Origin of the sequence: Nocardiopsis sp. NPDC006198 (assembly GCF_040613895.1) — a bacterium.
In the GTDB taxonomy this organism is placed as follows: Bacteria; Actinomycetota; Actinomycetes; order Streptosporangiales; family Streptosporangiaceae; genus Nocardiopsis; species Nocardiopsis tropica.
Genome location: NZ_JBEXSY010000047.1, coordinates 1 through 56,468, shown reverse-complemented (window position 1 = coordinate 56,468; position 56,468 = coordinate 1). Strand labels below are relative to the sequence as shown.

52 protein-coding genes and 2 pseudogenes are annotated in these 56,468 nt (G+C 73.0%); 34 read left to right on the top strand and 20 right to left on the bottom strand.

Annotation, left to right across the window (positions count from 1 at the left end):
* Positions 1-314 precede the first annotated feature (314 nt).
* The 6 genes from ABZ234_RS25250 to ABZ234_RS25225 all read left to right on the top strand — a co-directional run bounded on the left by ABZ234_RS25250 (position 315) and on the right by ABZ234_RS25225 (position 6,862).
* Complete coding sequence (locus tag ABZ234_RS25250; RefSeq protein WP_267946987.1) at positions 315-530, top strand: heavy-metal-associated domain-containing protein; 216 nt, start codon at positions 315-317, stop codon at positions 528-530.
* Position 531: 1 nt separating this feature from the next.
* Positions 532-762 carry a hypothetical protein gene (locus ABZ234_RS25245; protein WP_355013688.1) on the top strand — a complete coding sequence of 77 codons (231 nt, stop codon included), beginning with the start codon at positions 532-534 and terminating at the stop codon, positions 760-762.
* Positions 755-3,052: a heavy metal translocating P-type ATPase gene (locus tag ABZ234_RS25240; RefSeq protein ID WP_355013687.1), complete on the top strand. Its 2,298-nt coding sequence runs from the start codon at positions 755-757 to the stop codon at positions 3,050-3,052. Before ABZ234_RS25245 ends, ABZ234_RS25240 begins: the two co-directional genes overlap by 8 nt.
* A gap of 428 nt (positions 3,053-3,480) precedes the next feature.
* The gene (locus ABZ234_RS25235) at positions 3,481-4,761 is read left to right on the top strand and encodes a cytochrome P450 (RefSeq protein WP_355013691.1); all 1,281 of its coding nucleotides are present in this window, start codon (positions 3,481-3,483) and stop codon (positions 4,759-4,761) included.
* Entirely contained in the window at positions 4,758-4,922 is a 165-nt protein-coding gene (locus ABZ234_RS25230; protein WP_355013686.1) for a hypothetical protein, read from the top strand. Before ABZ234_RS25235 ends, ABZ234_RS25230 begins: the two co-directional genes overlap by 4 nt.
* A 248-nt stretch (positions 4,923-5,170) precedes the next feature.
* Positions 5,171-6,862: a serine/threonine-protein kinase gene (locus ABZ234_RS25225; protein ID WP_355013685.1), complete on the top strand. Its 1,692-nt coding sequence runs from the start codon at positions 5,171-5,173 to the stop codon at positions 6,860-6,862.
* A gap of 98 nt (positions 6,863-6,960) precedes the next feature.
* Here ABZ234_RS25225 and ABZ234_RS25220 read toward each other — a convergent pair whose 3' ends face one another.
* The 4 genes from ABZ234_RS25220 to ABZ234_RS25205 all read right to left on the bottom strand — a co-directional run bounded on the left by ABZ234_RS25220 (position 6,961) and on the right by ABZ234_RS25205 (position 10,619).
* Positions 6,961-7,539 (bottom strand): dihydrofolate reductase family protein, encoded by a 579-nt coding sequence (locus ABZ234_RS25220; RefSeq protein WP_267946982.1) that lies wholly within the window; start codon positions 7,537-7,539, stop codon positions 6,961-6,963.
* 144 nt (positions 7,540-7,683) lie between these two features.
* A complete protein-coding gene (locus tag ABZ234_RS25215) occupies positions 7,684-8,613 on the bottom strand; it encodes a glutaminase (protein ID WP_267946981.1) in 930 nt (309 codons plus the stop codon).
* 120 nt (positions 8,614-8,733) lie between these two features.
* Positions 8,734-9,423, bottom strand: coding sequence for a response regulator transcription factor (locus ABZ234_RS25210; protein ID WP_267946980.1), 690 nt, complete (start codon positions 9,421-9,423; stop codon positions 8,734-8,736).
* The gene (locus ABZ234_RS25205; RefSeq protein WP_267946979.1) at positions 9,420-10,619 is read right to left on the bottom strand and encodes a histidine kinase; all 1,200 of its coding nucleotides are present in this window, start codon (positions 10,617-10,619) and stop codon (positions 9,420-9,422) included. The genes ABZ234_RS25210 and ABZ234_RS25205 overlap by 4 nt, the downstream gene beginning before the upstream one ends.
* 286 nt (positions 10,620-10,905) lie before the next feature.
* On the opposite strand from ABZ234_RS25205, the gene ABZ234_RS25200 reads away from it, so the two are divergent.
* The 4 genes from ABZ234_RS25200 to ABZ234_RS25185 all read left to right on the top strand — a co-directional run bounded on the left by ABZ234_RS25200 (position 10,906) and on the right by ABZ234_RS25185 (position 15,070).
* Positions 10,906-11,718, top strand: a complete 813-nt coding sequence (locus tag ABZ234_RS25200; RefSeq protein ID WP_355013684.1) for an NAD(P)H-binding protein — start codon at positions 10,906-10,908, stop codon at positions 11,716-11,718.
* Positions 11,719-11,796: 78 nt separating this feature from the next.
* Entirely contained in the window at positions 11,797-12,234 is a 438-nt protein-coding gene (locus ABZ234_RS25195; RefSeq protein WP_355013683.1) for a hypothetical protein, read from the top strand.
* Complete coding sequence (locus tag ABZ234_RS25190) at positions 12,231-13,613, top strand: hypothetical protein (protein ID WP_355013682.1); 1,383 nt, start codon at positions 12,231-12,233, stop codon at positions 13,611-13,613. Before ABZ234_RS25195 ends, ABZ234_RS25190 begins: the two co-directional genes overlap by 4 nt.
* Before the next feature lie 8 nt (positions 13,614-13,621).
* Positions 13,622-15,070 (top strand): hypothetical protein, encoded by a 1,449-nt coding sequence (locus ABZ234_RS25185; protein ID WP_355013681.1) that lies wholly within the window; start codon positions 13,622-13,624, stop codon positions 15,068-15,070.
* Between the two features lie 61 nt (positions 15,071-15,131).
* Here ABZ234_RS25185 and ABZ234_RS25180 read toward each other — a convergent pair whose 3' ends face one another.
* On the bottom strand, positions 15,132-16,292 hold the full coding sequence (locus ABZ234_RS25180) for an acyl-CoA dehydrogenase family protein (RefSeq protein WP_355013680.1): 1,161 nt from the start codon (positions 16,290-16,292) through the stop codon (positions 15,132-15,134).
* 124 nt (positions 16,293-16,416) lie between these two features.
* On the opposite strand from ABZ234_RS25180, the gene ABZ234_RS25175 reads away from it, so the two are divergent.
* From ABZ234_RS25175 to ABZ234_RS25155, 5 genes are all read left to right on the top strand, one after another.
* On the top strand, positions 16,417-17,130 hold the full coding sequence (locus tag ABZ234_RS25175; RefSeq protein WP_267946976.1) for a TetR/AcrR family transcriptional regulator: 714 nt from the start codon (positions 16,417-16,419) through the stop codon (positions 17,128-17,130).
* An 81-nt stretch (positions 17,131-17,211) separates the two neighbouring features.
* Positions 17,212-17,682: a hypothetical protein gene (locus ABZ234_RS25170; RefSeq protein ID WP_355013679.1), complete on the top strand. Its 471-nt coding sequence runs from the start codon at positions 17,212-17,214 to the stop codon at positions 17,680-17,682.
* Between the two features lie 182 nt (positions 17,683-17,864).
* Positions 17,865-19,490: a peptide chain release factor 3 gene (locus ABZ234_RS25165; protein ID WP_267946974.1), complete on the top strand. Its 1,626-nt coding sequence runs from the start codon at positions 17,865-17,867 to the stop codon at positions 19,488-19,490.
* A 761-nt stretch (positions 19,491-20,251) separates the two neighbouring features.
* Complete coding sequence (locus ABZ234_RS25160; RefSeq protein ID WP_267946973.1) at positions 20,252-21,541, top strand: citrate synthase; 1,290 nt, start codon at positions 20,252-20,254, stop codon at positions 21,539-21,541.
* Between the two features lie 228 nt (positions 21,542-21,769).
* Positions 21,770-22,573: a DUF308 domain-containing protein gene (locus tag ABZ234_RS25155; RefSeq protein WP_267946972.1), complete on the top strand. Its 804-nt coding sequence runs from the start codon at positions 21,770-21,772 to the stop codon at positions 22,571-22,573.
* A 6-nt stretch (positions 22,574-22,579) separates the two neighbouring features.
* On the opposite strand, the gene ABZ234_RS25150 is transcribed toward ABZ234_RS25155, so the two are convergent.
* Positions 22,580-22,909 carry a putative quinol monooxygenase gene (locus tag ABZ234_RS25150; RefSeq protein ID WP_355013678.1) on the bottom strand — a complete coding sequence of 110 codons (330 nt, stop codon included), beginning with the start codon at positions 22,907-22,909 and terminating at the stop codon, positions 22,580-22,582.
* A gap of 228 nt (positions 22,910-23,137) precedes the next feature.
* Here ABZ234_RS25150 and ABZ234_RS25145 point away from each other — a divergent pair, with 228 nt between their 5' ends.
* The 10 genes from ABZ234_RS25145 to ABZ234_RS25100 all read left to right on the top strand — a co-directional run bounded on the left by ABZ234_RS25145 (position 23,138) and on the right by ABZ234_RS25100 (position 36,076).
* Positions 23,138-24,310 carry a macrolide family glycosyltransferase gene (locus ABZ234_RS25145; protein ID WP_355013677.1) on the top strand — a complete coding sequence of 391 codons (1,173 nt, stop codon included), beginning with the start codon at positions 23,138-23,140 and terminating at the stop codon, positions 24,308-24,310.
* Positions 24,311-24,671: 361 nt separating this feature from the next.
* Positions 24,672-25,244 carry an AAA family ATPase gene (locus ABZ234_RS25140; protein WP_355013676.1) on the top strand — a complete coding sequence of 191 codons (573 nt, stop codon included), beginning with the start codon at positions 24,672-24,674 and terminating at the stop codon, positions 25,242-25,244.
* 357 nt (positions 25,245-25,601) lie between these two features.
* The gene (locus ABZ234_RS25135; protein WP_355013675.1) at positions 25,602-26,861 is read left to right on the top strand and encodes a hypothetical protein; all 1,260 of its coding nucleotides are present in this window, start codon (positions 25,602-25,604) and stop codon (positions 26,859-26,861) included.
* 347 nt (positions 26,862-27,208) lie between these two features.
* Positions 27,209-29,440: a tetratricopeptide repeat protein gene (locus tag ABZ234_RS25130; protein WP_355013674.1), complete on the top strand. Its 2,232-nt coding sequence runs from the start codon at positions 27,209-27,211 to the stop codon at positions 29,438-29,440.
* A 17-nt stretch (positions 29,441-29,457) separates the two neighbouring features.
* Positions 29,458-30,921, top strand: a complete 1,464-nt coding sequence (locus ABZ234_RS25125) for a protein phosphatase 2C domain-containing protein (RefSeq protein ID WP_355013673.1) — start codon at positions 29,458-29,460, stop codon at positions 30,919-30,921.
* Positions 30,905-32,254 (top strand): VWA domain-containing protein, encoded by a 1,350-nt coding sequence (locus tag ABZ234_RS25120; protein WP_355013672.1) that lies wholly within the window; start codon positions 30,905-30,907, stop codon positions 32,252-32,254. The genes ABZ234_RS25125 and ABZ234_RS25120 overlap by 17 nt, the downstream gene beginning before the upstream one ends.
* Positions 32,255-32,263: 9 nt before the next feature.
* Positions 32,264-32,986: an FHA domain-containing protein gene (locus ABZ234_RS25115; RefSeq protein ID WP_267946964.1), complete on the top strand. Its 723-nt coding sequence runs from the start codon at positions 32,264-32,266 to the stop codon at positions 32,984-32,986.
* A gap of 9 nt (positions 32,987-32,995) precedes the next feature.
* Complete coding sequence (locus tag ABZ234_RS25110; RefSeq protein WP_355013671.1) at positions 32,996-34,657, top strand: hypothetical protein; 1,662 nt, start codon at positions 32,996-32,998, stop codon at positions 34,655-34,657.
* A gap of 25 nt (positions 34,658-34,682) precedes the next feature.
* Complete coding sequence (locus ABZ234_RS25105) at positions 34,683-35,546, top strand: transporter substrate-binding domain-containing protein (RefSeq protein ID WP_267946962.1); 864 nt, start codon at positions 34,683-34,685, stop codon at positions 35,544-35,546.
* A 230-nt stretch (positions 35,547-35,776) separates the two neighbouring features.
* On the top strand, positions 35,777-36,076 hold the full coding sequence (locus ABZ234_RS25100) for a DUF6221 family protein (RefSeq protein ID WP_267946961.1): 300 nt from the start codon (positions 35,777-35,779) through the stop codon (positions 36,074-36,076).
* Positions 36,077-36,223: 147 nt separating this feature from the next.
* Here the strand turns inward: ABZ234_RS25100 and ABZ234_RS25095 are convergent, their stop codons facing one another.
* Positions 36,224-36,946: an HAD family hydrolase gene (locus tag ABZ234_RS25095; protein ID WP_355013670.1), complete on the bottom strand. Its 723-nt coding sequence runs from the start codon at positions 36,944-36,946 to the stop codon at positions 36,224-36,226.
* Between the two features lie 228 nt (positions 36,947-37,174).
* Positions 37,175-37,729 carry an isopentenyl-diphosphate Delta-isomerase gene (gene idi, locus ABZ234_RS25090; protein WP_355013669.1) on the bottom strand — a complete coding sequence of 185 codons (555 nt, stop codon included), beginning with the start codon at positions 37,727-37,729 and terminating at the stop codon, positions 37,175-37,177.
* 332 nt (positions 37,730-38,061) lie between these two features.
* Here idi and ABZ234_RS25085 point away from each other — a divergent pair, with 332 nt between their 5' ends.
* Positions 38,062-39,483, top strand: coding sequence for an SDR family NAD(P)-dependent oxidoreductase (locus ABZ234_RS25085; RefSeq protein ID WP_355013690.1), 1,422 nt, complete (start codon positions 38,062-38,064; stop codon positions 39,481-39,483).
* A gap of 250 nt (positions 39,484-39,733) precedes the next feature.
* On the opposite strand, the gene ABZ234_RS25080 is transcribed toward ABZ234_RS25085, so the two are convergent.
* The 3 genes from ABZ234_RS25080 to ABZ234_RS25070 form a co-directional block, all read right to left on the bottom strand.
* Positions 39,734-40,747, bottom strand: a complete 1,014-nt coding sequence (locus ABZ234_RS25080) for a zinc-binding dehydrogenase (RefSeq protein WP_267946958.1) — start codon at positions 40,745-40,747, stop codon at positions 39,734-39,736.
* Between the two features lie 364 nt (positions 40,748-41,111).
* Positions 41,112-41,759, bottom strand: coding sequence for a response regulator transcription factor (locus ABZ234_RS25075; protein ID WP_267946957.1), 648 nt, complete (start codon positions 41,757-41,759; stop codon positions 41,112-41,114).
* Positions 41,756-42,970, bottom strand: coding sequence for a histidine kinase (locus ABZ234_RS25070; RefSeq protein ID WP_355013668.1), 1,215 nt, complete (start codon positions 42,968-42,970; stop codon positions 41,756-41,758). The genes ABZ234_RS25075 and ABZ234_RS25070 overlap by 4 nt, the downstream gene beginning before the upstream one ends.
* Positions 42,971-43,266: 296 nt before the next feature.
* On the opposite strand from ABZ234_RS25070, the gene ABZ234_RS25065 reads away from it, so the two are divergent.
* The gene (locus ABZ234_RS25065; protein ID WP_355013689.1) at positions 43,267-44,523 is read left to right on the top strand and encodes a DUF418 domain-containing protein; all 1,257 of its coding nucleotides are present in this window, start codon (positions 43,267-43,269) and stop codon (positions 44,521-44,523) included.
* 83 nt (positions 44,524-44,606) lie between these two features.
* On the opposite strand, the gene ABZ234_RS25060 is transcribed toward ABZ234_RS25065, so the two are convergent.
* Together ABZ234_RS25060 and ABZ234_RS25055 are read right to left on the bottom strand one after the other, a co-directional pair.
* Positions 44,607-44,891: a MoaD/ThiS family protein gene (locus ABZ234_RS25060; RefSeq protein WP_267946953.1), complete on the bottom strand. Its 285-nt coding sequence runs from the start codon at positions 44,889-44,891 to the stop codon at positions 44,607-44,609.
* A gap of 1 nt (position 44,892) precedes the next feature.
* The gene (locus ABZ234_RS25055; protein WP_355013667.1) at positions 44,893-45,996 is read right to left on the bottom strand and encodes a sialidase family protein; all 1,104 of its coding nucleotides are present in this window, start codon (positions 45,994-45,996) and stop codon (positions 44,893-44,895) included.
* Positions 45,997-46,440: 444 nt separating this feature from the next.
* On the opposite strand from ABZ234_RS25055, the gene ABZ234_RS25050 reads away from it, so the two are divergent.
* The 3 genes from ABZ234_RS25050 to ABZ234_RS25040 all read left to right on the top strand — a co-directional run bounded on the left by ABZ234_RS25050 (position 46,441) and on the right by ABZ234_RS25040 (position 48,620).
* A complete protein-coding gene (locus ABZ234_RS25050; protein WP_355013666.1) occupies positions 46,441-47,046 on the top strand; it encodes a TetR family transcriptional regulator in 606 nt (201 codons plus the stop codon).
* Between the two features lie 198 nt (positions 47,047-47,244).
* On the top strand, positions 47,245-47,556 hold the full coding sequence (locus ABZ234_RS25045; RefSeq protein WP_355013665.1) for an acyl-CoA dehydrogenase family protein: 312 nt from the start codon (positions 47,245-47,247) through the stop codon (positions 47,554-47,556).
* A complete protein-coding gene (locus ABZ234_RS25040; RefSeq protein ID WP_355013664.1) occupies positions 47,556-48,620 on the top strand; it encodes an enoyl-CoA hydratase/isomerase family protein in 1,065 nt (354 codons plus the stop codon). The genes ABZ234_RS25045 and ABZ234_RS25040 overlap by 1 nt, the downstream gene beginning before the upstream one ends.
* 72 nt (positions 48,621-48,692) lie before the next feature.
* Here ABZ234_RS25040 and ABZ234_RS25035 read toward each other — a convergent pair whose 3' ends face one another.
* The 5 genes and pseudogenes from ABZ234_RS25035 to ABZ234_RS25015 all read right to left on the bottom strand — a co-directional run bounded on the left by ABZ234_RS25035 (position 48,693) and on the right by ABZ234_RS25015 (position 50,304).
* Positions 48,693-48,887, bottom strand: a complete 195-nt coding sequence (locus ABZ234_RS25035) for a hypothetical protein (RefSeq protein WP_355013663.1) — start codon at positions 48,885-48,887, stop codon at positions 48,693-48,695.
* Between the two features lie 239 nt (positions 48,888-49,126).
* Positions 49,127-49,288: pseudogene (locus ABZ234_RS25030) on the bottom strand (BldC family transcriptional regulator); the annotation flags it as partial.
* Between the two features lie 190 nt (positions 49,289-49,478).
* Positions 49,479-49,718, bottom strand: a complete 240-nt coding sequence (locus ABZ234_RS25025) for a hypothetical protein (RefSeq protein WP_355013662.1) — start codon at positions 49,716-49,718, stop codon at positions 49,479-49,481.
* Positions 49,715-50,110, bottom strand: a complete 396-nt coding sequence (locus ABZ234_RS25020) for a hypothetical protein (protein ID WP_355013661.1) — start codon at positions 50,108-50,110, stop codon at positions 49,715-49,717. Before ABZ234_RS25020 ends, ABZ234_RS25025 begins: the two co-directional genes overlap by 4 nt.
* Positions 50,107-50,304, bottom strand: coding sequence for a hypothetical protein (locus ABZ234_RS25015; RefSeq protein ID WP_355013660.1), 198 nt, complete (start codon positions 50,302-50,304; stop codon positions 50,107-50,109). The genes ABZ234_RS25020 and ABZ234_RS25015 overlap by 4 nt, the downstream gene beginning before the upstream one ends.
* A gap of 195 nt (positions 50,305-50,499) precedes the next feature.
* Here ABZ234_RS25015 and ABZ234_RS25010 point away from each other — a divergent pair, with 195 nt between their 5' ends.
* The 3 genes and pseudogenes from ABZ234_RS25010 to ABZ234_RS25000 form a co-directional block, all read left to right on the top strand.
* Entirely contained in the window at positions 50,500-51,336 is an 837-nt protein-coding gene (locus ABZ234_RS25010) for a helix-turn-helix transcriptional regulator (RefSeq protein WP_355013659.1), read from the top strand.
* A gap of 12 nt (positions 51,337-51,348) precedes the next feature.
* Positions 51,349-51,537: a DUF397 domain-containing protein gene (locus ABZ234_RS25005; RefSeq protein WP_355013658.1), complete on the top strand. Its 189-nt coding sequence runs from the start codon at positions 51,349-51,351 to the stop codon at positions 51,535-51,537.
* Between the two features lie 230 nt (positions 51,538-51,767).
* Positions 51,768-52,289: pseudogene (locus ABZ234_RS25000) on the top strand (UTRA domain-containing protein); the annotation flags it as partial.
* 100 nt (positions 52,290-52,389) lie between these two features.
* Here the strand turns inward: ABZ234_RS25000 and ABZ234_RS24995 are convergent.
* A complete protein-coding gene (locus tag ABZ234_RS24995) occupies positions 52,390-53,901 on the bottom strand; it encodes an MFS transporter (protein ID WP_355013657.1) in 1,512 nt (503 codons plus the stop codon).
* Between the two features lie 311 nt (positions 53,902-54,212).
* Positions 54,213-55,466, bottom strand: coding sequence for a DUF418 domain-containing protein (locus ABZ234_RS24990; protein WP_355013656.1), 1,254 nt, complete (start codon positions 55,464-55,466; stop codon positions 54,213-54,215).
* Positions 55,467-55,603: 137 nt separating this feature from the next.
* On the opposite strand from ABZ234_RS24990, the gene ABZ234_RS24985 reads away from it, so the two are divergent.
* The gene (locus ABZ234_RS24985) at positions 55,604-56,356 is read left to right on the top strand and encodes a TetR/AcrR family transcriptional regulator (protein ID WP_355013655.1); all 753 of its coding nucleotides are present in this window, start codon (positions 55,604-55,606) and stop codon (positions 56,354-56,356) included.
* Positions 56,357-56,468: the final 112 nt, after the last annotated feature.

Sequence of the window (56,468 nt, the reverse complement as noted above, 5' to 3'; positions counted from 1 at the left end):
CTCCTATCTCTTCACTTCGTTGCCGCCCCCCCTGTTGGTGGTCGCCCGGGGCCCCCGGCGGCCCGCCCGCGCGCCCCGGGCCGTGACCGGAGGGGAAGCCCCCCGTGGGATTACCCCCCGGGGGTACAGTGGGGCGAGGGGGATCCCGGTGCGGGGGCGCCCCCGCGGCGGGCGGTGCGGGCCCCGCGCCGCCCGGGGTGGGGGCGGTGTGACGACAGGGGTTTGACAATTACATACCCCCAGGGGGTATATTGGGCCCTGTTGGAGCGGTCCGCCACGGAGACCGAGACACCACACACGCCACAGGAGGCGAAATGGCTGCCACCACCACCGCTGTTTACACGGTCGAGGGCATGACCTGCGGGCACTGCGTCAACTCCGTCACCGAGGAGGTCGGCGGGGTCAGCGGGGTCACCGGCGTCAAGGTCGACCTCGACGACAAGAAGGTGACCGTCACCAGCGACGGCCCGGTCGACGACGCGTCGGTCCGTGCCGCCATCGACGAGGCGGGTTACGAGGTGCGTGACTGACATGAACGTGACCGCGAAGCTCGGGCTCTACGCCCTGGGTCTCGTGGCCGTGTTCGCCGCGGCGTTCGGGGTCGGCGGCCTGGCCGGCCCCGTTCTGCCGCAGGAGGCCCCGGGGCACGCGCGCAGCGCGCAGACCGGGGAGGAGTCCTCCACGGGCGGACGGGACCACACGGAGGACGCGTCGTACGGGCACGACGAGGAGCGCAGGGAGTCGGGGAGGGACCATGGGTAGCGGGGGAACCACGGCGAAGCCGGCCGGGGCCGCGGCGGTCGAACTGGCCATCGGCGGCATGACCTGCGCCGCGTGCGCGAACCGGGTCGAGAAGCGGCTCAACAGGCTGGAGGGCGTCACCGCCACCGTCAACTTCGCCACCGAGAAGGCCCGGGTGTCCTTCGAGGGGGCGCCCACGCCCGTGGAGGACCTGGTCGCGCAGGTGGAGAAGGCGGGCTACACCGCCACCGTCCCCCGGCCCGACCCCGGGCCCTCCGCGGCGGAGCCCGCCGACCCCACCGCGGTCCTGTGGAACCGGGCCATGGTCTCCCTCGTGCTCTCGGTGCCCGTCATCGCCATGGCGATGGTCCCCGCGCTCCAGTTCACGTACTGGCAGTGGGCCTCCCTCGCCCTGGCGGCGCCCGTCGTCGTCTGGGGCGCGCTGCCCTTCCACGTGGCCGCGTGGAAGAACCTCAGGCTCGCCACCGCCACCATGGACACGCTGGTCTCCCTCGGCGTCTCCGCCGCGTTCCTGTGGTCGCTGTACGCCCTCTTCCTCGGCACCGCCGGGACACCGGGCATGACCCACCCGTTCGAGCTCACCATCGCGCGGACCGACGGCTCCGCCAACATCTACCTGGAGGTCGCCGCCGGGGTCACGACCTTCATCCTCCTCGGCAAGTACTTCGAGGCGCGCTCCAAGCGGCGCGCCGGAGCCGCCCTGCGCTCCCTCCTCGAACTCGGGGCCAAGGAGGTCACCGTCCTGCGGGGCGAGGGGCCCTCCGCCCGCGAGGAGCTGGTGCCCGTGGCGGAGCTCTCGGCCGGCGACCGGTTCCTGGTCCGCCCCGGGGAGAAGATCGCCACCGACGGCACGGTCGAGGAGGGCACCTCCGCCGTCGACATGAGCATGCTCACCGGTGAGTCCGTCCCCGTGGAGGTCTCCCCGGGCAGCACCGTCGTCGGCGCGACCGTCAACGCCGGGGGCCGCCTCGTCGTGCGGGCCTCCCGGGTCGGCTCCGACACCCAGCTCGCGCAGATGGCGCGGCTGGTGGAGGACGCCCAGAACGGCAAGGCGGCCGTCCAGCGCCTCGCCGACCGGGTCTCGGGGGTGTTCGTCCCCGTCGCCATCATGATCGCGGTCGCCGCGCTCGGCTTCTGGCTCGGCACGGGCGAGCCCGCGAGCGCCGCCTTCACCGCGGCCGTCGCGGTCCTGATCATCGCGTGCCCCTGCGCCCTCGGCCTGGCCACGCCCATGGCCCTGATGGTGGGCACCGGCCGCGGCGCCCAGCTCGGGATCCTCATCAAGGGCCCGGAGGTCCTGGAGAACACCCGCCGCGTGGACACCGTCGTCCTGGACAAGACCGGCACCGTCACCACCGGGCGGATGGCGCTGACCGGCGTGGCCGTCGCGGACGGCGAGGACGAGGAGGAGGTCCTGCGCCTGGCCGGGGCCCTGGAGAACGCCTCGGAGCACCCCGTCGCGAGGGCCGTCGCCGCCGGCGCGGCCTCCCGGGTGGGCCCGCTGTCCGCCCCCGAGGACTTCGCCAACATCGAGGGACTGGGCGTGCAGGGGGTCGTGGACGGTCGCGCCGTCCTCGTCGGACGCCCCGCGCTCCTGGAGGAGTGGTCCCAGGAGCTGCCCGCGGAGCTGTCCCCGGCGCTGGAAAAGGCCAGGGGGGAGGGGCGCACGGCCGTCGCCGTCGGCTGGGACGGCCGCGCCCGCGGCGTGCTCGTGGTGGCCGACACCGTCAAGCCCACCAGCGCCGAGGCGGTCCGCCAGTTCCGCGAGCTCGGACTCACGCCGATCCTGCTGACCGGGGACCACGAGGCGGTGGCCCGCTCCGTGGCCGCGGAGGTCGGCATCGAGGAGGTCTTCTCCGAGGTGATGCCGAAGGACAAGGTCGACGTGGTCAAGCGCCTCCAGGCCGAGGGACGTACCGTGGCCATGGTCGGCGACGGGGTCAACGACGCCGCCGCGCTCGCCCAGGCCGACCTGGGGCTGTCCATGGGCACCGGTACGGACGTGGCCATCGAGGCCAGCGACCTGACCCTGGTGCGCGGCGACCTGCGGGCGGCGGCGGACGCGGTCCGGCTCTCGCGCCGCACGCTCACCACCATCAAGGGCAACCTGTTCTGGGCCTTCGCCTACAACGCGGCGGCGCTGCCGCTGGCCGCGGCCGGGCTGCTCAACCCGATGCTCGCGGGAGCGGCGATGGCCGTGTCCAGCGTGTTCGTGGTGACCAACAGCCAGCGGCTTCGCAGGTTCCGGCCCCTGTCGGACCACATGGGGACCGCCGCCGACCGGACCTGAGGAGGGACGGCCGGGACGCCCCGTCCGGAGCACCGGCTCCGGGCGGGGCGCCGCCGTGTGCGCCGGGGCGGCCCGCGCGGACCGCCCCTTCCCCCTCCTCCGCGTGCACGCGGAGGAGGGGGAAGGGGCGGAGGGAATGACATCCCTATAACGGCAGATGACCGCCGATGTCCGCTGACGCACGGGTGATCCGGCTCTCGCGCCTCCCGGGACGGGCCGCTAGGGTGTGCGCCCAGTGGCACCGGCCGCGGGCCCTCCCACGCGCGGCCGCGGCGGTCCCGCCGTGCCCGACGGCCCCGAGGAGGCGCAGGACGAACCCCGGCCCGTAGCCGACCGACACCCCCGAGGTACCCGTGTCTTCTGGTTGCCCCCACGCCGCGCTGTACCGGAGCGAGCCGCACCCCGACCCCTACGCCGTCTACGCCGACATGCGGGCCGAGCACGGCCCCGTGGTCCCGGTCGAACTCGAACCGGGTGTGCGCGGGTGGCTCGTGACGGACTACTCGACCCTCATCTCCTGGTCGCGGGACACCACCGCCTTCACCCACGACCCCCGGCTGTGGCGGGACTTCACCGAGGGCAGGGTCCACCCGGACTCCCCGCTCCTGCCCATGATGGCCCCGCGGTCCAACGCCCTGTTCGTGGACGGGACGGAGCACCAGCGCTACCGCGGGGCGATCACCGACAGCCTCGGGGCCGTCGGCGCGGAGCACCTCGGCCGGATCACCGGCAGGTACGCCGACCGGCTCATCGACGGGTTCTGCGGGCGGGGCCGCGCGGACGTGCTCAACGAGTACGCCCGCGTGCTGCCCCTCCTCGTCATGAACGACCTCGTCGGGTTCGACGGGGACCAGGGCCTGCGCTTCGCCACCGCCATGCGCGGCCTGTGGACGGGCGTGGACACCGAGGAGTCCAACGCCGAGGCCGAACGCGCACTGTCCGAGGCGGTGTCCGACAAGCACCGCGCACCCGGCGACGACCTCACCTCCAGGCTGATCCGGCACCGGGCCGGGCTCAGCGACGAGGAGGTGGTCATGCAGCTCCTCCTCGTCGTCGCCGCGGCCAACGAGCCGACCGCCGACCTCATCGGCGCGGCGGTCCGCGCGGTCCTGGCCGACCCCGCGGTCCGCGGGGACGACGCCGTCTCCCTCTCGGACGCCGCCCTCGGCGACCTCGTCGACCGCGTCCTGTGGGCGGATTCCCCGATCACCAACTACCCGGCCGTCTACCCCCGCGTCGACATCCCCGTCGGCGGGGGGCGGGTCATCGAGGCGGGGACGCCGATCCTCCTGGGCTTCGCCGCGGCGAACCACTTCTTCCTGCGGGAGAACGCCGAGCGGATGGAGGAGACCCCCAACAGGGCCCACCTCGCCTGGGGCGCAGGCCCGCACCGCTGCCCCGCCCGCGACGAGGCCACGAGCATCGCGATCATCGCCACGCGCACGCTCCTCACCCGGCTCCCCGGGCTCCGCGCGGCTGTCCCGGCCGAGGACCTGCGCTGGCGCCTGACCGGGCTGGCGTGGACCCCCGTCGAACTCCCCGTCCTCTTCACCCCGCAGCAGCCCCCGGCCCCCGCGCCCGCGGAAGGAACCCCCTGGAGCCCGTCGCACTCGCCCCCGGAAACCTCCGCGCACAAGCGGCCCACCTCCGGGAGACCGGCCCTGTCGTCCCTGTCGAGCTTCCTGGAGAGGTTGCTGCGTGGGTCGTGACCACGCACGCCGGGGTCGCCGAGGCCCTGGCCGACCCGCGGATCCGGAAGGACGAGAGGCACCGGAGGGCGTTCGACGCCGGTGAGGGCGCCGACGGGCCGGCCCCGCCGCCCCCGACCATCGTCTCCGGGGTCGCGACCCTCCCGGTGCGCCTCCGCTGAACGGTTTCCGGGTGTGACACTCCCGGTGATTCGGTCCCGCCGGATGGACGCCCTCAGGTGTTTCCGGCGGGATCGTCGCATTTCAGGGAGGTCCCACGGGCGCTCGGCCGAGAGGGGACACCGACATGCCGCCCCGGGGAAGAGCGGCAGGAGTCGCCCCGGGCTCCTAGAATCGTGGCGACCCCCGACCTTCCCCTCCGCGTCCCGGAACCCTCACACTCCGCCTTCCCCCACAGAGGAATCGCGCCTTGACGAACAGCTCGGAAGCCGACCCCGGCCGTGTCCTGGCCAACCGGTACCGCCTGGACGAGGTCATCGGAGCCGGCGGCATGGGGCGCGTCTGGCGGGGCACCGACACCCTCCTCGACCGCCCCGTCGCGGTCAAGGAACTGACCACGCCCCCCAACCTCCCCGCGCACGAGGTCGACGTGCTGCGCACCCGGATGCTCCGTGAGGCGCGCAGCGCGGCGCAGCTCAGCCACCCCTCGATCATCACCGTGTTCGACGTGGCGGAGGAGGACGGCCGCCCGTGGATCGTGATGGAACTCGTCCTGGGCCCCTCCCTGGGCGACCTCATCCGCTCCGACGGGGCCCTGTCGGCGAAGAGGGTCGCCGACATCGGCGAGCAGATGGCGGCCGGGCTGGCCGAGGCGCACGCGCGGGGCATCGTGCACCGCGACATCAAGCCGGGCAACGTGCTCATCGCCGGGAACGACCGCGCGGTCCTGACCGACTTCGGCATCGCCCACCTGGACGGCTCCACCCACCTCACCAGCACCGGCCTGCTGATCGGGTCGCCGAGCTACCTGGCGCCGGAGATCGCGCACGGGCACTCCGCCACCCCGGCCTCGGACATGTGGGCCCTGGGCATCACCCTCTACCAGGCCTCCGAGGGCACGCTCCCGTTCGACCGGCCGACCCCCATGGCGACGCTGACGGCCATCGTCACCCAGGACCTGCCCGAGCCGGTCAACGCGGGCCCGCTGCGCCCGGTCCTGGAGTCGCTGTGCGAGAAGCGGCCGGAGGACCGGCCGTCCGTGAGCGAGGTCCGCACGTGGCTCCGCGAGATCCGCGACGCCTCCGACACCCCCGCCACGGCGGTGGCGCCGGCCCCGGCCGCGACGGGGCCCGCGGAGGGGCCGGCCGCGGCCGAGGCGCGCGCCGAGTCCGCCGCGCCCGTCCCCGCGCCGCCCGCCCCCCGCCCCTCCGGCGGCGGCCCCGGTCGGCGGCGGGGGCCCCTCCTGCTCCTCGCCCTCGTGCTCGTCCTGCTGGTCGGGGGCGCGACCACCGGCGTCCTGGTGGCCGTCAACCGGACCGGCGACACCGGCGCCGGACTCGTCGGCGACTCCGAGCAGGCCGCCGTCGAACCGTCCGCGGAGGGCGGGGACGGAGCGTCGGAGGAGGCCGAGCCCTCGGCGGAACCCGGTTCCGAGCCGGAGGCCTCCTCCGGGTCCGAGGACGCGGACCCGGAGGAGGAGCAGGACGAGGAGGACGACAGGTGGGACCACCTCGTCCGCCACGAGGACGAGAACGGTTTCGCCGTGGACGTCCCCGAGGACTGGGAGATCGACCGGTCGGGGGTCCAGGTCTACTTCCGCAACCCCGACGGCGGTTACCTGCTCGTGGAGTACACGGACAGCCCCAACCCCGACGCCGGTGACGACTGGCGCGCCGCCGAGCCCGGCGTGCGCGGCAACTTCCCCGGCTACGAACTCGTCGGCATCGAGGACGTCGACGCCGACTGGGCCGACGACTACGTCAGCGCGGCCGACTGGGAGTTCACCTACGACGGCAGGGGCGGCCGGATGCACGGCATCAACCGGGGCTTCCACACCGAGGACAGGGGCTACGCCCTGTTCCTCGTGGCCAGCAACGAGCACCCCGACCTCAACCGGGAGATGCTGGACCACATGGCGCAGACCTTCGACCCGGACGCCTGACCCGGCCGGGGCGCTCCCAGGGATGTCGAGCGGCTTCGGTGAAGCCGTCCCGGCACAGGGCCGTGGGAGTGTTCTCGGAGGTCGGCACCTGGTAGACCTCAGGCGTGCAGGGCGGGCCGGTAGACGAGTTCCTGGACGCGGCCGTCCAGCGTCCGGTGGTCGACCAGGTCGAGGTCGAAGTCGGCCGCGCCCCGGAAGAGCGGGGCCGTTCCGGTGCGGCCGGTGATCACGGGGAAGATCGTCACCTGGACGAGGTCGACCAGGCCGGCGGCCATCAGGGAGCGGTTCATCGACAGGCTGCCGTGTGAGCGCAGCGGGACCGCGGACTCCTCCTTGAGCCGGGCGACGGCGTCGACGGCGCCGCCGCGGGCGACGGTCGCGTCGCCCGGCCAGTCGAGGGGTTCCTCCAGGGTGGTCGAGACCACCGTCAGGGGCAGGTCCCTCATCCGGGCGACCCAGGGGTCGCCCGCGTCGGGGTCCGGCCCCAGCATCCGGGCGAATTCCCGGTAGGTGGTCGCTCCGAGGACCATCCGCTGCTCCGCGTCGTACAGGGCGAGGCGATGGCCGAGGAGCTCCGGGCCCTGCTTGCCCCAGTAGCCTCCCCAGTCGCCGTCCCCGCCGTAGGAGCCGAAGCCGTCGAGGCTGGAGAAGACGTCGAAGGTGTAGGTGGCGGTCATGGCGTCCTCCTCGGACGAGGGTGGTCGGGTGTACACGGACTGGGACCCGGCGGCGCGGCGGAACTCATCGCCTCCGGGCTCCCCGGACCGGCCGGCCCCGTGCGTCCCGGACCCGGCCCCACGCGTCCCGGCTCCGCGCGCCGCTCAGAACACCGAGCAGCCGGTGACGTCGGTGAAGGCCTCCAGCGCGAGGGCCGCCGTCACCGAGTTGCCCTTGGCGTCCAGTCCGGGACCCCAGGCCGCCACCGTGCACCGTCCCGGGACGACCGCGAGGATGCCGCCCCCCACCCCGCTCTTGCAGGGGATCCCGACGCGGTAGGCGAACTCCCCCGCGGCGTCGTACGTGCCGCAGGTCAGCATCACCGCCAGGATCCGGCGGGTGTCCGAGACGCTGAGCAGCTCCGAGCCGTCCGCCCGCCTGCCGCGCCGGGCCAGGAACAGGCCGGCCCTGGCCAGCTCCTCGCAGCTGACGGTGATGGAGCACTGCCGGAAGTAGTGGTCCAGCACCTCCGGCACCGGGTTCCGGATGTTGCCGAAGCTCGCCATGAGGTAGGCCAGCGCGCGGTTGCGGTCGCCGCTCCTGGACTCGGACTCCGCGACCAGGTTGTCCGTGTGCAGGTCGGGGTCGCCGGTCTCCTCGCACAGCAGCTTCCGCAGCTCCCCGACCGCGTCCCCGGTGTCGGACAGGAGCTGGTCGGTGACGATGAGCGCCCCCGGGTTGATCATGGGGTTGCGCGGAACGCCGTTCTCGAACTCCAGCTGATGGAGGGAGTTGAAGGCGTTGCCCGACGGCTCCCGGTGCACCCGCTTCCACACGTCGGACCCCGCGTGGCCCCGCATCACCAGGGCCAGGGTGAACACCTTGGTGATGCTCTGCATGGAGAAGCGGGTGCGCGCCTGGTCGCCGGTGCTGTACATGCCGCCGTCCACGGTGGCGATCGAGAACCCGAACTCGTCCGGGTCCACGTCGGCCAGCTCGGGGATGTAGTCGGCGACCCGCCCCTCACCGATGTGGCTCCGGACCTGTTCCATGACGGCGTCGAGCACGCCGGGGTAGTAGTCGCTGTCGTCCATCCGATCCTCCCTTCCCGCGGAGCGGTCCTTCCGAGGAGCCCTCGTTACGGCCCTGCCCGACGGGGGGACGGCGTAACCCGCGCCCCGGGGAGGCGGGGCGCGGACCGCCGCGGCGGGGGCTCAGCCGCCGCCGTCGAGGAGCTGCGCGTCGTGGACCAGGAGCGCGACCTGCACCCGGTTGTTCAGCCCCAGCTTGGTCAGGATGCTCGACACGTGCGTCTTGACCGTCGGCACGCTGAGGAAGAGGCGCGAGGCGATGTCGGCGTTGGACCGGCCCTCGCCGACCGCCACCGCCACCTCCAGCTCACGGCCGTTCAGCGCAGCCAGCCGTTCGCGCGCCCGGCCCGCCCGTGCCCCGTGGTCGCCCGCGCCCACCCGGTCGACCAGGCGGCGCGTCACGGCGGGGGAGAGCACCGACATGCCCCGCGAGACCTGCCGCACCGACTCCACGATCTCCGCCGGAGGGGTGTCCTTGAGCAGGAACCCGGCCGCGCCCGCCCGCAGCGCGCGCAGCACGTGCTCGTCGGCGTCGAACGTGGTCAGCACCAGCACCTCGGGCGGGTCCTCCAGGGAGCGCAGCCGCTCCGTCGCCGTCAGGCCGTCCACCGTCGGCATGCGGATGTCCATCAGGACCACGTCGGGGGAGTACCGCTCGACCAGGCCGAGGACCGACCCGCCGTCCTCGGCCTCGGCCAGCACCCGGATGTCGGGCGCGCCGCCCATCATCATCACCAGGCCGACCCGGACCAGCGCGTCGTCGTCGACGATCACCACCCCGATCTCCCTGGCTCCCCGCTCTGTTCGACTCATACGGGCCACGGTAGCCAGGCGGACAGGCGCCAGCCACCACCGGCGGCCGGCCCGTGCTCCAGGCGCCCCGACGCGAGGGAGACCCGCTCCGCCAGGCCGACCAGGCCCTGGCCCGAACCCCCGCCGGCGGTCGGGGGAGGCGGCTCGGGGGAGGGGCCGTTGAGCACCTCCACCACGAGGCCCTCGCCGGGGGCGCCCCTCACCCGTACCCGGGTGTCGGCGCCGGGGGAGTGCTTGCGCACGTTCGTCAGGCCCTCCTGGACGATCCTGTAGGCGGTGCGGCCGGTCCGCTCCGGGACCGTCCCGGTGTACTCCTCCGCGAACTCCACGCGGGCGCCGACCTCGTCGGCCTCCTCCACGAGCTGCTGGAGGTCGGCCATGGTCGGCTGGGGGAGCTCCCCGACGGGCGCGCGCAGGACGCCGATCACCTCCCGCAGGTCCTGGAGGGCCTGGTGGGCGCTCTCCCGGATCACCTTCGCCGAGCGCGCGACCTCCTCGGACGGGGCGTCGGGCCGGTACTCCAGGGCTCCTGCGTGCACGCTGAGCAGCGACAGCCGGTGCCCGAGCACGTCGTGGATCTCCCGGGCCATCGCCTCCCTGACCTGGTGCTGGGCGTGCTCGGCCCGCAGTTGGGCCTCGGTCTCCGCGTGCACGGCCCGGTCGCGCAGCGACTCCACGAGCTCGCGCCGGTGGTGGACGGTCAGCCCCCAGCCGATGACGGCGCCTTGGATGGCCACGCTCAGCAGCACGGTGACCAGCATCGGCAGGTGCGGGTCCGGCCACAGGACCGCGTGCAGGTAGGCGGTGGCCGCGCCCACCCCGAACACGGCCAGGCTCGTGCGCGGCGACCTGTGCACGGCCAGGGAGAACAGGGCGATGAGCATCGCGCCCATGGCCAGGGGGAAGACCACGGAGACCAGCACCAGTGCGACGGCGAGCTGGACCGGCCAGCGGCGGCGCCACCAGAGGGACAGGCAGGCCAGGAAGGCGGCCAGGCGCCCCGCGCCCTCGAACCAGGTGGACGGCGGCCCCGGGGGCACCAGCTCCGGGCCGAACTCGACGCCGGGGGGAGAGGCCCCGGGCAGTTCGAGGGAGGTCGTCACCGCGTAGGCGAGGGCGAGCAGGAACATGGACAGGTCCACGATCCAGTCACGCGCACTGCACCGCTGCGCACCGGTCACCGTGGAAGCGTTCATCGCTGCGAAGTCTACGTTCGGAGCCCGGCCCCGGGCAGGCGCCCGGCGGCACGCCCTACCGATGGCGGCCAGGTCCATACTTTGGTCGTCGGGGCAGGTGGCGGGGCCGCGGCCGGCCGGTCGGCGCGGACCCGGCGCGCGGGCGCCCACGGACCGGAGCCGCACCCCGGGCGGGGGCGGCCGGGCCCGCCCGCAGGCCCCGGCCGGCCCGTGTCCGCGCCCGAGATCGCGGTCCTGTTGGCGGTTCGTGTCCGGTCGGCCGCGCGCCGTCGGTACGGTGGTTCCAATGAGCACACTGGTCACCGGAGCCACCGGAATGGTGGGCCGTCGCGTCCTCACCGAGCTGACGCGGCGCGGGCTGCCCGCGACGGGGGCGTCCCGTTCCTCTCAGACGCGCCTGGACTGGACCGACACCTCCAACTGGGACGACGTCCTCAAGGGCGTGAGCAGCATCTTCGTGGTGACGCCGGTCGGCAGCGCCCTGGGGAACCGGGTCGCCAGGTTCCTGGAGAAGGCGGCCGACGCCGGGGTCGGGAGGGCGGTGGTCATGTCCGCCATGGGCACCGAGCACGCGCCCTCCGACTCGGACCAGCGCGCCGCCGAGCTGCGGGCCAAGGACCTGTTCCACACGTGGACGGTCCTGCGGCCCAACTGGCTGTTCCAGGACTTCACGGAGGGCACGTTCGCGAGCCTGGCGCGGTCACGCAACGGCCGCCTCGAACTCCCCGTCAAGCGCCGGACCGAGGTCAGCTTCGTGGACGCCCGCGACGTCGCGGACACCGCCGTCGCCGCCCTGCTGGGCGACCACGGGGGCCGGGAGTACACGCTGACGGGCCCGCAGGCCCTCACCTTCCGCGAGGTGGTCAAGCGGACGAAGGGCACCGAGAGCCCCGTGTGGCGGTTCAAGACCGTGGACGAGGCGGGCTTCTACTTCCGCGCCACCAACCGGGGCTGGGGCGAGAGGTACATCGACACGCTCAACGAGCGCTTCGCCGCCGCCGTCTCGGGCCGGGCCGCCGAGGTCACCGAGGGGGTGCGCGCGGCCCTGAACCGCGACCCCATCCCGCTGGCACGCTTCATGCGGGAGTCCGTCCTCTGACCTGACGGCCCCGCCCGCACCCCTGTCCCGCTCCTCTGTCGACAGTCGAGTATCGCGATACGTCGATAGGATCCCGGTGTGTCCGTGACAAGAGAAGCAAGAGAGTTCGCGGCAGCCGCTCGGCGCCATCACGATGATGCGGAGCTTCTCCGAACCCACGGTCGGCTGCCCAATGCCGACTATCACTACGGTTTCGTCGTGGAGTGCGTCCTCAAGAGTCTGCTGCTCATGTATCTCGGAGCAACGATGGCCAACAACAAGCCAGCCATCCGCAAGGACAAGTTGGGTCATATGCCAGGCATGTGGGATCGGACCAAGATCGAGGCCAGAGGCCGGTCAGCAACTCGACTCGCCTCCGCTCTTGGTGGAACCAACCCGTTCCGGGATTATCGTGTGGACCATCGCTATCTTGGGGAACCGCAGTTGGAGGAGGGGACGTTGGCAGAGCGGAGGCGGGCAGCCCAGCGCATCCTCGAACTCCACCAGTGGGCCTTCATCGCCGGAGGACTTCGGTGAACCTCCGTGAAGTCCACTTCGACGACGCCGGTCCCCGAGCCAGGGAGGTAGCCAGGTCCGTCGCTGAAGCTGGCTTTTCAGTTGTAGTAGTTCGCGACTTCGTAGGACGGTTCACGCTGCTCTTGGACAACGGCAATAGGCCCGTGGGAGCAGAAATCCTGGAACGTTGGCGGACACAGCTTCGGGAGCGCTTGGGTGGCTACGCGTCCGACGAACCCCTCCTGCTGGGCAGTGACCTCTTCCACCCCAAGTCCCTGCTGGCGTCTTCACGCAGAGTCGTCGCTCAGGAGTCCCCTGACAGTGGTAGCGCGAAAGTCTACCGCTTGGACAACACAGTCGTGGGTGAGGAATGGTCCAGGGTCACCGCGTCCCCGTCCGAGCCGGGGACAGAGGCGGCCCGTACATCGCGTACGACCCTGTACGGCTTCAAAGGCGGTGTGGGGCGGTCCACCGCGACCTATCTGCTCGGCAGGCACCTCGCGGGGCAGGGGCGCTGTGTGCTCATCGTTGACCTAGACCTCGAATCCCCCGGGGCAGGGCCGCTGCTGTTGGACGAGGACCACATCCCGGCCTTCGGTGTGGTGGACCATCTCGTGGAGGCTGCGGTCGGTAACGCCGACGACCTGGATCTCGTGGCCCGGGCCTCGCACCTGTCCGTGGAGGGCAACGGGGAACTCTGGGTGGCTCCTGCACGAGGAGGCGGATTCAGGGGTCCTCAAGCCGTCCCTTACTCCTATGTGGACAAACTCAACCGGGTCTACGCCGATGTTCCCAGAGCGGGGGAGGATCCCCTGAGCTTCGCCGACCGCCTCGAAGAGGCAGTTGCAGCCTGTGAGAGGCGGGTGGCGAAACTCAGCAGGCGGCCGGACGTCGTCCTGCTCGACAGCAGGGCGGGCATCCACGACATCGCGGCAGTGGCGATCTCACGGTTGTGTGACTACGCCCTGCTCTTCGGCTCGGACAACGGACAGACCTGGCGGGGTTACGAGGACCTGTTCCAGGAATGGCAGGAGTCTGGGCAGGCGCAGAAGATCAGGGAGAAACTCAGGGTCGTCGCCTCCATGGTCCCGGCCAACAGGCGCGGTGAGTACCTGGAATCCTTCAGGGACCACGCGATGCAGGCCTTTTCCCTGCTCTACGACGACGTGCCCGCTAGACGCGAGGGCGAAGCGTTCACCCCGGACTTGGAGGCGTTCAATCCGGACCTGGAGGACGAGTCCGCACCCCATGCTCCTATCCCCATCCTTTTTACCGCCGACCTGGTCGGGCTTGACAGCGCACGGACACCCGGCTGGTGTGAGCAGCCCTTCGTCCACGCGGCCTACGAGGAGTTCCTGCACGTCGCGGGCCGACTCGTCATGAACGAGGACACGCCATGAGCCGAGGAATGAGCCCTATCGATTTGCGCGCTCTGTTGGACGAGTCGCTGCCCGGCGCCACGGATGCCGATACGGAGGGGCCGAGCCCCCACACCCTCTTCACGCCGACCAGCCACCGCCTCGCGCTTGACCCCGAGGTAACTGTGGTCCGGGGCGGGCGCGGTGTCGGCAAGACGTTCTGGTTCCACTCCCTGCTCAAACGCAAGCTCCGTCTGATCGCGGCCGAGGAGTACCAGATCGGCCGTCTGACCAGGGTGTCCGCCACTGCCGGATTCGGGGCGGATTCGAGACCAGAGCTCTATCCGGGCTCGGCCTCGATGCACAAGCTCCTGGAATCGGGTACCCATCCGGCCGACCTATGGAACAGCGTGCTCCTGGTCGCCCTAGGTGTGCCTGAGCTTCTCGCGATCACGAAATGGGAGGAGCGCGTGCGTTGGACACGAGACAACCCGGACGCCCGTGACTTCGCTGTCGCCCGGGCGGATCGGGAAGCCGGGGCCGACGGGGTGACCCGCCTGGTGCTCTTCGACGCTTTGGAGCACCTGCACAGAGAGCGTGCCCAGGCGGATCGACTCGTGAGCGGCCTGTTGAGGCTGGCACTCGAAATGCGTCTGAGCACCAGGAACCTGCGCTTCAAGGTATTCATCCGCCCGGACATGTTCGAGAGCGGCGGCAAGCAGTTTCCCGACGCCTCGAAGCTCAGCGCCAACGCGGCCGATCTGACGTGGTCGACGACCAATCTCTACGGCCTGTTCTTCCACTACCTCGGGAACCGCGGTTCGGTGGAGCGGTCAGCCGAGTTTCGGGCCCAGCGTGAAGGATGGCGCAACGAGACGGCCGACCGTCACCTGCCGCCGACCGGGCTTCTCGTGGACCCCGGGATCCAGAAGGAGGAGTTCACCAGGATCGCCGGACCCTACATGGGGGCGAACTTCCGTAAGGGACACACCTACACCTGGCTTCCGAACCACTTGATGGACGGTACAGAGCAGGTGAGCCCGCGCAGTTTCCTCAGCGCGCTTCGCACCGCGGTGAACGTGACCCTGAGCGACCACACGAACCACGATCACGCCGTGCACTTCGAGGGCATCCGGCGGGGAGTGCAGCACGCTTCGGGGACTCGGGTCCTGGAGATCGGTGAGGACCTCCCCTGGGTCAAAACCGCGATCGAACAGCTGAAAGGCGAGCAGGTCCCCATCGAACAGTCCGAGGTGATCAGGCGCTGGGAGACCTCGGAGCTGTCGCAGAAGTTGGAGCGGGAGGCCCGGCGTGGCAACGTCGAGGAAGTCCGCACCGGCCCGCGCAACCCTGACGCCTATCCGGAGCTGATCGGCGAACTAATCGAACTCGGTGTCATGCGCAGGCGCAAGGACGGGCGGCTCGACCTGCCCGACGTGTACCGGATCGCCTTCTCCATCGGCCGCAAGGGCGGGGTGCCCAAGGTCAAGGCGCCCTGACCGGTTTTCGGTACCGGACGCGGACGCCCGCCCTGGGTAGGGCGGGCGTCCGTGCGTGCGGCTAATACTTCTTGAGGAGCTGGCGGGCCATCACCATGCGCTGGATCTGGTTGGTGCCCTCGTAGATCTGGGTGATCTTGGCGTCGCGCATCATGCGCTCCAGCGGGAAGTCCTTGACGTAGCCCGCGCCGCCGAGCAGCTGCACCGCGTCGGTGGTGATCTCCATGGCGGCGTCGGAGGCGTAGCACTTGGCGGCGGCGCCGTAGAAGGCCAGGTCGTCGTCGCCGCGCTCGGACTTGGCGGCGGCCACGTAGACCATCTGCCGGGCGGTCTCCAGCTTCATCGCCATGTCGGCGAGCATGAACTGGATGCCCTGGAAGTCCGCGATCGCCTTGCCGAACTGCTTGCGCTCCTTGACGTAGGCCACGGCGTGGTCCAGGGCGCCCTGGGCGATGCCGACGGCCTGCGCGCCGATGGTGACGCGGGTGTGGTCCAGGGTGCGCAGGGCGATCTTGAGGCCCTCGCCCGGGGCGCCGACGATGCGGTCGCCGGGGATGCGCACACTGTCGAAGAACAGCTCGCGGGTGGGGGAGCCCTTGATGCCGAGCTTGCGCTCGGGCTCGCCCAGGGTGAAGCCCTCGTCGTCGGCGTGGAGGACGAACGCCGAGATGTTGCGGCCGCGGGCGCCCTCGGGGTCGGTCACGGCGAGGACCGTGTAGTACTCGCTGACGCCGGCGTTGGTGATCCAGGACTTCTGGCCGTTGAGGATCCAGTCGTCGCCGTCGGCCACGGCCTGGCTGCGCATGCTCGCGGTGTCGGAGCCGGCCTCGCGCTCGGACAGCCCGTAGGAGAACATCGCCTCGCCACCGGCCACCTTGGGCAGGTACCGCTGCTTGACGTCCTCGGAGGCGCCCAGGATCAGCGGCATGGTGCCGAGCTTGTTGACGGCGGGGATGAGGGAGGAGGAGGCGCACACGCGGGCGACCTCCTCGATGACGATGCAGGTGGCCAGGGCGTCGGCGCCGACGCCGTCGTACTGCTCGGCGATGTGCGGTGCGTGGAAGTCGGTGGCCACCAGGGCCTCCAGGGCGTCCTGCGGGAAGGCGCTCCTCTCGTCGACCTCGGCCGCGTGGGGAGCGATCTTGTCCTCGGAGACGGAGCGCACGGCCGCGCGCAGCTCCTCGTGCTCCTCGGTGGTCTTGAACAGGTCGAAGTCACTCATCCGATTCCCTTTCCCGGCACCGCGTGCCTTTCTGTGGCATCCAGTGCCAGAATAGGGGGTGGAAAGGGCGAAGTACACAGTCGGATAGCTTCTTGGCAGCTTCCGTACGTCGAAGGGGTGCGCCATGGCGCGGGAACGGTCGGGTGGGCGCGTGGCCACCCGCGAGGTGGTGCTGGCCTCCGTGCGGTTGTTCACCGAGAACGGGTTCGACGCCACCACGATGGACGGGATCGCCGCCGCCACCGGGGTGAGCCGCCGCAGCCTGTTCCGGCGCTTCGGGTCGAAGGAGGACATCCTCTTCGCCGAGCACGACGAGCTGTTCTCGACCGTGGTCCGCTACCTGGAGGCCTCCCCCGACGACCCGCTGAGCTCGGTGTTCGCCGCAGCGCGCCTGGTGCTCCAGGGGTACCTGGGGGACCCGGAGATCACCGTGCCGCGCTACCGGCTGGTGCGCGCGCACCCGCGCCTGCGGGACCGCGAGGTCGCGATGACCGCCCGCTACCAGGCGGCGTTCAGCCGCTTCCTGGCCGACAGGGAGGGCGGGGACGGCGGCGGGGAGCGGTCCCTGGCCGCCGGGGTGGCCGCCGCCTCGCTCATCTCGGCGCACAACCACGTCCTCCGCTCGTGGCTGCGCAGCCCGGAGCAGGACCGGCGCGAGGTGTGGGCGAGCTTCGACGCCGCCATGGAGTTCGTCCGCCGGGCCGCCGAACCGATGCTGCGCGCCGAGGAGGGGGCCGCGCGGGAGCGCGTGCTGGTCGCCGTCTACCCCGGCGGCATCGGCCGGGACGAGCTGATCCGCCGTGTCACCGCCGCCGTGGAGGGGGCCGGGGGCGCCTGAGGCCCCGCGTCCCGGGCCGCCGGCCTCCCGGCGGCCCGGCCGCCCCTGGACCGCGGCGCGCGCCCGGGGCACACTGACGGGGTGGCGCGGTACTTCAGGATCCACGCGGACTACATCGGCCGCCTCGGGGCGGGGGCCGGCCTCTTCGTCGCGGTCGACCACCTGCGCCGGGCCGGGAGGCTGTCGGAGGCCGAGGAGGACCTCTATTTCGACGTCGACGACTGGTTCCGGGAAGCTCTGCCGACCCCTCCGTTCTACGCCGACGGGAACACGGTCGGCGCGGTGACCTGGTTCAAGACGGAGGGGTGCGCGCACTTCACCGGCCGTCTCGACGCCCTCCGGGACCTGCTCCGCGCCCACGGCGTGGAGCACCGCAGGAGCGAGTCCGACGACCCCGGCCGGATCGTCTACGAGGACGCCCACCAGGTCGGGGCCGTCCCTCGCACGCGGCGGGCGCCCACGCCCCTCCCCCTCGGGACGGTCCTCGGACCCACCACCGCCGGATCGAAGCGCCACCTCGGCAGGCGCGCCGCACGTGGGCCCGGGGACTGAGCCCGGTCGGGCACGGCGGAGGGGCCGGACACCGGTGCCGCGCGGGCCCGGGGACCGAACCGCGCCGGTGGCGGGGGCGCGGCGGCCGGGTTCCTGTCGCCCGCACGCCCCGGCGAGCGTAGGCTGGACAGGGCCCACGGGCCGGTCGGACGACAGCACACGAGGCGGGGCGGACAGCGGGAATGAGTGTGGACACGGCGGGCGTGACCAAGCAGGAGTCAGAGGTCGCCCACGAGGCGGGGCGCCGGAGGACCTTCGCGGTCATCTCCCACCCCGACGCCGGAAAGTCGACCCTCACCGAGGCCCTGGCCCTGCACGCGGCGGCCATCTCCTCCGCCGGCGCCGTCCACGGCAAGGGCGACCGCAAGGGCGTCACCTCCGACTGGATGGACATGGAGCAGGACCGGGGGATCTCCATCACCTCGGCGGCGCTGCGCATCGACTACGACGGCCGCGTCCTGAACCTGCTCGACACCCCGGGCCACGCCGACTTCTCCGAGGACACCTACCGCGTCCTGTCCGCCGTGGACTGCGCGATCATGCTGCTGGACTCGGCCAAGGGCCTGGAGCCGCAGACCCTCAAGCTCTTCGACGTGTGCCGGGCGCGCAAGATGCCCGTGATCACGTTCGTCAACAAGTGGGACCGCCCCGGCCGCGAGCCGCTGGAGCTGCTGGACGAGATCGAGCAGCGCATCGGGCTGCGCCCCACCCCGATGAACTGGCCGGTGGGCATCGCGGGGGACTTCCGCGGCCTCGTCGACCGGACCAGCGGCGTCTACACGAAGATGACCCGCACGCCCGGCGGCGCCACCAAGGCCGTCGAGGAGGTCCTGGAGCCCGAGCGGGCGGCCGAGGTCGAGCTGGACGCCTGGGTGCAGGCGCAGGAGGAGATCGAGCTCCTGGAGGCGCTCGGCGCCGACTTCGACCCCGAGTCGTTCATGGCGGGGGAGTCCTCCCCAGTGCTGTTCGGCGCGGCCCTGTCCAACTTCGGCGTCGGCCAGCTGCTGGACACGGTGGTCGAGCTGGCCCCGGCCCCCTCGGCCAAGCTCGACGCCAAGGACCGGCCGCGCAGGGTGGAGCAGCCCTTCTCCGGCCAGGTCTTCAAGATGCAGGCCAACATGGACAAGAACCACCGGGACCGCATGGCGTTCCTGCGGGTGAGCTCGGGCCGGTTCGACCGCGGCATGGTCCTCACCCACGCCTCCACCGGCCGCCCCTTCGCGACCAAGTACACGCAGGCGGTGTTCGGCTCGGACCGCTCCACCATCGACACCGCCTATCCCGGTGACGTGATCGCCCTGGTCAACGCCCAGGCGCTGGCGGTCGGCGACACCCTCTACGACGGGCCCAAGGTCGACTTCCCGCCGATCCCGAGCTTCGCCCCCGAGCACTTCGTGGTGGCGCGCGCGGTCGACGCGGGCAAGTACAAGCAGTTCCAGCGGGGTATCGCCCAGCTCGACGCCGAGGGCGTGGTGCAGGTCCTGACCTCCGACGTGCGCGGCGAGCAGGCGCCCGTGCTGGCGGCGGTCGGCCCGCTCCAGTTCGACGTGGTCAAGCACCGCATGGACCAGGAGTTCCGCAGCCCCGTGGAGGCGTCGCCGCTGGACTACTCGGTGGCGCGCCGCACCGACGAGGAGTCGGCCCCCGTCCTGCACGCCCTGTCGGGGGCGGAGGTGCTCAGGCGCCGCTCCGACGGAGAACTCCTGGTGCTGGTGCACAACAAGTGGCGGCTGAGGGTCATCGAGCGGGACCACCCCTCGCTGCTCATGGAGCCCCTGCTGGCGGGCGGCGTCGACGAGGGCGAGTGACGTCCTCCGCCGGCGTCCGGGACCGGCGCCGGCGCCCGGGAGCGGGACCGTCCTCGTCACGCGTGCCGCGCGTCCCTCCCCCCGTGTGTGCCGGGAGGGGCGCACGGGACCGCTCCGGGTGAGGGCGCGAGCCCCGGGCGGCGCCGTGCGGGGAGAGCGCTCCGCCACTTCCGGGGCCCGTGTGAACTCTCGTGCCGCACGCACACCACACGCCCATCGGGACTCCGCCCCGCCGCGTCCGGAGGTGCCCGTGGGACCGCTGTTGTGCAGGCAGAGGTCAAGATCACCAAGCAGGGGGTACCCCGTGTCAACCCCCTTGATCAGGGCGAAGGTACCCTGAGAGAAGGCCGCTAGGGCGCGTTCGAACACCTGGCCGCACTGAGCTTCGTACGGGTATGTCCACTTCTGTGAAGAGGGCGCCGAGGGGCCGGTCCGGGCGGGTGGCGGGGTGCTCAGGGGACCACCACAGGAGACGGTGACGACGCCGGGAGAACCCCCGGTGCCGTCTGCGACGTCTCAGGGCGATCACGGAGTAATCGACAATCGGCAAAGTTTGTAAATCTTCACCGTGCGGTAATTCTTCTCACGTCTGGGTATGTGTTGCATGTCACCTGTTCGTGAATCGGTGAAACTTATATGATTTTGCTTAACCGTCGTTTAACAAAACAGAACAATAACGAGTGAATCAAGAACGTGGCGGCAGACCGCCCCGCGTCTGACGCACCTCACGTATCCCCCGCTGGGAAAGGTTGACCTCGGGCATGAGCGAAGACGACAAAGACCGCACGGTGGAGCTCCACTACGAGGGCGGCGTGCTGAAGCTGCCGGTGTTCACCGGTACCGAGGGTGAACGCACCATCGAGCTGAAGACCCTGCTGGGGTCGACCGGAATGACGACCCTGGACCCCGGGTTCGGCAACACCGCTTCGTGTAGCTCGAAGATCACCTATATCGACGGGGCCGCCGGCATCCTGCGCTACCGCGGATACCCGATCGAGGACCTCGCCGTGGGCGCGACCTTCCTGGAGGTCGCCTACCTGGTGATCTACGGCGAGCTCCCCGAGCCCGGCCAGCTGAAGGAGTTCTCCGACGGCCTGCGCGACAACGCCGACATCCCGGCCGAGATGGGCGCGTTCATCGACGCGATGCCCCGCAACGGCCACCCGATGGCGCTCATGGCCAGTGCCGTCAACACCCTCGCCGCGTACTACGACGACAGCGTGGACCCGGGCGACGACGCCCAGGTGGAGCTCGCCACGATCCGGCTGCTGGCCAAGCTGCCGACGATCGCGGCCCGCATCTACCGCAACTCCATCGGCGAGACGCCGATCTCCCCGGACGACTCGCTCGACTACGTCGACAACTTCATCCGGATGACCTTCGGGGACAAGGCCCCCACCGGCGAGCTCGGCGACCTGTTCAACAAGGCCGTCGGCATGCTGCTCGTCCTGCACGCGGACCACGAGCTGAACTGCTCCACCGCCACCGTGCGCGTGGTCGGCTCCTCGCAGGCCGACATCTACGCCAGCGTCGCCTCCGGCATCAACGCCCTGTCCGGCCCGTCCCACGGCGGCGCCAACCAGGCCGTGCTGGAGATGCTGGAGGAGATCCGCGACTCGGGCATCTCCATCGAGGACTTCCTGGAGAAGGTCAAGGCGCGCGAGATGCGCCTCATGGGCTTCGGGCACCGGGTCTACAAGAACTTCGACCCGCGCAGCAAGGAGATCAAGGTTCTGGCGAGCCAGATCCTCGACCGGGACGAGAACCCGGACGAGCTGTTCTCCCTGGCCCTCAAGCTGGAGGCCGCGGCGCTCGCCGACTCCTACTTCACGGAGCGCAAGCTCTACCCGAACGTCGACTTCTACACCGGCGTCATCTACCGCACCATGGGCTTCCCCACCAACATGTTCACCGTGTTGTTCGCGATCGGCCGTCTGCCCGGCTGGGTCGCCCACTACCGCGAGCAGCTGCACGACCCGGCCTTCCGGATCGCGCGCCCGCGCCAGCACTACGTCGGCTCCGCCGAGCGACGCCTCCCGGGCCAGGGCTAGCCCCCGCCCGAGGCGCACGACGGTGCCCGCCCACGCCGCAGGCGAGGGCGGGCACCGTCGTCTCCGTTCACCCGCGTACCGGTCGCGCCGGGGCGGCGGCACTGTCCCTACCGGTACATAGTCCGCCCTTTCCCCGCATTTTGCGTACAGTCTGTCATCCATGTGCGACCTTGAGGGAAGTTGCAGGGTGTGGCCCGCACGGGCCGTGCTGGTGAAGGGGAGGCGACGATGGTCCGGTACGCGTTGACCGGTGACCTGCTCGGTGAGCTGAGCCGGAACTGGTGGGTTGTGGTCCTCCGCGGCGCGGCCGCGGTGCTCTTCGGACTGATCGCCCTCGTGTGGCCCGGGGTCACCCTGGTCGCCCTGGCGATCGTGTTCGGTGTCTACGCGCTGGTCGACGGCGCGGCCCTGGGCTACGCGGCGTACCGCGCCGCGCCCGGCAGCCGGGGCTCCCTCGCCGCCCAGGCGGTCGTCAGCGTCCTGCTGGGCCTGATCGCCCTGATCTGGCCGGTCGCCTTCGGCATGGCGGTCGTGCTCGTGATCGGTGCGTGGGCCGTCATCACCGGTGTGGCCGAGATCGTCACCGCCATCCGCCTGCGCGCGCACATCAGCTCGGAGTGGCTGCTGATCTTCGTCGGCGCGCTCTCCGTCGTGTTCGGCCTCCTCCTGTGGTTCTGGCCGCTGGAGGGCGCGCAGGCCATCGTGTTCGTGGTCGGCGTCTACGCCATCATCTTCGGCGTCGTGATGGCGGTCGCCGGGTTCCGGCTCCGCGGGGCGCACGCCGCCGTCCGGGACGGCGACGGCGACGGCGCCCCCCTCGCCCGGGACGAGCCCCGCCCCGCCGAGGAGGGGTCCGGGCTGACCGCGTTCGACGACGGCTACGCGGGCGGCTACGCCGACGGCTACCGCGGGGACGAGAGGACCGGGCCGGACGACGCCGGCCCGGAGGGGGCGGACGGCGAGGGCGCCTCCAGGCGCTCCGGCGGAGGACGCCACCGCGCGCCCCGGGAGCGGCCGGAGGACCCGGAGTGAGGCGCCTCAGCCCTCGCTGACCGCGAGCGCCCCGAGGTGGTCGACCTGGCTTCCGGGGACGACCACCTCGGCCTTCCTCCTCTGCCAGGCCAGGAAGTGCGCGGTCCCGCGATGCGCGAGCAGGGCCTCCCGGTCGGCGAACACCTCGTACACTCGGAAGACGTCCGGGTCGGCGCCGTCCTGCACCACGTCGAAGCGCAGGCAGCCGGGCTCCTCGCGCACCGCCGCCGACGCGTTGCGGGAGATCCCGGCGAGGAAGTCCTCCCGGCGGCCGGGGAGCACCCGGAGGGAGATGACGAGTGCGACCGGCGCGGGGCCGGGGACCGAGGCGGGCACGGGACCTCCAAGGGGTGCGGGAGCGGGGCCGGGGACCCGATCCTACGGCCGGAGGGCCCCGGGAAAACGGCTTGTCGCCGGGAGAGCGCCACGGATAGCATCACGCCATGCACATGCTTCAGATGTACGGCTAGAGGCCCGCGTCGAGCGACGCCGCCGCGCACCGCCCCGGTCCCGGGGCCCGGTGCCCCACAGCCCTACCCGACATCTGCATACGGAGACACTGCGATGACCCGTCGCGCCCACATCGCCATGGTCGGCGTTCCCGCCGTCAGCCACGTCCTGCCCAGCCTGGAGATCATCCGGGAGCTGGTGGCCCGCGGCCACCGCGTCACCTACGCCAACGACCCCCTGATGGCCGACCTGATCACCGGCGCCGGCGCCGAACTCGTCCCCTGCGCCACGACCCTGCCCGTCGCCGACGCCGACTGGCCGGAGGACCCGATCCGGGCGATGGACGTCTTCCTGGAGGACGGGATGGCCCAGCTCCCCGTCGTCCGGGCCGCCTACGAGGACGACCGCCCCGACCTCTTCCTGTACGACATCGCCGGGTACCCCGCCCGCGTGCTCGGTGAGAACTGGGGCATCCCCAGCGTGCAGCTCTCACCCACCTACGTGGCGTGGGCCGACCACGGGGCCACCGTCATGGAGATGCTGCGCGCCCTGCCCGGGGCGGCCGAGCACTTCGCCAGGTTCGACGCCTGGCTGGCGGAGAACGGCGTCACCGGGCTGGACCACGCCTCGTTCGCCGGGCGCCCGGACCGCGCGCTGGCGCTGATCCCGCGCGAGATGCAGCCGTACGCGGACACCGTCGCCGACACGGTCACCTTCGTCGGCCCCTGCCTGGGCGCGCGGACGGACCAGGGCGGGTGGACGCGCCCGGCGGGCGCGGAGAAGGTGCTGCTGGTGTCCCTGGGGTCGGCGTTCACCAACCTGCCCGGGTTCTACCGCGAGTGCCTGAAGGCCTTCGGCGACCTGCCGGGCTGGCACGTCGTCCTCCAGATCGGCAAGTTCGTCGACCCCGCGGAGCTGGGGGAGATCCCGGCCAACGTGGAGACGCACCCCTGGGTGCCGCAGCTGGACATCCTGCGCCGGGCCGACGCGTTCGTCACCCACGCGGGTATGGGGGGCTCCAACGAGGGCCTGTACTGCGGGGTGCCGATGATCGCGGTCCCGCAGGCCACCGACCAGTTCGACAACGCCGACCGGCTGGTGGAACTCGGCGTCGCCCGGAGGATCGACACGGCGGACGCCGACGCGGCCGCGCTCCGCTCGGCCCTGCTGGAACTGGCCTCCGACCCGGAGGTCGCCCGGAGGCTGGCCGGCATCAGCGCCCGGCTCCAGGAGAGCGGCACCGCGTACGCGGCCGACCTGGTCGAGGCGGAGCTCCCGGCCCGCTAGGCCGTGTTCCGCGGGTCGTCCCGGGCCCGCGTCCGCCGGGCTGCCCCTCGCCGCGCCGAGGGCGCCCGGACGGCCGAACCCGGGCCCCGCCCCACGGCCTCCTCCGGGTCCCCCGCCGTCCCGGACCGCGACCGGCGGCGCCGCGTCCCCACGGGCACAGCGCCGCCGGGGACCCGTCCCACACGCCGTCCCCGTCCTGCCCCGCACACCGTTCGCGCCGCGGTCCGCCGCACGCGAACGGTGGTCCGGCCCCCGGGCCTCCCGGAGGGCCGGAGACCGCTCCTCCGGAGGCGCCGGAGACGGAGGGGCACGAGCCCCGCATCCGGCCCTTCCGGGGCCGCCCGACAACCCAGGGAGAACCATGGACCACCTCGTCGTCGTCACCGGAGGCCCCGGCTCCGGGAAGACCGCGCTGATCGAGCACCTGGCCGCGCTCGGCCACGCGCGCACGGTAGAGGCCGGACGGGCGATCATCCGCGACCAGCGGGAGATCGACGGTCCCGGCCTGGCCTGGCGCGACGACGATCTGTTCGCCGAGCTGATGCTGTCCTGGGAGATGCGCTCGCACCGCGAGGCCTCCGCGTGGGAGGGCACGGTCTTCTGCGACCGGGGCGTCCCCGACCTGGTCGGCTACTTCCTGCTGCGCGGGCTCCCGGTGCCCGCGCACGTCGACCGGGCGGCCCGGCGGTTCCGCTACCACCGCCGGGTGTTCGTCGCCCCTCCGTGGCCGGAGATCTTCACCGGCGACGCCGAGCGCCACCAGTCCCCGGAGGAGGCCGAGCGCACCCATCGGGCGATGGTCGAGGCCTACCCCGCGCACGGCTACGAGCTGGTGGAGCTGCCGCGCGTCCCGGTCGCGGAGCGGGCGCGGTTCGTGCTGGACGTCCTGGGCACGGCACCCCGCCTCCCGGGGGCGCGGGCCGAGCGCCGCTGAGGCCCCGGGCCCGGCGACGACGGGCCGGACCGGCCGCGTCCCCGCGCCCGCTTCCGCCCGCGCACGCGGGCGCCGGGGCGGCCCGCCCCGGCGGCTGTGGCGCCGCTGGCGGCGACAGCGGTGGCACCGGCATGGGAGGGTGTCTGTCACGTCACGGTGGTCTGGTTCACAAAGGGTGAGGAAGTGGCCGTTCATGGCCGTAAAGCGGGCACTCTCTTGTGGTTCGCGGACCTCCCCGCCAGACTCGTGTCAGGTAAAGGAACATCGACCGTTCCCGCTCGGGCACACGCGGGCCGGGGCGCACTGACGGGAGTGGTACGGAAGGTGGCGAGTGCGTCGGGGGCCGGTATACCGCCCATGAGCTGGGAGGGCATCGACCACGAGCTCAACCGCGTGCGCGGGGAGGCCGACCGGATCACCCTCAACCTCGCGGACCTGGACGCCCACGTCGGACACCAGCTCCTCAAGGGCGCGGCCCTCGAGGGCCGGACCCGGGAGCGCTGGGAGCACGCCGACGCGCATGTCCACACCCTGTGGACGGTCTACGACGCCTTCCGCCTCGTGGTGGACGAGGCCGCCCGGTTGCGCGAGGGCGGCGGGGGACCCGGGGCGCAGGCCGCGCTGACCGCCCTGCTCAACGGGCCCTCGGTGGTGCTCCCCGCACGGCACACGCCCCTCGGCGAGCGGGGACTGCTCCACGCCGACGAGGAGACGGTGACCCTCGCCGACGCCGTCGCCCGCATGTCCGCCGCCTACGAGGAGGCCACCGGGGTCATCTCGGAGGTCGGGACCGCCTGGGACGTGCTCCACCCGAGGCTCGGCGAACTCGACGCGATGTGGCAGGAGATCGGCACCCTCTCCGACATGGTCGAACTCGACGAGGACGAGTACGAGGCCCTCCGGGCCGACCTCGCCGCCGTGGGCGCCACGGTCCGCACCGACCCCCTCTCACTGGTCGGGGACGGGCGCGTCGACACCTCCGCCCTCGACCACCTGCGCCAGGCCCTGGAGCGCGTGCGCGGCGAACTCCGCGACGCCCTGCGCATGCGCGACTCCTACACCGAGAGCGTCGAGCGGCTCGGCTCCGCCATCGACGGCGTCGAGGAGGCCGTCGCACGCGCCCGCGGGCTCCGCGCCCGGGTCGTCGCCAAGGTCTCCTCGCCCGTCGCGGTCGAGGTCCCGGACCCGGTGCCGGAACTGCGGGCGGGCATCGGCGAGATGGACTCCCTGCGCGCCCGGGGGCGCTGGCGCGAACTCGGCACGCGGCTGGGAGAACTCCAGCGCGCCGTCCACGAGGCCGCCGACGACGCGCGCGACCGCGAGGAGGACCTCGCCGGGCTCATGGAGCGCCGCGCCGAGCTGCGCGGGCGCCTGGACGCCTTCCGCGCCCGCGCGGCGCGGCTGGGGCTCGCCGAGGACGAGCGCCTGGCCGAACTCCACGCCCGGGCCCACGCGGAACTGTGGACGGCCCCCTGCGACCTGCGCGCCGCCACGGTCTTCCTGTCGTCCTACCTCCGGGCGCTCCACGAACTCGGCGGAACCGAAACGCCCGGGGACAGAACCACACCGGGCACGGGCGCGTCAGACGGCGAGAGCGATGGTGGTGTGAGCAGATGACCAAGTGCACGGCCCCCGGCTGCCACGGCCGGATCGAGGACGGCTTCTGTGGTGTGTGCGGCCTGGCCCCGGTGGAGGAGCGACCCACCGGGACGACCGCGCCTCCGGCATCCGGCGCACCCTCCCCGGGAGGCGCTCCGCGGCCGTCGGACGCCCCCGGGGCGTTCGGCGCGCCCCGCGCCGGGACCGGGCCCGGTCCCGCGTTCGGCGGTCCGCCCCCGCCGGGCTCCGGTCCGCAGCGGTCCTTCGCGCCCCCCGGCGGGACCGGGCCGAGGGCCGCGTCCGGCGCCGGGGACCAGGGGCCGGGGAAGGGCCGGCGGCAGGGCTCCGGCCCCCGGCCGTCGCCCGTGGGGACCCCGCCTGGCGAGGCCCCCGACCCGTGGTCCTCCTCGACCCCCTCCTCCGGCGGCGGCCCCGCCGGCTCCCGCCCGCTCTCCGGCAACGTCAAGCTCTCCGGGCGGTCCGGTCCCGGCAGCATCTCCGGCACGGTCGGCCCGGGGTCCGACGGCCCGGGCACCGGGCGCTCCGGCCGCCGGGGCTCCTCCCGGGGCATGCTCGGCATGGGCATGGTCATGGTGCCCCCGGTGCCCTACCGGGACCCCTCCGAGGCCGTCATGCGGAACCCGGTCGTCTCGGAGAAGAACCGCTTCTGCGGCAACTGCGGCGAGAAGGTCGGCCGCAGCAGGGGCGAGCAGCCGGGCCGCACCGAGGGCTTCTGCCGCAAGTGCGGCACCCAGTTCTCGTTCACCCCCAAGCTCTCCCCCGGGGACAGGGTCGGCGGCCAGTACGAGGTGCTCGGCTGCCTCGCCCACGGCGGCCTCGGCTGGATCTACCTGGCCCGCGACCGCAACGTCAACGACCGGTGGGTCGTCCTCAAGGGCCTGCTCAACTCCGGTGACGCCGAGGCGCACAAGGCGGCCGCCGCGGAACGGGCGTTCCTGTCCGAGGTCGAGCACCCCAACATCGTCAAGATCATCAACTTCTCGCAGCACCCCGACCCGCGTACCGGGATCCCCGGCGGGCACATCGTCATGGAGTACGTCGGGGGCAAGTCCCTGCGCGAACTGCTCATAGAGCGCCGCGAGGACGACCCCGACGCCGTGCTCCCCGTCGACCAGGTCATCGCCTACGGCCTGGAGGCCCTGCGGGCCCTCGGCTACCTGCACTCCAGGGGCCTGCTGTACTGCGACTTCAAGCCCGACAACGTCATCCAGAGCGAGGAGCAGATCAAGCTCATCGACCTCGGCGGCGTCCGGCGCATGGACGACACCGTCAGCCCCGTGTACACGACCCCCGGCTACCGCGTGACCGAGGACGAGCTGCGCGGCCCCGGCCCCACCGTCAGCGCCGACCTGTACTCGGTGGGCCGCGCGCTGGCCGTGCTCAGCTTCCGCTTCAGCTTCATGCGCGAGTACCCGCACAGCATCCCCCCGCGCGAGACCGTGCCGCTGCTCCAGCGCTTCGAGTCGTACGACCGGCTCCTGCGCCGCTCCGTCCACAGCGAGCTCGAACTCCGCTTCCACGACGCGGGCGACATGGCCGACCAGCTCACCGGCGTCCTGCGCGAGGTCCTGTCCGAGCTGGAGGGGACCCCGCACCCGGCGCCCTCCACCCTGTTCGGCGGCGAGAACTTCAGCACCCGCAGCGGCGTCGGAGCGCACGACGCCGACCGCATGCTCGCGCCGCCCGCCCCCACCGACGCGGCCGCCCTGCTGCCCACGCCCCTCGTCGACCGGGGCGACCCGGCGTCCCAGCACCTGCGGGGGTTCCGGGCCCTTCCCCCGGAGGAGCTCGTCCCCGCCCTGCGCGCGATGCCCGCGCCCACCCCCGAGACCCTGCTGATGCTGGCCCGCGCGCTCATCACGCTCGGCCGGCAGGGTGAGGCGGTGGACGCCCTCCAGAAGTTCAGCGAGGCCGTCCCCGGGGACTGGCGCACCATGTGGTACCTGGCGGTCGCCGAACTGAGCACCGCCCGGTTCCGCGATGCCCGCGACCACTTCGACGAGCTGTACGACCACCTCCCGGGGGAGGCCGCGCCCAAGCTCGGACTGGCGCTCGCCTGCGAGCGGACCGGTGAGCTCGACACCGCGGCCCACCAGTACCGGACGGTCTGGAACACCGACCACTCCTTCGTCAGCGCCGCGTTCGGCCTGGCCCGCGTCCGCCTCGCCCAGGGCGACCGGGACGCCGCCGTCGCCGTCCTGGACAGGGTCCCGGAGATGTCCAGCCTCCACGTCCACGCCCAGACCGCGCTGATCGCCGTGCTCTCCGCCCGGCACCCCGGGACGGGCGCCGCCGACTTCGTCGAGGCCGGACGGCGCCTGGAGCGCATCGGCCTGGACAGCGAATCAGCCGACCGGCTGGCCGCGCGCGTCCTGGAGTCCGCCCTGGTGTGGCTCGACGGAGGGGGCGCCGCACCCGGCGGCGGAAGGCTGCTCGACGGCCCGTTCACCGAGAAGGGGGTGCGGACCAACCTGGAGCGGCGCTACCGTGCGCTCGCCCAGCGGTCCACCGCCCCCTCGGGGCGGTACGAGCTGATCGACAAGGCCAACTCCCTGCGTCCCGTGACGCTGCTGTGAGGATCGAGGGAACGGCGATGACAACGGTGCGGACCTGCCCTGCCTGCTCGGACAGGGCGGCGGCGGGAGACGTCTTCTGCGAGGGGTGCGGCCGCCCCCTCCCGGAGCGGGAGGGGGGCGCCCCCGCGGAGCGCCCCGACAACGTGCCCACGGCCCCCCAGCAGAGCATGTCCGGCGCCACACGGGGGCCGGTCGGCGGCGGTGGCGCGGGGGGCGGCCCCCGCCCCGGACTCGTCCCGGCCGACGGTGGGCCGACGGCTCCGCAGGTGAGCCTCAACGGCGCCACCCGCGCCCCCGGGGCCGGGACCGCGCCCCCGGCCGCGCCCGCCGCCGACGCGCCCCCCGCCGGGGGAGGCCGTCCGAGGGGCGGCGGACCCGAGGCGGACCCGGGACGGCACGGGGCCGACTCGTTCACCACCCAGCCGATACGCCGGGACTCCCTGAGACCCCTGACCGCCGCGCCGCCCGCCTCTGCCGCGGCGCCGGCCCCGGCCGCACCGCCCACCCCTGCCGCACCGCCCGCCCCGGCGCCCGACTGGCCGCCGCCCGCCGTGGGCAGCAGCCCCGTCCAGCCCACCAACCCCGAGATGTGCGCGTGGTGCCCGGGCCGGGTCGGCGACGGCTACTGCGAGAAGTGCGGGTTCCTCCAGCCCACCGGGCGCGACCACGTCGAGGTGCGCACGGACGCGGCCGCGGGCGTCAGCGACCGCGGGCTCCGCCACCGGCGCAACGAGGACGCCATGGCCATCCGCGTCGTCGCCGCGGACGACCCCCGCGCGCCGGGCACGGTCTGCGCCGTGGTCTGCGACGGCGTGTCCAGCTCGCCCCGGTCCGACGAGGCCTCCCGGGTCACCGCGGAGACGGGGGCGACGGTCCTCGCGGAGCAGATCCGCCGGGGCGCCGACCCCCGCGAGGCCACCGCCGCGGCGATGACCAGGGCGGCCGAGGCCGTAGCGGGGATCGCCGAGTCGCTCGACTCCGCGCCCGCGTGCACGTTCGTGTCCGCGGTCGTGGACCCCGCCGCCGGGACGGTCACCGTCGGCTGGGTCGGGGACAGCCGCGCCTACTGGCTCTCCGGAGGGCCCAGGTCCAGCGCGTCGGCGCTGCTCACCCGGGACGACTCCTGGAGCGAGGCCATGGTGCAGATGGGGGCGCTCTCCCGCGAGGAGGCCATGAGGTCGGCCAACGCGCACGCCCTCATCGCGTGGATGGGCGCCGACTCCGGCGAGATCGACGCGCACATCACCACCGTCACCCCGACCGGGCCCGGCACCGTCCTCCTGTGCAGCGACGGCCTGTGGAACTACTACCCCGAGGCGCAGTCGCTGACCGACGCGGTGCCGGGAGCGGGGGCCAGGCCCCACGAGGCCGCCCGTACCTACATCAGCCTCGCTCTGAGGGCCGGCGGCAAGGACAACATCACCGCGGTCCTCATCCCCGTACCCACCGAGCAAGGGGGTCCCCGTGCCGAACAGGACTGACCGGTCCGCCGAACCGGAGTTCCGGATCGACGTCGACCAGAACAGGTTCCTGCCCATCGGCGGGCGCGAGGTGCACGCCGTCGTCAGCGTCACCTCCCGCAGCCCCGTCCTGGTGGGGTCCTCGGTGCGCGCCTCCGAGGTGATCATCGTCGACACCTCCGGTTCGATGTACGGGGAGAAGCTCCACGAGGCCAAGCGCGCCGCCCGCGCGGCCGTGGAGACGCTGCGCGAGGGGGTCAGGTTCGCCCTGATCAGCGGCGGCAGCAAGGCACGCATGGCCTTCCCCGAGGGCGAGCGGCGGTTCGTCGAGGTGGACGCCGTCACCAGGGCCGAGGCCCTGGACGCCATCGGCGGGCTGCGCGCCGACGGCGGCACCCGTATGGGCGCCTGGCTGTCCCTCGCCGCGGAGCTGTTCGCCACCGTGGACGACGGCATCAAGCACGCCATCCTGCTCACCGACGGTCAGAACAACGAGGTCGCCGAGGAGTTCGAGCGGGTCCTGCGGCAGGTCACCGGCCGGTTCGTGTGCGACTGCCGGGGCGTGGGCACCGACTGGAGGGTCGACGACCTGCGCCGTATCGACTCCGCGCTGCTCGGCGGCGGCCCCGGCCTCGTCGCCGACCCCGCCGACCTGGCCGCCGACTTCCGCGCCATGGCCCAGGCGTCCATGGGCAAGGCCGTCGCGGACGTCGTCCTGCGGCTGTGGACCCCGCAGAACTCCGTGGTGCGCTACGTCAAGCAGGTGTCGCCCACGGTGCAGGAGCTCACCCACCGGGCGGTGGCGCGCGCGCCCCAGGCGGGCGACTACCCCACGGGGTCGTGGGGCACGGAGAACCGCGACTACCACGTGTGCGTGGAGGTGCCCGCGGGCGACCCCGGACGGCAGCTGCGCGCCGGGTGGGTGCGTGTGGTCCTCCCCGGGACCGGGGGCGCGGAGGACCAGGTCCTCGCCTCCGGCAACATCCTCGCGGAGTGGACGGCGGACGAGGCCACGGCCACCCGGATCAACCCGCGGGTGGCGCACTACACCGGCCAGGTCGAACTGGCCCAGGCCATTCAGGACGGGCTCGCGGCCCGTCGCGACGGGGACGAGAACACCGCCACCACGCGGTTGGGCCGTGCCGTCGCCCTCGCGGAGGAGACGGGTGACGCGGAGACCGCGAGACTCCTCGGAAAGGTGGTCGAGGTCCTCGACCCGGCCACCGGCGCCGTCCGTCTCAAGCCCGGCGTCGACAAGGTCGACGAGATGACCCTGGACACCAACTCGACCCGGACCGTGCGGACCCGGCCCGGGGCCGGGACCGGAACCCACGGCGCCCCCGGCCCCGGGTAGGAGGGACCCATGCCGAGTTGCCCCTCCGGGCACCACTCGACGGCGACTGACTTCTGCGACACCTGCGGGCTGCGCCTCCAGGCGCACTCCCCCTCGCCGCCGCCCCAGCCGTACCGGCCCCCGCCGCCGGAGGCCCCCGCGGGCCGTCCGGCGCCGCCGCGCGCCCCCGCGCCGCGGCGGCCGCCCGTCGCGCCCAGGGGCGGCCCCTGCCCCGAGTGCTCGACCTCACGCACCGGGCGCTTCTGCGAGGAGTGCGGTTACGACTTCGCCTCGCAGTCCGGCAGCCACACACGCGGGGGCTCCGAACAGGACGGCGCCCCGGCCGCCCCGCGCTGGCGGGTCATCGTCGTGGCCGACCCCGCCTACTACCAGTACATGGTCGACCGGGGCATGCTCGACCCCGCCCAGATCGCCTTCCCCTCGGTGAACAAGCAGCGCCGGGTGAGCCTGAAGGGCGACCGGGTCCACATCGGCCGTCGCAGCGCGTCCAGGGGCTTCACGCCCGAGATCGACCTGGGCGGGCCGAAGGGCGACCCGGCGATCTCCCACATCCACGCGATCCTGGTCGCCCAGCCCGACGGGACCTGGTCGATCGTCGACCCCGGGTCCACGAACGGGACCATGATCAACGGGACCGCCAACATGATCCCCCGCAAGGTGGAGGTGCCCCTGTATGACAGTGACCGGATCTACGTCGGAGCATGGACCGTCATCATCGTCCAGAAGGGGTGAACCCCGTTGATGCCCCCCGACTCCGACCAGGAGCTGGGCCGTGACCGCCCCGGCTCTCCGCCGGCCCCCTCCGGGGCGTCCCCCGCGCGCGGCGCCCGGGACGCCGGAGCGGTGGTCGGCCCGCCCGCCCTCCCCGGGGGCGCCGACGCGCGGACCGGCGGTTACGCGCGTGACCGCGTGGCCGGCGCACGCCGCTGGCTCCGCACCACCCCGGCCCGGGTGTGGCTGCTGACGGTGGTGTGCCTGGTGTCCGTCGCGGGGCTGTTCGGCTCGGCGACCCTCACCCTCAACCAGGCGCGCGAGGGCCTGGACGTGGTCGGCCACGGGGCCGGACCGCAGGCCATGACGACCACCGACCTGTACCTCGCCCTCGCCGACATGGACGCCCAGCTGGCCGACATCCTGCTCATGGGCACCGACCACGACCTGGGCTCGGGCCGCGACGAGGCGGTGGAGCGCTACGAGGAGAGCCGGAGCAGGGCCAACGAGGCGCTGCTCCAGGCCGCCTCCCTCATCGAGGACAACGCCGAGGAGGGCGGCGCCGAGGCCGCCACCGGCGAAGACGGCGCCGGGGAAGGCAGGGCCGAGGAGCGCAGCGTCCAGGAGCTGGACCTCCAGGCCGTTCTCGACGGCATGGGCGAGTACGAGCAGCTGGCCACCGACGCCCGGCTCCGCAACGACGAGGCCCAGGCCCCTCCGGGCGAGGTGGACGCGACGGCGCTGGTGTCGTACCGACAGGCCACCCGTCTGATGCACACGGAGCTCCTGCCCAAGGCGTTCAACGTGAGCCTGGACTCGTCGGCGATCATCCGCGCCCACCACGAGGAGGGCCAGTCGGCCGTCGCGCTCGGCCTGGTGTGGGTGGGCTCCGCCGGCGCGGTGACGCTCGTCTCGCTGGTCGGCCTCCAGCTCTACCTGCGGGTGCGCTTCCGCCGCCGGGTCAACGTCCCCGTGCTCGCCGCGACCGCCGGGACGCTCCTGCTCACCGCCGGCGTGGTCCTCGCGCTCGTCACCAGCGGCGAACACCAGCGCGACGCGAAGGAGGAGGGCCTGGACGCGGCGATGGCGCTGTCCCGTGCCGGGGCGATCTCCACCGACATGCAGGCCGACCAGAGCCGTTACCTGGTCGATCCGACCCACGCCGACAACTACCAGCAGGTGTACCTGGAGCGGGCGCAGCAGGTGCTGTTCCGCCCGGCCGACAACCTGGAGGACTACTACGCGGCGATCGACGAGGTGGCCGCCGCGTCGTCGGAGCAGTCCGAGGGCGGCAGGGCCGACGGGGACGCCCCCGTCGCGCTCGGCTACCTGGGGGAGAACGCCGGCGACTCGCTGCTGCCGGGGCAGGAGGGCGCGCTCGCCGACGTGCTGGTGTCCTACAACGCCCTCCAGGACAGGGACCGTGAACTGCGCGCGGCGGTCGAGGCGGGCGACCTCGACTCCGCCGTCGCCGTCCGGATGGAGATCGCCCACGCGGAGGACGGCGTCTTCCGCGCCTACGAGCAGGCTCTCGACGAGCTGACCGGACAGCACAAGGAGGCGTTCACGGCGGGCATCGCCCGCGGCGACTCCGCCCTGGCCCCGTGGTCGTGGCTGCTGCCCGTCGGAGCGCTCGCCCTGCTCGCACTCGTCGTGCTCGGGGTGCGCCCCCGGCTGGCCGAGTACCGCTGACCCCCTAGAGACGAGGAACAGGCCGATGATGTTTCGACACCGCCGCACCGTCGCCGCGGCCGCCCTGGCCGCCGCGGCGGTGTCGGGGATGTCCGCCTGCTCGGCGGTGCTGGGCGAGGAGGAGTCGCTCGTGGACGCCACCTCCCTGACCGTGGGGGTCAAGGCGGACCAGCCCGGCCTCGGGCTGGAGGACGGGGAGGGCGGCTTCGAGGGCTTCGACGTCGACGTGGCGCTGTACATCGCCGGGGAGCTGGGGATCCCCGAGGGGAGCGTGGAGTTCGTGGGCGTCACGTCCGACCAGCGGGAGGACGTGCTGGACGTCGAGGACCCGCTGCTGGTGTCGGGCCGCCGCGTGGACATGGTCGTGGCGACCTACTCCATCACCCCGGTCCGCAAGACCGAGGTCACGTTCGCCGGCCCCTACTACGTGGCCAAGCAGGACGTGCTCGTGCGCTCCGACGCCGCGGAGATCGGCGGCGTCCGCGACCTGGAGGGGCTCGACGTCTGCCAGGGCGAGGGGTCCAACTCCACCACCCGCATCACCGAGGGCCTCGGCATCGACGTGGTCCCGACGGAGGAGCCGACCTACACGGACTGCATCGACCTGCTGAGGGAGGGCGATGTGGACGCGGTGTCCACGGACAACCTGATCCTCGCCGGGTTCCAGACCCAGAGCCCCGGTGAGTTCCGGCTCGTCGGCAACCCCTTCACCGACGAGAAGTACGGTGTGGGCCTGCGATACGGGGACGTGGCGGCGTGCGAGGCCGTGAACAGGGCCATCAGCAAGATGTACCAGGACGGGGTGGCCGACGACATGTTGAGCAGGTGGTTCGACGGGACGGGTCTGGAGACGCTGGACAGCGTCCCCCAGTTCGAGGGCTGTGCCTGACGGCCTGACAGGGCCCGCGGTCCCGTGCACGGGGAGCCCCGCCCCCGGACACGCCCCGTCGGACGGCCGTGCCGGAGGGGCCCGGGAGGGGTGCCTGCGGAGCCGGGCCGCGGCCCCCGGCCCGGCTCCGCAGGCGTGCTCGTGAGCATCCGGACGAAGTGGCCCGGATCGGATTTATGGCAGATACTGACCCCTGTGCCGGGCAAGGGGGACAGAAGGGGAGTTGTCCGTTGACCATCGTCGAGTTCCTGAACGCGCGTCTGGACGAGGACGAACGCGCGTCGAAGGCCGTGCCCGTGGGAGCGCGCGGCCGGGACCGGGCCCTGGCGGAGGTCGCGGCCAAGCGCAACATCGTCCGCGGGTACGCCGACGCGCACCACGCGAGCATGCGCAGCCTCACCCCCGGCCCCCAGGCGGACACCGGCGGCGGCGACCCCTGGTCCGAGCTGCTGGCCTGGCGGCTGGCGGTCAAGTACCTCGCCGCGGTCTACCGGACCCACCCCGAGTACGACCGGTCCTGGGAGGGCTGACCCCCTGATCGTCCGGCCGCCGGGCCGTGGAGCGCCGGGCCGTTCCGGCTCCGCGTCCCCCGATCCCGGTGTCCCCGTGCCCGTGGCGGGTCCGTGCGCCGGAACCGCCCCCCGGGGGGCGGGGACACGGCGGAGGGGCGGAGCGGGTCAGGCCGTGGGAGCCGCGGGCAGGGCGAGGAGCCGGTCGACCGTCTCGGCCAGGTCGCGGCCGGAGGCGTCCGGCGGGGCGAACAGCGAGGGGAAACGACCCTCCAGGTGTCCGGACCAGCCCGTCACCAGCCCCGCCCGGCGGGCGCCGGCCACGTCCCAGCCGTGGCCGCTGACCAGGCCCACCCGCTCCGGGGGGAGGCCCAGGGCCCGCGCGGCGGCCAGGTAGGCGCCGGGTGCGGGCTTCCAGTCGCTCGTCGGACGCGCGGCGACGACGTGGTCCACCAGGTCCAGCAGGTCCGCCCGCTCCAGCAGGGCGCGGTGCAGCCCGGCGTCGCCGTTGCCCAGGGTGGCCACCCCGAGACCGGCGCCGCGCGCGGCGGCGAGGGCCGCGGAGGCCTCGGGTCGGGGGTCCAGCCAGGCCATCCCCTCGATGATCGCGTCCTCCGCCGCCGGCGCGATCTGGTGGCCGGTGATGTCCCGGAGGGCGCCCCGGACGACGTCCTCGAAGGAGCGGCCGTCCCCGGACCCCGGCCCGCCGTCCGTCAGGGCCAGGGCGAACGAGTCGCGCAGCAGGTGGTCCGACCAGCGGGTCATGAGCACCCGGGGGATCCCGGCCTCCCGGAAGCGCCATTCCAGGGGGCCGAGGGGGAAGAGGGTGTCGAGGACGTCGACGACGAGGGCGGCGGGACGGAGCAACCGCCCGTCAGGGCTTGCGGCCATGGGTCTCAGCTCCAGGGGAAGAGGGGGCACCCATCCCGGTCCTACCCAGGGAGCGCGGCCTTCAGCACCTCCGTCCGGGGACCGGGTTCTCACGGGACCCGGGTGCGCCGTCCGCGCCGGGCTGCCCGGGGACCCGGGGCCGGGGTCCCGGCCGTTTCGGCGTCCCGCCGACCGCTCCGGCGTTCCGGAGGGCCGACCGCTCCGGAGTCCCGCCGGGCGGCCGGGCGCTCAGAGGGCGTCGAGCCGGGGGATCTGCTCCACGGCCCACGGGCTCAGCAGCCACGGCGTGCGCCCGGCGACCGCCACCAGGTCCGCCCACTCCACCCACGCGTACTCGGCGACCTCCTCCGGGTTGGGGGAGGGCTCCCCCTCGGCCCGGGCCCAGAACACCGGGCAGAACTCGTTCTCGACGATCCCCTCGGCGGACACGGCCCGGTAGCGGAAGTCCGGCAGCGCGGACCGCACCCCGCCCACGGCCAGCCCCAGCTCCTGTCCCGCGCGGCGGCGCACGGCCTCCTCGAACCCCTCCTCCGGCGCGGGATGGCCGCAGCAGCTGTTGGTCCACACACCGGGCCAGGTGGTCTTGCCGAGGGCCCGCCGCGTGAGCAGCACCCTGTCGTTCGCGTCCAGGACGTAGCACGAGAACGCCAGGTGCAGCGGGGTGTCCCCGGTGTGCACGGTGGCCTTGTCGGCCACCCCTACCCGCTGGTACTCCTCGTCGAGCAGCACCACGAGCTCGCGATCGGTGCGAGCCGCGTCCGAGGCGGCTCTCGGCTGGATCACGGATCTCCCCTTACCCATGGGCCTCATATGTCCCATGCGTCGTCTGTGTCCACTCCATGGTCACCTGTCCCCTCGACTGGATTGTGCCCCGCGTGGTGTGCGAGTGCGCATAAGGTTCCTGATGGCCCCGAGTCGGGCGCCACCGGGTCCGCGAGCGCGGGCCCCAGGACGGCAGCGGAGCGGTGACGGAGACGATGACGGAGACGAGGACGGGACCGGCGAACGGCGTCGGACGGGCGGACGGGCCCGGAAACGGCTCCGCCGACGGGGCGGTGCGGGTGCCCGGGGGCGCGGACGCCTCGGGGACCGAGCCGGGGATCTCCCCCGAGCGGATGGCCGTGTGCCTGGACGTCCTCGCCCGCGTCGGCGAGCTGCCCAGCGACCACCCGGACTCGGCTCTCCTGCAACGGGCCACCGCCAAGCTGTTCAAGGCCGTCAAGGAGCGCCGCCGCAAGGAGCGGCAGACCGCCCAGAAGGCCCACGACGAGGCCGTGTTCGCGGCCACCGCCACCGCCGCGCCGGACCGGATCGACGACGAGACCAACGGCCGCGCCCTCACCAGCGGCGCCGGGGGCGCCCTCGCGGGGGTGCTGCGCAAGGCCCGGCCCTGCTACATCTGCAAGCAGAAGTACCGTGAGGTCGACGCCTTCTACCACCAGCTGTGCCCGACGTGCGCCGCGTTCAACAAGGAGCGGCGTGCGGCCCGCACCGACCTGTCCGGCCGGCGCGCGCTGCTCACCGGCGGGCGCGCGAAGATCGGCATGTACATCGCCCTCCGGCTGCTGAGGGACGGCGCGCACACCACCATCACGACGCGGTTCCCCAACGACGCGGTGCGCCGCTTCGCGGCCATGCCGGACAGCGGCGAGTGGCTGCACCGGCTCCGGGTGGTGGGCATCGACCTGCGCGACCCCGCCCAGGTGGTGCGCCTGGCCGACTCGGTCGCGGAGCAGGGGCCGCTGGACGTCCTCATCAACAACGCCGCCCAGACGGTGCGGCGCTCGCCGGGCTCGTACGGGCCGCTGATCGAGGCGGAGGCGCAGCCGCTCACGGGCGCGGGCCTGCCCGAGCCGCTGGTGCTGGGCGGCGTCCGGCCGCGCGCGCTGGAGGCGGCGGAGGGAGCGGACGACGGGGGAGCCGCGGTGGCGCCGCACGCGCTCACGCCGCAGATGCTCACGTCGCTCGCGCTGACCACGGGGTCGGCCTCGCTGGAGCGGGTGCGCGCCGGTACGGCGATCGACGCGGGCGGCCTGGTCCCGGACCTCGCGGCGGAGAACAGCTGGACGCGGAAGGTCGGCGCGATCGACCCCGTGGAGATGCTCGAAGTGCAGCTGTGCAACGTGAGCGCGCCGTTCATGCTGGTGGACCGGTTGCGGCCGGCCCTGGCGGCGACCTCCGCCCGGCGCTCCTACATCGTCAACGTGTCCGCGATGGAGGGGGTGTTCGGCCGCGGCTACAAGGGCCCGGGCCACCCCCACACGAACATGGCCAAGGCCGCGCTCAACATGCTCACCCGGACCAGCGCCGAGGAGATGCTGGCGTCCGACGGCATCCTCATGACCAGCGTGGACACCGGCTGGATCACCGACGAGCGGCCGCACCCGGACAAGGAGCGGATGGCCGAGGCGGGGTTCCACGCGCCGCTCGACCTGGAGGACGGGGCCGCGCGCGTGTACGACCCCATCGTCCGGGGCGAGCTGGGCGAGGACCTGCACGGGTGCTTCCTCAAGGACTACGCGCCCGGGAACTGGTAGGCCGGGAACTGGCAGGCCGGGCGGCCGCACGGCGGACGCGGGCGCCCGTCCGGCCCCCGCCCCGGGCGGGGCGGGGCCGGGCCGGCCGTCCACAGGTGCGCGGTCGCCCCTACCGGTGGGCGTCCGCCTGCGGTTCGCTTGATACAGGGGGCCCAGAGGGTCCGCCCGCACCGTGCTGCCCCGGTACCGGTACCGGTACCGGGGCAGGTGCCGGGGCCGGACCGGCCGCGCGGGCCCGACCTCGGTACGCCTAGGGCTCCAGGACGAGGCGGACCGGGGAGCCGATCCGCTTCTCCAGGCGCTCCACCGCCTCCGGCGCCTCCTCCAGGCCGAAGGTCCCGCTGATCGATCCGGCGAAGTCCAGGCGGCCCGCCCCCACCAGCTCCACCAGTTCGACGACGTGTTCCGGCTCGGAGCCGTAGTGGCCGAGGACCTGCTGCCTGAGGTAGCTGAACCGGGTGCCGTCCCTGATCTCCAGCGGCTTGTCGGTCAGGCCGACCAGGACCAGGCGGCCGTGCTCGCCGAGCAGCCGGAGCGCCTGTTCGCGCACGACCGGGACGCCCGCGAAGTCGAAGGCGGCGTCGAGGCCCCGCCCGCCGGTCAGCTCGCGGACCTTCGCCGTGAAGTCGGGTGCGGCCGAGTCCAGGGCGGCGTCGGCCCCGAACGCCAGGGCGCGCTCCCGGGCCCGGGGGTCGGGGTCGGCGGCGATGACCGGGGCGGCGCCCACCAGCCGCAGCAGTTTCACGGCGTGCGCGCCCAGCCCGCCCGCGCCCCACACGCCGACCGCCTCCGCCGGGCCGACGCCGGCCGTGGCGGTGACCGCCGCCCACGGGGTGGACACCGCGTCGGGGATGATCGCCGCCTGGTCGAACGGGAGGGAGTCGGGGATCGGCACGAGGGTCTCCTCGTCGGCGAGCGCGTACTCGGCCCAGCCGCCGTCGTAGTCGACCCCCCGCGTGAGGGTCTTCCCGGCGCGGTCGCGCTGGCCCGCCTGGAGCGCCACCCGGTCGCCGACCCCGGCGGTCAGGACGTCGGGGCCCAGTTCCTCGACCTCGCCGGACACCTCGTGCCCCAGGGTGACCTCGTCGCCCTCCAGGTACTGCGGCCGGAGGATGCCCTCGACCAGGTGGACGTCGGACAGGCACACGCCCGCCGCCCTCACCCGGACCAGGACCTGCCCCCGGCCGGGGACGGGCCGCGGAACGTCCTTGACCTCCAGGGTCCGGGTCCTCACGTTGAGCCGGGCGGCTCGCATCGTGGCCATGGGCAAACCTCGCAGTCGGTGCGGTCGGGTGCTTCCCCCGATCATCATCGGGGCCCGCCGCACCGGGGCGAAGGCGACACCGGGGCCCGGGTCAGAATTGGGTCAAAGCACCGATGGGGTCACGGATGGGGCGTGACCGTGCGTCGTCGCCGGGACGCGGAGGGCGCGTGGCCGCCCGCCACGCGCCGCCCGCCGCCGCGCCGCCCGGGGCCGGTGGGCCCCGCCCGGCGGAGGGCGGGCGGTGGTCCGGTCGCCGCCGCGCCGCCCGCGGTCCGGGCCCGCCGTGTACCGCGACGCCCGGCACGGGCGGCCCCGTCCCGCTGGGCCGGGTCCCGGGACGGCGCAAGCGGTCACGGCGCGCCCGTCAGGTGACGTGCCCGCTGCGGTACGCCCAGGCGGCGACCTCCACCCGGTTCCGTGCCCCGAGCTTGCCCTGGACGCTCGCCAGGTGCGTCTTCACGGTGCTCACCGTGACGAACAGCTCCGCGGCGACCTCGGTGTTGGTCAGCCCCCGCGCCACCGAGCGCACGATGTCCAGCTCCCGGGGGGTCAGCCCGCCGTCGTCGGGGGAGGAGCGGGGGGCCGTCGCGGAGAAGTGGCGCAGCAGGCGCACCGTGATCTGCGGGGAGACCAGGGCGTCGCCCCGGGCGGCGGCGCGCACCGCCTCGATCAGCAGGGCCGGGCCCGCGTCCTTCAGCAGGAACCCGACCGCCCCTCCGCCCAGCGCCGCGTGCACGTACTCGTCCAGGTCGAACGTGGTCACCACGACCACCCGGAGAGGGTCCTCCACCCCCGGACCCGCCAGCCGCCGGGTCGCCTCCAGACCGTCCACGCCCGGCATCCGGATGTCCATGAGCGTCACGTCCGGGCGCAGCTCCCGCGCCGTCCGGACCGCCTCCAGGCCGTCCCCGGCCTCGCCCACGACCGTGATGTCGTCCTCGGCGTCCAGCATGTACCGGAACCCCGTCCGCACCATGCTCTGGTCGTCCGCGAGCAGCACACGGATCGTCATGAGTCCCCCTCCAGAGGCAGCCACGCCCGTACTTCCCATCCGTGCCCTCCGCCGCGCGGCCCCGCGGACAGCTCCCCGCCGAGGATCCGGGCGCGTTCGGCCATCCCGACCAGGCCGAATCCGCCGCCGACGCCGCTCCCCGCCTCGCGGCCGTCGTCGAGCACCTCCACCGCCACCCCGTCCGGTCCGGCGCGGACCACCGCGTCCACCAGGGCCGCCCCGCGGGCGTACCGCAGCGCGTTGGTGACGGACTCCTGGACGATCCGCAGGACCGCCGTGCCGACGGTCGGAGGAAGGCCGTCCACGTCCCCCTCGCACCGTACCGACACGCGGGGGAGGCCGTCGGAGGCGGCGGCCTCCAGGCGGGCGAGCCCGTCGGAGAGGTCGGGGGAGAGGGGGACGTCGTCCGGTTCGCGCAGGCGGGTCACCATACCCCGCATGGACTCCAGGGCGCGCGCCCCCGCGGCCTCGATCTCGGGCAGCCCGTCCCGCACCGCCCCGGGGTCGCGTTCGGCGATGTACCGCAGCGCCTGCGCCTGCACGACGATGCCGGTCACCTCGTGCGCGACCACGTCGTGCAGGTCGCGGGCGACGGCCAGGCGCTCCTGGGCGCGCGCCCGCTCCGCGTGGGACCGCCGCTGGAACGCCCTCCACCGCAGGTACAGGCCGGGGACCAGGCCGGCCGTCACCATCATCAGCGCCGGTGAGACGACCCCGTAGCTGTTGGGCTCGCGCAGCTGGTCGGTGAGGCCCGCTCCGAACGCGCACAGCGCGACCGCGACGACCTGCCAGGGACGGCAGCGCAGCGCCGCCAGCGACAGCAGGACCAGGAGGGACAGCACCTCCGAGAGCACGAAGGCGTACCCGAACATGCCCTTCGGCAGGGGGAACAGCACGGCCGAGGCGGCGGTCACCGCCAGCGCGGCGGCGGCCCCGGAGGCGGTGGTCGTCCCGCGGCCCGCGCGGGGGTGCAGGGCGACCACGGCGAGCACGGCCGCGACCGCGCCCGCGACCGCCGGCACGTAGTCCATGGGTGAGCGCGGCGGCCCCGGCCAGTCCGGAAGGGTCTGCTGCCGCACTGTGCCGACCAGGTCGTACCCCCAGGCCAGGGCCAGCACCCCCGCCACGGCCCACGGAACGAGCCGGACGGCCGTGCCCTCCAGTCCCGACAGGCGGCCGTGGAGCGGGGAGGGGATGTCGTTCGACGCCATGCGCCCAGGCTAGACGCCGCAGCTCCGGGAGCCCTCGGCCGAAAGGAGGAGGGGGCCGGGGACGCCGTTCGGCTGTTCGGTCGATGTGCGCGGGAGGGGCCCGGAGCGAGTCTGGAGGTCCGCACACGAGGGGAGCAGACGTGACCGACGTACAGCCGGGCGCCGCCGCGGGGCCGGGGCCGTATCCGCAGCAGGACCGGGGACCGGGGGACGCGCCGCCGCCGGTGCGTGCCCCCGTGCCCGGGTACGCGGAGGGGGACGCGCCCGCGTCGGCCGCCGCACCGGGCCAGGGGACCGTGGAGCGGAAGGGGCCGGACGGACCGGCGGGGGACGCACCGCCGCCGGGGGCTCCCCGGCGCGTGGCCTTCCTCGACGTCGCCCGCGCGCTCGCGATGATCGGCGTGGTGCTGATGAACGCGCCCTTCGTCGTGTTCTCGGCGGAGATGGCGGGGGAGCGCGACCGCTCGACCCTGACCTCCCTCGTGGACACCGGGCTGAGCCTGCTGCTGAGCGGCAAGGCACGGGCGGTGCTGATGGTCCTGATCGGGGTCGGGGCGGTGCTGGCCTGGCGCTCCGCGGTCCGGCGCGGCGGGCGTCCGGCGGCCGTGATGGCGCGCCGCTACACCGTGCTGGGCCTGCTGTTCGGGGTGCCGCACCTGCTGGTGTTCGACGGCGACATCCTCACCCACTACGCCCTGACGGCGCTCGTCCTCGTCCCCCTGATGCCGCTGCTGACCGGCGGCTCCCGAGGGCGCCCCCTCGCGGCGGCCCTCGTGCTGTTCGCGGCGGCGCCGTTCGCCGAACTCCTCCTCCACTCCCTGCTGCCCTCGCACAGCTGGACGACGCTGGTCGTCCAGGTGCCGCAGACGCTGGGGTTCTTCTGCGTGGGCGCGTGGCTGGCCCGGCGCCCCGAACTCGCGCCGGGAGCCGAGGGCCTCCCGTCGCGCCTGCCGGTGGTCATGCTGTGGACCGGGCTGGCCCTCGAGGTGCTCGGGTACGGCGCCATGTTCGCCGCCGACGTGTTCTTCCCGATGGAGATGGGCGCCGACGGCGTCCCGGTGCTCGGGGACGACGGCATGCCGGTCGTCCGGCCGGGGTCATCGCTGCTGGTGTCCCTCGCGTCCACGCTGATGGGCGGGGGCGGCGCGCTGTTCTACCTGGGCCTGGTGTGGTGGCTCGTGCGCCGGGGCCGGACGTCGGCCCGCGTGCTGGGCGCCCTCGCCCCGCTCGGCCGGATGACCCTCACGGTGTACCTGGCCAGCACGGCGGTGTTCCTGGCGGCGATGGGGCCGCTGGAGGGTGAGATCCCGCTGCTGGCGCAGTACGGCGTGGCGTTGGCGTTCTTCGTCGCGGCGGCGGCCTTCGCGCGGGTGTGGAGCGGCTGGCTGCGGCTCGGCCCCCTGGAGTGGCTGTGGCGGAGCCTGACGTACCTGCGGCCGATGCCGATGCGCCGCTCCGGTCCCGTGCCGGGGCCGGTGCCGGGGCAGCACGGTGCGGGCGGACCCTCTGGGCCCCCTGTATCAAGCGAACCGCAGGAGGACGCCCACCGGTAGGGGCGACCGCGCACCTGTGGACGGCCGGCCCGGCCCCCGCCCCGCCCGGGGCGGGGGCCGGTCGGCGTCCGGGGCCGCCGGGGTCAGCCGCCCGCCACGGACGGGAGTACCCGCACGTTCGCGCCGTCGGGGACCGGCGCCGCCAGCCCTCCCGCGCCGCGGCACTCGTCGCCGTCCACGAACACGTTGACGTACCGGCGCAGCTCCCCGCGCTCGTCGCGGATGCGCCGGTCCAGGCCCGGGTGCAGGGCGGTGAGCGCGTCCAGGACCCCGCCCAGCGGGGTGCCGTCCGCGACCTCGACCGGGACGTGGGCGGCGCCGTCGGCGTCGGCCCGGAGCAGCCCCGGCAGGTGCACCGTCACACGCATGTCAGACCTCCGCCGCGCGGACGCACAGGACGTCGGGCAGGTGCGCCGCCACCTGCTCCCAGCTGTCCCCGTCGTCGGTGGAGGCGTAGACGTCGCCGGAGCGGGTGCCGAAGTAGAAGCCCGGCACGTCGGCGCCGTCGGTGCAGGCGCCGTCGCGCAGCACGATCCCGAAGTAGGGGTCCTGCGGCAGCCCCCGGACCGCCGGGCGCCAGCTCCCGCCCCCGTCGTCGGTCCGGTACACCGACAGCCGGTCGCCCGGCGTCAGGTGCACCTCCTGGCTGACCACCGGGAAGTTGAACGCGCTGAGCGGACGGTGCGGGTGGGCGACCACGGCGAACCCGAAGTCCGTGGGCAGCCCCTTCTCCACCGCTGTCCACCCCTCGCCGGCGGGGTCGGCGCTGCGGTACACGCCGTGGTGGTTCTGGGCGTACATCGACCCGTCCGGGGCGACGGCCACCTTGTGCACGCACTGGCCGAACTCGGGCTCCTCCTCGGGCAGGAAGACCGCCGAGATGCCCCGGTTGGCCGGGTTCCAGCTCGCGCCCCCGTCGCGTGTCTGGTAGACACCTCCGGTGGACATGGCCACCGTGATCGCGTCGGGTGAGCGGTCGCCCGCGCCGAGCACACCGGGCAGGACCGTGTGGATGGCCGCGCCGCCCGCGCCCGGGAACCACTCGGCCCGGTGCGGGTGGTCCCACAGCGCCCGCACCAGCTCGAAGCTCAGGCCGCCGTCGGTGGAACGGAAGAGCGCGTGCGGCTCGACCCCCGCGTACACGGTGCCGGGGTCGTCGCCGAAGGCGAACTGCCAGGCGCGGACGAAGGACGCGTCGGTGTCCTCCGGGAAGGCGATGGGCGCGGACGCGGGCTCGTGCCAGGTGCGGCCGAGGTCGTCGCTGTACCAGACGCTGGGGCCGAAGTGCGAGCTCTCCGCCCCCGCAAGGAGGCGGCCGGTGTGCGGGTCGACGCCGACCGCGTACACCGCGCTCATGCTGGCGTAGTCCGCGGCGTCGATCCGGTGGGGGCCCTCCACCTCCCAGCGCCGACGATCCTCGCTCCGGGCCGTGAAGAGGCCCTTGCGTGTGCCGATGAGCAGCAGATATGCCATGACCAACTCCAGGAACCGATCGATGGCTCCACTGTGGCACAAGGGTGTGACAATCCGTGAGGAGGCGTGGCCGTGGCGGGTTCCGGACAGGGGAGGGAGCCAATGGTTAGGAACCTGAACGATTTACCGCCGGTGTTTAATGAGTTCCAACCGGAAATGGTTCGCCCCTCGGCGGCATAACCGCCCTGAGAGGGGAACCACTTTCCTGGCGGTGTTCCGTCCCCAGTGGAAGGCGGGTGTCAGACCGAGACTCCTCTGCAATAAAATTCCGGGCCAACCGGTGCACCCGTGCGGAACCGGCCTGTGCCCGCACGGTTGCGTTCCTCGTGAACAACAGGCCAGACGACTTCCCGCTCCCCGGTTCTCACTGTGCGTTTCAGGACTACCGTCCCAATGGTCCCGCGTACCAGGGAGAACCAGGTTCCCACTCGATAGGGTCGCCTCATGCAACACCCCCCGGACACGCTCCACGCCCGCAAACGGCGTAAGGCCCGAGCCATGATCGTGTCAGCCGCCTTCCAACTCTTCGCCGAACACGGATTCGACAACGTCACGGTCGCCTCGATCGCGGAGCGCGCGGAGGTGGGTCGCACCACCTTCTTCCGGTACTTCGGCGACAAGCAGCAGGTGCTGTTCGCCGACGACGACGCCGAGGTCGACCGCATGTGCGCCTACGTGCGGGAGAAGGCCACGCAGCCGATCGGCGACGACCTGCACACCGCGGTGGGCCTGCTCCGGGAGGCCAACGCGGCCACCCGGCCGCACGCCGCGCTGTCCCCCGCCCACTCCGCGGTCCTGGTGCGGCTGCTCGCGGAGAGCACCGAACTGCGCTCCCGCTACCTCCTCACCCAGCACCAGCGGGCCTCCCGGCTGGCCGGGGCCCTGGTGGAGGCGGGCACGCCCGAGAACGTCGCCGTGCTCGCCGCCCACACCGCCATGGCCTGCGAACTGACCGCCATGCGCCTCTCCGAGACCCCGGAGGCGTTCGGTCCCCGTCTGGACGAGGCCCACCTGCTGCTGCGCGACATCGGAAGGCAGGCGGCCTCCTGAAACGGGGGCTGCCCCTCCGCAGAGCGGGCCCCGGGCCGGCGGTCGCCCGCCGTGCCCGCGCACGGGACGGGTGAGCCGTCCGCCGAGCACCACCGTGACGGCCGGGCCCACCGTCCCGACCGGCGCGTAGGGGGCGCGTAGCGCGTCCTCCTGCCCCGGGACGCCACGAGCGCCGCCACGAGCAGTCCGCCCGCCGCCATGCCCACGGCCCCGGCCCTCCCGGCCGACCGTGCGCATGGCGGCGTCGTTCTTCCCGGTCGCGCCGGGCCCGGTCACCCCGGGCCCCGTGTCCCGGCGCGGCTGTGCGCCGCGGCCGGACGGTTCGCCGCCGGGGCCCGGGCCGGGTCCACGGCCGCGGGCCGGGCACTCCCACCGCGCGGGGGCCGCGGTTGCCCCACCGGGTACGGCACCGGGAGGATCGTCCTCGACCTGCGGGTGCACCGAACCCTGGAAGGGACCAACGAGACCATGAACCCGATCACCGCCCGCGGCCTGACGGGGGCCGCCTGATGTCCGCCGCCGGAGCCGCCGGGGACACGGTCCTGTCGCGGGTGGAGGGCCGCCTCGGCCGCCTCACGCTCAACCGCCCCCGCGCCATCAACGCCCTCGACCACGCCATGGTGAACACCCTCCGGAGCGCCCTCGCAGCCTGGGAGGACGACGACGCGGTTGCTGCCGTCCTGATCGACGGCGCCGGGGAGCGCGGCCTGTGCGCGGGCGGCGACGTCCGCGCCATCCGCGCCAGCGCCCTCGACGGGGACCTGCGCGCCGCGGCCTTCTGGCGCGACGAGTACCTGCTCAACGCGCACATCGCCCGCTACGCCAAGCCCTACGCCGCGTTCATGGACGGTGTGGTGATGGGCGGCGGCGTGGGGGTGTCCGCGCACGGGTCCGTACGGATCGTCACCGAGCGCACGGTCCTCGGGATGCCCGAGACCACGATCGGCTTCGTGCCCGACGTGGGCGGCACGTACCTGCTGTCCCGGACGCCGGGGGAGACCGGCACCCACCTGGCGCTCACCGCCGGGTCGGTCGGCGCGGGCGACGCCCTGTACCTGGGCCTGGCCGACCACTTCGTGCCCTCCGACCGGCTGCCGGACCTGGCCGCCGCGCTCGCGGACGCGGCCTCCGCCGGGGACGTCGCCGAAGTGGTGGGCCGGTTCGCCGAGGCCGCGCCCGACTCCGAACTGCGCGGCCGGAGGCACTGGATCGACTCCTGCTACGCAGCCGACACCGCGGAGGAGGTCGTGGAGCGGTTGCGCGCCCACGGCGACCCGGAGGCGGCGCGGGCCGCCGCGACCGTCCTCGCCAAGTCGCCCACCGCCGTGAAGGTCACTCTGGCGGCGCTGCGCCGCGCCCGGGAGCTGCCGGGGCTGGAAGCGGTCCTGGAACAGGAGTACCGGGTCTCCTGCGCGGCCCTGGCCTCGCCCGACGTGGCGGAGGGCATCCGCGCGCAGGTGGTCGACAAGGACCGCTCGCCCAAGTGGGTGCCGGACACCCTGGAGGCGGTCTCCGACGAGGACGTCGCCCGCCACTTCGTCCCCGCGCCGGACGGCCCGCTCGGCTTGGCCTAGCCCGGCTCGGGGGCGAACCCGGAGCGTCCCGCTCTCCCGGCCGGGAGAGCGGGACGGCCGCGTCCTGCGGGGTCAGAGGCGTCGGCCCTCGCACCGGCAGGACGGCCAGGGCTGGGAGCAGTCCTTGCAGAACTCCTTCGGCGGGTCCGAGGTGTCCGTCCGGCCGAAGGGTTCCAGCAGCGTTCTGCCGAGCTGCTGGGACAGGACCGGGTGCGGCCAGGGGCACCAGGACACGGTGACGGCGGTGTCCTGTCCGAGGGGGACCACGCACACGCAGGCGGGCCAGGGCTGTAGACAGTTCGGGCAGATCTTGTCCATGGCGCTTTCCAGGGCTGGTGGATCCGGAGACGTGGAGCGGTTCGCCCGGGCGGGCGTCACCGGTTCCCGTGGAGTGTGCCGATCAGGTCGGCGATGTGCCCGGCCTCGGCCGTCGCGCCGGTTTCGAGGGCGAGGGCGTGGACCTTCTCCAGGGCGCGGACGACCTCGCCGCCGGCCGGTTCGGTGTTGAGCACGTCGGTGATCTGGCCCCTGGGGTAGCGGCGGTGGCCGCCCAGGGTGCGGAGGGAGGTGAGGCGGCCGTCCTTCTCCCAGCGTGTGACGGTCTTGGGGTCCACGCGGAACAGGCGGGCGACCTCGCCGGGTGTGAGGAGTTCCTCGGCGGTGTCCATGAGGGGCTGTACGGGGGTCATCGGTCGTTTCTCCAGCTCGAAGCGTATGCGTAGGCGGATACGTAGGCGGATGTGGCAGTGGAGGCGAGGGTGGTCGCGGAAGCGGGACGAGCGGGTGCGGACCGGGGCCGCCGGGCCCTCGCCCGGTGGCCCCGTGCCCTGCGTCCGGCCGACACGGGTTTCCGGGGCGCTACCCGTCCTCGCGGTCCCGGGTGCTCTCCTCGCGGCTGCTGTCGCCGTTGCCCCAGCGCACACCGTCCATGGCGGCGGGGACCGGGTGCCCGGAGGCTCGGAGGGCGTTCTCCCAGCTCAGTTCCATGGCGATCAGCTCGCCCTGGCGGTCGTAGGCGGCCTGCTCCTCGGGGGTGAGCGGGGCGTCGTCGGCGCAGATGCGGACGGGGTCCCGTCGGGGCGGTCGTCGCCGGTTCACGGGGTGCCTCCCGTGTCGGTGACGTCGAGGACCCGGTACGCGGAGTGTGTGGAAGACGCGGAAGGCGTTGAGGACGCGGAGCGGGCGCGGGGCCGGTCGGGCGGCCGGGAGTGCTTCTGAAGGCTCTCCTCCAGCTGGGCCGGGGTGGGTTCGACCTCGGTGCGCCAGTGGACGTCGTCGCGGTGGGCGGTGGCGATCCACATGCGGCCGGTCCAGATGATGCGGTGGGTGCGGCCCCAGGTTTCCCGGAGGCGGGCGAGGACTGTGCCCGGGGGTTCCCAGGTGCGGGCCTGGTGGTCCATGTGGTCGCCTTCGTGGCCTGCCTCGATGACGCAGCAGCGCGGGACGCCGTTCCGGTCGAGGGAGGTCTCGGCGCAGTGCGGGGGCATCATGCCGCCCTCACCTCCAGCCGGTGGAGGCCGTTCAGGACTGCGTTCAGGACGTCGTGCGGCGTCGGGGCGCAGGGCACGAAGCGGGCGGGGGCGTAGGCCCGGACCCGGGCCGCCCGCCGTGGTCGTCGGTGGCGCATGGCCTCCGAGGCGATGTAGCGGGCGGCCACCAGGGCCGAGGGGTTCAGGTAGCGCACAGGGCGCCTCCCAAGGGTCGGATGCCGCTGGATGGGCGGCGGTGATGAGTACACCCCTATCCTGTATTTAAAAGTTTCGATTCGCAAGCCTCGAATCGAGATACGGCAAAACGCATGATCCATGTAAGGAGTTGCGAAATGTCTGGTTCCGGCTCAGCGGCGATACGATCGGCGGCATCCCCTGAGGAGGTCGAAATGAGCAGCCCACCCGTAGCGAGACGCCAGCTATCAGCGCAAATGCGGGCGAAGCGTCTGAGCGCGGGGATGACCATCGAGCAGGTCGCTGATGAGCTGGAGTGGTCGAGCACGAAGATCTCGAACCTCGAAACCGGCCGATCGAAGCGGCCAGCCGTGTCGGACATCCGGTTGTTGCTCGACGTCTACAAGGTCAGCGACAAGCGCGAGCGCGAGACGTTGCTGGAGTTGACTCGCCAGTCTCGGAAACGCGGCTGGTGGAGTCAGTACGACGACGTGCTCACCAGTGACTACACCAGCCTTGAGGCAGGTGTTGTGGGTTTGCGGGTCTTCGAGCTTCAGTACATCCCAGGTTTGCTACAGACACCGGAGTATGCGGCTGCGATCACCCACGCCACTCTCATTCGGGAGCCAGCCGAAGTGGAGCGGGTAGTTGAAGCGCGTATGCGCCGCCAGGCGGTCCTCCTTGACCGGCCGAACCCGGTCGATCTGTGGGCCATCATCGATCAGCACGCCCTTGACCTCCTGAAGCTCTCCGATCGAAATCTTTTCCGCTCCCAGGTATCCCACCTGGCCGACCTTGCTGAAGCCACGAACTCGATCACGATCCAGATCTTGTCCGGCGCGGGGTTGCATCCGGGGATGGGTGGGCCGTTCACCATCTTGAAGTACGAGGAGCCTGATCTCGATGCCGTGTTTGTCGAGGCGGACGAGGATGGCCTGTATCTGGACAAGCGGCCCCAGGTGGCTCGCTACCGCAGAATCTTCGACCTGCTCGTGTCGAAGTCCATGGACCCGGACAGCGTCTCTGCTCATCTACGGTCCCTGATCAGCTAGGAACACCGACCGATGTACTCATCCACTGAAGGTCTCGACTTCCGCAAGTCGAGTTACAGCAACCCGAACAACTGCGTGGAATTCGCTGACGCAGGGGAGGGGACCGCCGCCGTGCGTGACTCCCAGAACCCTGAGGATGGGCACTTCCTCCTGCCCGGCCGTGAGTGGAGCGCGCTCCTCGGCGCCGTCCGCCGCGAGTAGGTTCCAAACGCCAGAGAGGCCCCGGGGTATCCCTCCCCGGGGCCTCTCTGGGTACCTAAGTACTCATCCGCTGACACTCTACTCCGCCGCACAGATGCCGGGTAGGGGAGAGAAGGCCCCGGTGTGCGTCGACCGAGACGGTCGGTCCGTGACGATCTGCGATCAACCTTTCGCCCAACGCGACAGAGGGGCTAAAGTCCGCCGTGGAGCCCCCGACCCGAGGATGCGCCATGGACGCACGGACGCTGCACGACATCGCCGCCATGCCCGATCCGCTTGAAAGAGCCCGCGCCGCGTCGGCAGCCATGACCAGCTTGCAGGGCCAAAGCGTGGAGCTGTCCCGGATACGGCGCGCGGCGATCACCGAAGCCCACCGGTCCGGCCTCCGTCAGGAAGACATCGCACGGCACCTCGGGGTGACGCCGGGTCGTGTCAGTCAGATGAAGAAGGCCGCCGACGAGGATTCCAGGCACAAAGCACCGACCGGGCCCCTCGACCCGCGTCCGCGCGTGCTGGTCGAACGTGCACTGCCGACTCCGCCTGCCACTCGCGGGTCCAAGTCCCTGTATCTGACCGAAGCTCAGCAGCAGGGTCTCAAGCCGGAAAGAAAGATGCTGTTCGTCGGGCAGGAGCCCGCGAACGAACACGTGGCCCTCGGCCTGCGCGTCGAACCCGGTGACAACGTGATCGCAAGGCGCAAGATGTTCTGGGCCAACGAGATTCCCGTGCGGATCTCGACCTCGTACTTCCGTGTGGACGTCGGCGAGAACACGCGCCTCGACGGCGAGGGCTTTGTCCTGACAGGGCTTGGGCCCCGGTGGTCGTCGCCCGGGGCCTTCGCCGTCTCCGGGCCTACCCGGGAACCACGTCGCCCTCCCTCCCGGCGGCGTCCCGCTCCCCTCCAGGAGCCTTCCGGCGCCGGGCCAGCAGCACGGCCACACCGGCTGTGGCGGTCAGCGACAGGGCCGCGACACCCCAGGAGGCGATGTCCCAGGCCGCGGTGAGGTGTCCGGCCAGCACCCCGGCTCCGGGGCCCGTCAGATCACCGGCGGCCACCCGGGCGGCGACCTCGACCGATCCGGCGCGGGCGGCGACGATGCTGGTCAGCACGGCCCCGAAGACGGCGATGACCAGGGCCTCGGCACCGCCGCGCAGCGTGTTGAGGAAGCCCGCCGCCATACCCGCCTTCGCGGAGGGGACCAGGTTCATCGCCTGGCCGTCGGTGATGCCGAACGACAGGCCCATGCCGGTGCCTATCAGCACCAGGGGCACTGCCAGCGCCAGTGGGCCGATCTGCGGATGGAGGACGGTGAGCAGGCCGTTGCCCCCGGCGACGAACAGCAGGGCGAGAATGATCAGCCCTCGGGCCGGAACACCCCTGGTGACGAGCCACCCGCCCAGGAGCGGGGTCACCAGGACCGGCGCCGTGAGCATGAGCATCATCAGGCCGGCGGTCTGGGCGCTCACCCCCTGGACCCCTTGGAGGTAGGTGGGCAGGAAGACCAGTACGCCGAGGAATCCGACCGACGTGGTCAGCGTGGCCAGGCACCAGGCCATGAACGGGCCGTTGCGCACCAGGGCCAGGTCGAGCACCGGCTGGGCCGCCCGGCGTTCGACGACGAGGAAGAGCACGAGCAGCACCGCCCCGGCCGCCAGGGCGCCGAGCGCCCTCGGGCTCGTCCAGCCCGCCTCCGGCGCCTCGATGACCGCGAACATCACCAGGGCCAGGCCGGCGATGAAGGTCGTCGCCCCGGCCCAGTCGATGCGCGGCCGGTCGGAGGCGCGCGATTCGGCGATGAACACCGAGCCGACCAGGATGAGCAGGCCGACCGCGGCGTAGACGAGGAACGCCGCCCGCCAGCCCACGGCCCCGACCAGCAGCCCCGACAGGGTCGGACCGACGGCGATGCCGACCCCGGCCATGGCGCCCATGGCGGCGAAGGCACGGGTCCGCGCGGCCCCCTCGAAGAAGGTCGCCAGCAGCGCTCCGCCGCTGGCCATGATCGCGGCGCCGCCGACACCGGCGACCAGGCGGGCGGCGTCGAGGACGAGGACGTCACCGACCAGGGCGCCGATCGCGTTGCCCGCCGCGAAGACGACAGCCCCGAGGGCGAACAGCAGCCGCCTCCCGAACAGGTCGGCGAGTGAACCGCAGACCAGGGTGAACGCGGCGAAGGTGAGGTTGTACCCGGCCACCACCCAGTGGAGTGCCGCGCCGGAGGCTTCCAGGTCCGAGCCGATGCTCGGAACGGCCACCGCCGTCCCGGAGATCGACATGGCCACGACCAGCACACCCGTCATGACGGCGGCCAACAGCACTCCGGGTCGGGTCGCCCCCTGGGGCGGATCACTCGTCGTACGCACGTCTTTCTCCCCTGTGTCGGTGGACGTGGTCGACATTCTTGAACTTCAACTTAAGTTGAGGTCAAGGGGTGCCGGTCGGAGCCCTGGCCGTGCCGGAGAGAGGCGCGGGTGGGGAGCGGGTGGGGAGCCGGTTTTCTGCGGCAGCGGGGGTGCGTGATGACGGGGCCCGCCCACTTTCCCCGATGATCGTGTACTTATAGCGCGGTTGGGCGTCGAGAACGTCTATAAGTACAAGCTCACCGGGGGTGGGGGCTCTTGCGTCGCACCGGCCGCGGTTTCCGTCGGTGCGACCGGCACGCCCCTCGGACGGCTCAGGCGGTCTTCCGCGAGCGGCCGTAGGTGAGCCTCCGGAGCAGGACCTCGGCCGGGCCGCGCAGGGAGTGGCGCCGCATCAGGTCGGCGCCGACGACGCTGACGAGCCAGACCGCCACCGCACACCCGACGGCGAAGAGGGTCGGCTCCTCGAACCGGGCGCCGAGCGCCAACGTGTACGGCGACGCCAGGACCACCCACACGACCGACTGGAACAGGTAGCCGCTCAGCGAGCGCTGGCCGAGCGCGGCCAGCGCGCCGACGACGGCGCTGTTCCCACGGGGCCTCCCCGCCCTCGACAGCGTCAGGGAGAGCAGCCCGAACAGCGAGACGTAGCCGATGCCGCCGAACACCCCGGACACCTGGTGCAGCAGCTGGACCCATGTCGCGGCGAACGCGTCGGCGTGCAGCACACCCGCGTTGGCCAGGCCCATCGGCAGCCCGCCCGCGACACCGACGGCGAAACCGCCGACGACGCCCGTCCACAGCATCCGGCGGTGGTCCCCGGGGACCTCCAGCACGCGGTTCCGGGCCGCCCACGCGCCGAACCAGACCGGCAGCAGGTACCCGGCCACGATGAGCCCTGTGTGCACCGGCCACTCGCCCAGCCGTGCGAGGACGGAGGCCGCGTAGGTCGCGGCCTCCAGGGAGGACGCCTCCTCCGGGGCCGGCACCGGCGCCGGTTCCCCGGAGCCGTCGGCGACGGCCCAGGCGACCAGGCCGCCGAGGCCCGCGACGTACACCAGCAGCACGCCCCCGATCCACCGGAGGGTGCGGTACACGCGGTCGCTGCGGCGCAGCAGCACGAGTGTGAACAGCAGGCCCAGCACGCCGTACGCCCCGAGGATCTCACCCGAGAAGAGCAGGGTGCCGTGCACCAGACCGAAGACGACCAGCCAGCCGTTGCGGCGCAGCAGAATCGCGCGCGTAGCCCGGGGGGAGCCGGTGGCGGCGTCCTGTCGTCGCGCGACCTGGACCAGGCCGTAGCCGAACATGATCGCGAACATCGGGATCGCGCGTGCGTCCACCAGCGTGGACATGGCGATCTCGAAGGCGCGCTCGGCGACCCCCGTCGCCTGACCGGCGCCGTTCGCGGAGGCGAAGAAGAGGCCCGTCGCGTGGGCCAGCGCGATGAGCAGGAGCATGGCGCCGCGTGCGAGGTCGGGGGCGAGCGCGCGTTCGGAGTCCTTCGTCGGCCCCCGGCTCGGGGGTGGGGCGGGGGAGGGGGCCGGCGTGGCGCGGATGTCGGACATCGGGGGGCCTCCAGGGGATTTTAACTGAGTACTTAATACACTGTACGCCGTACAGAGTACATCGTTCTATCCTCGGGGCAAGACCGGGACGCCGATCGCCCTGCGGGCGGCGGACCGGGGGAGAGAACGGAGACGCCATGGCGGAGGGACCGGCACTGCCCCCTGTGGTGGCGCGGATGTGGGGACGCGACCCGGTGTCCCGCCACGGGCCGCGCCCGAGCCTGAGCCTGGAGGGCATCACGGCCGCGGCGATCGGGATCGCCGACGCCGAGGGGCTGGCCGGGGTGCGGATGAGCAGCGTCGCCCGCAGCATGGGCGTGGCGACGATGTCGCTGTACCGCTACGTGGGCAGCAAGGACGAGCTGCTGGTCGCCATGGCCGACGCGGCGGCGCCCGACCCCCCGGAACCGGAGGGGGCGGGCTGGCGGGACCACCTCACGGCCTGGACCCGCGCCCACCGGGACTTCCTGCTCGACCGGCCGTGGCTGCTGCACATCACGCGCTTCGCCCCGCCCATGGGACCGAGGTCCCTGCTCTGGCTCGACCGGGGACTGGCCGCGCTGGACGGCACGGGGCTGGGCGCAGGGGAGAGGATGAACGTCGTCAGCACCCTCACGGGCTACGCCGTCAGCCACGCGGGCCTCGCGCTGGGCGCGGGCGGGTCGGAGCCGCCGGGCGACGAGGAGGTCGCCGGACTGGCGGAGTACGGCGCGATCCTCGCCGAGGTCCTCGACTCGGAGACCTACCCCGCGCTGGCGGCGGCTGTCGGGGAGGACGCCTTCGGCGACGGTGACGAGTGGATCGACGACGGCGACTTCGGCTTCGGGCTCGGCCTGCTCCTCGACGGCGTAGAGGCGCTCATCGCCGCTCGCCGCACGGCGCGTCCCTAGCGGTCCGCACGCCCCGGAACCGCGTCGAGGGGCGGGGGAGACCGGTCGGGGGTACGTCCACCCGCGACATGGTCTTGATCGGCGCCCGCACGGCCCAGCCGCGCTGTGCCCA

Coding starts and splice junctions, on each gene's coding strand:
- ABZ234_RS25235 (WP_355013691.1), top strand. CDS start 3,481: ATGCGGGCCGAGCACGGCCCCGTGGTCCCGGTCGAACTCGAACCGGGT.
- ABZ234_RS25095 (WP_355013670.1), bottom strand. CDS start 36,946: ATGGCCGCAAGCCCTGACGGGCGGTTGCTCCGTCCCGCCGCCCTCGTC.
- ABZ234_RS25125 (WP_355013673.1), top strand. CDS start 29,458: ATGACAACGGTGCGGACCTGCCCTGCCTGCTCGGACAGGGCGGCGGCG.
- ABZ234_RS25110 (WP_355013671.1), top strand. CDS start 32,996: ATGCCCCCCGACTCCGACCAGGAGCTGGGCCGTGACCGCCCCGGCTCT.
- ABZ234_RS24985 (WP_355013655.1), top strand. CDS start 55,604: ATGGCGGAGGGACCGGCACTGCCCCCTGTGGTGGCGCGGATGTGGGGA.
- ABZ234_RS25020 (WP_355013661.1), bottom strand. CDS start 50,110: ATGATGCCCCCGCACTGCGCCGAGACCTCCCTCGACCGGAACGGCGTC.
- ABZ234_RS25050 (WP_355013666.1), top strand. CDS start 46,441: ATGCAACACCCCCCGGACACGCTCCACGCCCGCAAACGGCGTAAGGCC.
- ABZ234_RS25055 (WP_355013667.1), bottom strand. CDS start 45,996: ATGGCATATCTGCTGCTCATCGGCACACGCAAGGGCCTCTTCACGGCC.
- ABZ234_RS25060 (WP_267946953.1), bottom strand. CDS start 44,891: ATGCGTGTGACGGTGCACCTGCCGGGGCTGCTCCGGGCCGACGCCGAC.
- ABZ234_RS25105 (WP_267946962.1), top strand. CDS start 34,683: ATGATGTTTCGACACCGCCGCACCGTCGCCGCGGCCGCCCTGGCCGCC.
- ABZ234_RS25040 (WP_355013664.1), top strand. CDS start 47,556: ATGTCCGCCGCCGGAGCCGCCGGGGACACGGTCCTGTCGCGGGTGGAG.
- ABZ234_RS25205 (WP_267946979.1), bottom strand. CDS start 10,619: ATGAACGCTTCCACGGTGACCGGTGCGCAGCGGTGCAGTGCGCGTGAC.
- ABZ234_RS25115 (WP_267946964.1), top strand. CDS start 32,264: ATGCCGAGTTGCCCCTCCGGGCACCACTCGACGGCGACTGACTTCTGC.
- ABZ234_RS25075 (WP_267946957.1), bottom strand. CDS start 41,759: ATGACGATCCGTGTGCTGCTCGCGGACGACCAGAGCATGGTGCGGACG.
- ABZ234_RS25140 (WP_355013676.1), top strand. CDS start 24,672: ATGGACCACCTCGTCGTCGTCACCGGAGGCCCCGGCTCCGGGAAGACC.
- ABZ234_RS25220 (WP_267946982.1), bottom strand. CDS start 7,539: ATGACCGCCACCTACACCTTCGACGTCTTCTCCAGCCTCGACGGCTTC.
- ABZ234_RS25045 (WP_355013665.1), top strand. CDS start 47,245: ATGCCCACGGCCCCGGCCCTCCCGGCCGACCGTGCGCATGGCGGCGTC.
- ABZ234_RS25155 (WP_267946972.1), top strand. CDS start 21,770: ATGGTCCGGTACGCGTTGACCGGTGACCTGCTCGGTGAGCTGAGCCGG.
- ABZ234_RS25180 (WP_355013680.1), bottom strand. CDS start 16,292: ATGAGTGACTTCGACCTGTTCAAGACCACCGAGGAGCACGAGGAGCTG.
- ABZ234_RS25245 (WP_355013688.1), top strand. CDS start 532: ATGAACGTGACCGCGAAGCTCGGGCTCTACGCCCTGGGTCTCGTGGCC.
- ABZ234_RS25005 (WP_355013658.1), top strand. CDS start 51,349: ATGTACTCATCCACTGAAGGTCTCGACTTCCGCAAGTCGAGTTACAGC.
- ABZ234_RS24990 (WP_355013656.1), bottom strand. CDS start 55,466: ATGTCCGACATCCGCGCCACGCCGGCCCCCTCCCCCGCCCCACCCCCG.
- ABZ234_RS25165 (WP_267946974.1), top strand. CDS start 17,865: ATGAGTGTGGACACGGCGGGCGTGACCAAGCAGGAGTCAGAGGTCGCC.
- ABZ234_RS25135 (WP_355013675.1), top strand. CDS start 25,602: ATGAGCTGGGAGGGCATCGACCACGAGCTCAACCGCGTGCGCGGGGAG.
- ABZ234_RS25210 (WP_267946980.1), bottom strand. CDS start 9,423: ATGAGTCGAACAGAGCGGGGAGCCAGGGAGATCGGGGTGGTGATCGTC.
- ABZ234_RS25250 (WP_267946987.1), top strand. CDS start 315: ATGGCTGCCACCACCACCGCTGTTTACACGGTCGAGGGCATGACCTGC.
- ABZ234_RS25215 (WP_267946981.1), bottom strand. CDS start 8,613: ATGGACGACAGCGACTACTACCCCGGCGTGCTCGACGCCGTCATGGAA.
- ABZ234_RS25010 (WP_355013659.1), top strand. CDS start 50,500: ATGAGCAGCCCACCCGTAGCGAGACGCCAGCTATCAGCGCAAATGCGG.
- ABZ234_RS25185 (WP_355013681.1), top strand. CDS start 13,622: ATGAGCCCTATCGATTTGCGCGCTCTGTTGGACGAGTCGCTGCCCGGC.
- ABZ234_RS25200 (WP_355013684.1), top strand. CDS start 10,906: ATGAGCACACTGGTCACCGGAGCCACCGGAATGGTGGGCCGTCGCGTC.
- ABZ234_RS25175 (WP_267946976.1), top strand. CDS start 16,417: ATGGCGCGGGAACGGTCGGGTGGGCGCGTGGCCACCCGCGAGGTGGTG.
- ABZ234_RS25145 (WP_355013677.1), top strand. CDS start 23,138: ATGACCCGTCGCGCCCACATCGCCATGGTCGGCGTTCCCGCCGTCAGC.
- ABZ234_RS25080 (WP_267946958.1), bottom strand. CDS start 40,747: ATGGCCACGATGCGAGCCGCCCGGCTCAACGTGAGGACCCGGACCCTG.
- ABZ234_RS25070 (WP_355013668.1), bottom strand. CDS start 42,970: ATGGCGTCGAACGACATCCCCTCCCCGCTCCACGGCCGCCTGTCGGGA.
- ABZ234_RS25085 (WP_355013690.1), top strand. CDS start 38,062: ATGGCCGTGTGCCTGGACGTCCTCGCCCGCGTCGGCGAGCTGCCCAGC.
- ABZ234_RS25160 (WP_267946973.1), top strand. CDS start 20,252: ATGAGCGAAGACGACAAAGACCGCACGGTGGAGCTCCACTACGAGGGC.
- ABZ234_RS25240 (WP_355013687.1), top strand. CDS start 755: ATGGGTAGCGGGGGAACCACGGCGAAGCCGGCCGGGGCCGCGGCGGTC.